The organism is Nocardia sp. NPDC004068 (assembly GCF_042874315.1).
Lineage (GTDB): Bacteria > Actinomycetota > Actinomycetes > Mycobacteriales > Mycobacteriaceae > Nocardia.
Genome location: NZ_JBIAMW010000010.1, coordinates 112,001 through 168,812, shown reverse-complemented (window position 1 = coordinate 168,812; position 56,812 = coordinate 112,001). Strand labels below are relative to the sequence as shown.

Here is a 56,812-nt window from a genome sequence, read left to right as displayed (position 1 = left end):
GCGCGCAGCGCCATGAATCCGACGATCTCGTCGGCGTGGAACACCGGCTGCACGAACAGCACGTCGTTGTAGTGGTTGCCCACCCGGTAGACGTCGTTGCAGATCAGAATGTCACCGGGCACCAGCCGGTCGGGGCCGTACTCCTCGACGGTGACGCGCACGGCGTCGGACATGGTGCCGAGGAACACCGACAGACCGTTGGTCACCGCGCTCATCGCGTAGTCCTGTTCGGCGGGCGCGCAGATGCAGGCGGCGAAGTCGTAGCACAGGGCGATGATCGGCGAGAAGGCACGATGCAGCAGACCGGTCGTCACATGTTGCACCGCGTAGCGCAATCGGTTCGCCAGCACGCTGGCGGTGAAGCGGTCGGTGTCGTAGCGCTGCCGGAACTGCTCGTCGGTGAGGTCGCGCAGCAGGGTGTGGGTGACGGGAGCGGGAATCGTAGCGGTCATGGGGTTACTTCTCCTCGGAGCGAGTGATGACGATTTCGCCGACGCTGCCCACGGTCGCCGTCTGATTCGGCAGCACGAACGTGGTCGACAGCGGTTCCCGGATGACGGCGGGCCCGGTGACGACATCGCCGAGCATCAGATCCTCCCGCTCGTATTCATCGGCGCTGACGTCGTGTTCCTCCAGATAGCGCAGCGTGATCGTCCCGCTCGGCCGCAGGGTCTGCCCGGCCGGACGGCGCGGCGGCCGCGGGTATTCGACCTTCGCGGTCGGGACGATCGCGGTGAGGCGATAGGTCACACCCTGGACCGGCATGCCCTCGAAGCGGTTACCGGAACGCTTCTCGTAGCCGTCGTGGAAGTTGGTGATCATCTGCTCGATGGCGTCGGGAGTGATTGTGCCGCCGGGGACTTCGACGAACGGCGTCTCCCACACCTGTCCCATCAACTGCCCGTCGAAGGTCCGGACGAACGTGACCCGGTCCGCGTCGGCGCCGAGCGCCCGGCGCATCGAGGCTTCCATCTCGGCGTAGATGCCGTCGATCTCCTCGGCGTGATCGGGAGTGAGCACCTTGTACGAGGTGCGGCTGTCGGCATGGACCTGGTCCGCGCTCACCAATCCCAGGGCCGAGAACAGCCCGGGATAGGGCGGCACGATCACGCTCTCGAGATGGATCATGTCCAGCAGCGCGGGCAGCATCATCGACCCCGCCGCGCCGAAGGACACCATGGCGTAGTCGCGGGGGTCGACACCGTCCTTCACCAGGACGTCGAGGATGCCCTCGGCGACATTGTTCACCGCCATCCGGTAGGCGAACCGAACCCGTTCCGCCAGAGTCGCTTTCGTCTCCAGCCGCTCGAACGCGGCCTTCGACAGCGCCGGGTCGAGCTTCGACCGTCCGGCCGCGAACCGGTTCGGATCGAGAATGCCGATCATCAGGAAGGTGTCGGTCGTGGTCGGCCGCTCACCTCCGCGGCCGTAGCAGGCGGGTCCGGGATCGGCGCCCGCGCTCTCGGGTCCGACCTTCACCTCACCGGTCGGCGTGATGCTGACGATGCTGCCGCCGCCGGCCCCCACGCTGACGATCTCGTTGGACAGCGTATTGACCAGCAGATCGTGCTCGAGCTCGAAAGTCGTGTTGACGAACGGGTTTCCGGCGGTGACGAGGCTGATATCGGCGGAGGTGCCGCCGATGTCCACGCACAGCAGATTGGGTTCGTCGATCATGCCGCCCAGCCGCGCACAGGCCACGGTCCCCGCGGCGGGACCGGAGAAGACGATGCGCGAAGGCCGTTGCAGCGCAACGTCTATCGGGGCCAGGGTGGCGGCGCAGTCGGCGAAGTTGAGGTCACCGGTGAATCCGAGTGCGCGCAGGCCGCTGTCGAGCTGCTTGGAGTACGGTCCGTAGATCTTCTTGCACAGCACGTCGACGACGGTCGTCGAGGCGCGGGGGTATTCGCGGGCGAGCGGGGACACCTCGCTCGACACCGAGCAGGCGATATCGCCGAGTTCCTCGCGCACCAGCTCGGCCAGGCGGTGTTCGTGCTCGCCGTTGACATAGGAGTTGAGCAGACAGATCGCCACGCCCTCGATGCCGCATTCGGCCAGAATGCGCAGCTCGTCCCGGGCTTGGGCCTCGTCCAGCGCCACCACGATCGACCCGTCGGCGCCGATGCGCTCGCGAATCCCGCGGCGCAGATAGCGCGGCACGATCGGCGCGGTGACGTCACCGAAACTGCGCCGCCAGCGCGGATCGGTATTGGCGTGGGCCGGGCGCTGGGCGCGGGCCATGTCCAGAATGTCGCGGTGGCCCTCGGTGGTGAGGAAGGCGATCTTCGGGATCCGGCGGGTGATGATCGCGTTCAGGCCGTGGGTACTGGCGTGATTGAACACCGCCGCCCGGTCGACGGCGACTTCGGCCGCGCCTTCCAGCACACCCTTGTAGGTCTCGGTGACGTTGGTGGCGACCTTCGTGGTGACGATCTGGCCGTCCTCGATGGAGACGATATCGGTGAAGGTGCCACCGACGTCCACGCCGATCATGCCCTTCGGCTCCGCTGCCGTGCTGCTCATGTTCCTCGTCCTCTTCCGCTCAGACCCGGTCGGCCAGCAACTCGATCGGCCCCAGTTTGGGGCCCGGTTCGCGCGCGACCGAGTACAGGCAGTCGGCGCATTTGACGACGTCGAACCAGCCGCCCTCGGACAGGATCGGATACGCCCGCAACGCCTGTGCCCTGCACTCCGGACAGGCGCCGTCGACGGGCTCCCGGCGGACCGACAGTCTCGGTTCGGTCGGGCGCGGATGCGCGATGGTCATGTCTTTCTCCTCTGCCAGTGGCTGATTTGGGCACAAGATCTAATTGATCATCGAAAATGAGGACGTCCTCGTACCGAGGGTCCACGGCTGTCGGCTCGGAGCCCGGTACCGGCCGTAGCAAAATCTAACTGTAGGTCGAAAATATAATATGGATCACAGCCGCGCAAGAGGCTCTCGCCCGAAGATGGCGACGAGCAGCGCGGCACCCGGCGGCTAATCTGATCCTTGTTAGAATTCGTCCATGGCCCAGCCCAATACGAACGGATCGGCACGGCCGACGCGCGCGCTCGCCAAGTCGGCCGCCACCCGGCGGCGCGTCATCGAGGCGGCCGCGCGCATGCTGGTCGAGCAGGGCTACGCCGCGACGCGACTCGCCGATATCGCCGCGGCGGCCGGATTGCAGACCGGAAGCCTGTACTACTACTTCGACTCGAAGGAGAGCCTGGTCGAGGAGGTGCTGCGCTACGGCGTGCAGTTCACCCACACCCACGTCCGGGTGATCGTCGAGCAGTTGCCGGACTCCGCCACAGCGGGCGAGCGGCTCGCCGCGGCGGTCGGCGGATTCCTCGAGGCCACGCTCGAACTGGGCAATATGTCCCCGGCCCACGTGCGCACGTTCCATCAGCTCCCGACGGAGATCCAGGACAGCCTGCGGCCCATCCGCCGCGCCTTCGCGCGATTCTGGGAGGAGCTGATCGACGCGGCCGTCGCGTCCGGCGAGATCCGCGCCGACATCGATCCGCTGGTGCTCCGCTCGTTCATCATCAGCTCACTCGAGCAGGTCGCGGAGTGGCCCGGACGGGCCCGGCACTCGGCCCGGGACCTGTCCGACGTCATGCGCACCCTGATCTTCGACGGCGTGGGACGAAGCCGGGACTGACAGTCGGCGCGGACAACCACGATCCAGCTGCGGGGAAGATCAATATATTTTATATGGCAGTCGGGGCTTGCTCACAAATCTAACCAGAGTTAGGCTGAGGCTCGGAGCGACTGCCCGATGACCAGGCACGAGACGCCCTCGTCTCCCACGTCCTCCGATTTCGATACACAAATCAAACCTTGGTTCGATTATCTGCGACTACGGTGCCCGAACCCGACCCGTAGCTCGCCCCGCGAACAGGAGTCCCGCCCAGTGAGTGCAGTCGACAGTGACAATCGCCGTGAGCTCGCGGTCGCCGGTGAGCTGCGGGTGCCGCGACCCGATGCGCTGCTGATCGGCGGCGAATGGCGCGCCTCGCGCGGGGGCGCCACCGTGCCGATCGTCTCGCCCACCACCGAGGACATCGTCGCGGAGGTGACGGCGCCCTCGATCGCCGACGCCGACGCCGCCGTCACCGCCGCGGCCGACGCGTTCGGCGGAACGTGGCCGAATCTGCCTGTGCGACAACGCGTCCAGATCACGGCACGGTTCTGCGCGCTGCTGGAGGAACGCCTCGAGGAGATCGCGCGGGTCTGGGCGGTCGAAGCGGGCATCCCGGTGCGGTGGGGGCGCACGCTGCACAAATTCGCCGCCACCGCCGCGTGGCGAGGCGCGCTCGAGGCCGCCGAACAAGCGCTGGCCCCCGAACGGCGACGCACCCCCGTGGGCGAGGTGAGCATCGAGCACGATCCCGTGGGCCCGGTCGTGGCGATCATGCCCTACAACGGCCCGATGGCGACCATCGGCTCCAAGGTGGTGCCCGCGCTGCTGGCCGGCTCGACGGTCGTGGTCAAGGCCGCGCCGGAGTCGGCGCTGACCATGCGGATCGTCTCCGATTGCGCTGTGCGCGCGGGCTTTCCGGCCGGAGTGCTCAGCATCCTCGCCGGTGATGTCGAGGTGTCGCGGCGGCTGGTCGCCGACCCGAGGGTCGAGCTGATCTCGTTCACGGGCGGGACGACGGCGGCGGCGGACATCCTCCGCCGGACCGCGGACAACCTGCCGCGCACCGTGTTCGAACTGGGCGGCAAATCGCCCGCGGTCTTGCTCGACGACGTCGATCTCGACACCATCCTGCGACCGCTGGTGGCGGGCGCGATGAGCGGCTCCGGTCAGGTCTGCGCGACGCTGTCGCGCATCCTGGTACCGCACGCGCGCCACGACGAGATCGTCGACGCGCTCGCCGCCGCCTACCGCGGGCTGCGCATCGGCGATCCGCTCTCCCCCGACACCGACCACGGACCGCTCACCAACCGCGCGGCCTACGACCGGACCCGCCGATTCGTCGACAATGCCGTGGCGGCGGGCGCGCACGCGGTCACCGGCGGCAGGCGTCCCGACGGATTCGACACCGGCTGGTTCTACGAGCCGACCCTGCTGGCGAACGTCGGCGAGGACGACGAGGTGGTTCGCCGGGAGGTTTTCGGTCCCGTCACGGTGGTGCTGCCCTACAGCGACGACGAGGACGCGGTACGGCTGGCCAATGACACCGAATTCGGTTTGGCCGGAAGCGTTTTCGCCACCGACCGCGAGCGCGGTCTCGCCGTGGCCCGCCGGATCCGCGCCGGGTCGGTGGCGCTCAACACCTTCGGCCCCACCATGGCCGCGCCGTTCGGCGGGGTCAAGAAGTCCGGCTGGGGCCGCGAATGCGGGCCGGAGGGAATCCGGGAGTTCAGCGCCGTCAAGCAGGTCTTGATCGGTTGAGACACAACACTTTTCGAGAAGGGCTAGGGGCATGGCCGAGCAAGCGGCACTGGTGACCGGCGGCGCGAGCGGAATGGGACGGGCCACCGTCGCCCGATTCCTCGATCGCGGATTCGGCGTCACCATCGCGGATCTCAACGAGCGGGTCGCGGAGAAGACACTCGCGCACTTCGCCGAGCAGGGGGCCGGGGATCGGGTGAGCTTCGTGCGCACCGATGTGAGTTCCGAACCCGCCTTCGAGGCGGCCGTGGCCCACACGGTCGACACCTACGGCCGGATCGACGCCCTGGTCAACGCCGCGGGCGTCGGCGGGGCGTTCGGCCCGCTGACCGAAATCGATGTCGAGGACTGGGATTACACGTTCGACGTCCTGCTGCGCAGCGTATTCCTGGGCATCAAACACGCCGGCCGGGCGATGCGGGCGCAGGGCACCGGGGGGTCGATCGTGAACTTCGGTTCGGTCGCCGCCCACGCGGGTGGGCTGGGCGTGCAACCCTATTCGGTGGCCAAGGCCGCGGTCCTGCATCTGACCCGCGTGGCCTCCCTCGAATTCGCACCGGACCGGATCCGCATCAACGCGGTATCGCCCGGCATCATCCAGACACCGCTGATCGGGCTGAACGAGAAGGATCTCGAACCGATCCTCGGCACCGTGCAGCCGCTCCCGTACGCGGGCGAACCGGATTTCGTCGCCGGTGTGGTGTCCTTCCTCGCCAGCGACGACGCCCGATTCATCACCGGGGAGAACATCACGGTCGACGGCGGAATGGTCGCCGCCGGACCGCAATTGGGCGATATGGTCAACAACAACCCGGCGATGCGCGGTCTCGTGGGCGTGAACCGGGGCAGCACCGGCGAACGCTCGCAGATCAAGCGCAAGCTCGGCCGGACCGAGCCGAAGGGCGCGTGATGAACGCCCCGGAAGTCCTCCCGCCCGCGCGACGCCGGGCCGCGCTGGTCCGCGACTTCACACCGTGGCAACCACGTACCTTCGACGAGCAATTCGACCACGCCGTAACGAAATTCGCGGAACGACCCTATGTGATCAGCGGCGATCGGATATACACCTACGCCGACGTCCAGCGGCACGCGCGACGCCTGGCCGACGGGCTGGCCGCACTGGGGATCGAGCCCGGAGACCACGTCGGCCTGATCGTGGCCAACCATCCCGAATACGCGCCGATCAAACTGGCGATCGCCCGGGTCGGAGCCGTCGCGGTGCCGCTGAACTATCTGTATCGGACCCGGGAACTCGGCTACGTCCTACGGCAATCCTCGTGTCGCGCGCTGATCACCATGACCTCGTTCCGGGACATGGACTACCTGACCATGCTCGACGAACTGGCGCCGGGCTGGGAGCGCCCGGGCAAGACCTCGCTGGGTGAACTCGAATTCGTCGTCACCTACGCTCCTGACGGCACACCACGGCGCGAGGGCGTGCTCGACCTCGACGATCTCGAGCGCATCGGCGCCGAATGCCCGGGGGCGGCTCCGGGAGGACGACGCGGACCCGACGACATCTCCGACATCCTGTACACCTCGGGCACCACCGGATCGCCCAAGGGCGTCATGCTCAGCCACGACGGATTGCACCGCGCGGCGTTCGGATCCATTCACTGCCGCGCCCTCGGCGGCGGCAACCGCGTGGTGTTCGCGCTGCCCTGCTACCACCTGTTCGCCTACGGGCAGGCGGTGATCGGTTCGATCTTCGTCGGCGGCGCGATGCTGCCGCAGCCGAGATTCGATCCCGTCGAATACTTCCGCGCCATCGAAACCCACCGTGTCACAGACGTTCTCGCGGTTCCGACGATGAGCGTCGCCCTCGTCGAACATCCCGATCGGCACCGCTACGACCTGTCCTCGCTGCGCATGATGCTCTCGGCGGCCGCGTCCGCTCCGACCTGGCTGTGGGAGCGGCTGCGCACCGAACTCGGTGTCGACGAGCTCACCACCGCGTACGGCATGACGGAGATGAGCGGCACGATGAGCATGACCCGCCCCGAGGATCCGGTCGAGGCGCTGACCGCCACGGTCGGCGTCCAATTGCCCAGTGGCCCCGCGGGTTTGGCTCATCTCGGCGGGCTGATCGCCGAATATCGGGTGCTCGACCCGGTGTACGGCGAGGAGGTGCCGCCGGGCGAGGTCGGCGAACTCGTCGCGCGCGGTCCGACCACGATGAAGGGCTATTGGCAGCGGCCCGAGGAGACCGCGGCGGCGTTGCGGGACGGCTGGTTTCACACCGGGGATCTCGTCCGCATCCTTCCCGACGGCTCGCTCGTGATCGCCGGTCGGTCCAAGGACCTCATCAAAACCGGTGGCGAGCTCGTCACCCCCAAGGAGGTCGAGGATTTCCTCACCGCCCTGCCCGGGGTCAGTCAGGGCTACGTCGTGGGCATTCCCGACGAGCGCTGGGGCGAGGTCGTCGCCGCCTTCGTGGTGGCCGAACCGGAGGCGACTGTCGACGCCGAGGATCTGATCGCCCGCTGTCGCGCCGGTCTGTCCCGCTTCAAGGTGCCCCGGCACGTCTTCGTCGTCGATGTCGACGCGATTCCGCAGACCCCCACCGGCAAGGTGCAGAAGTTCAAGCTCGTCTCGGCGGCCCAACAGCTGATCGCCGCCCAGAGCCCTTCCGCGCCGACAACTTTCACCACCATCAGAGGAGAATGACGTGCCCACCCTGCGCACCCCACTGTGTGATCTGCTCGATATCGAGGTCCCGATTCTGCAGGCCGGTATGGGCCTGATCGCCTACGCCGATCTCGCCGCGGCGGCCGCCAACGCCGGGGGTCTCGGCTGTCTGGGCGGGATCGATATGTCGGTCGCGGAGGTCGACAGCAATATCCGTCGCTTCCGCGAGTTGAGCGACCGCCCGTTGGCGCTCGACCTCGGCTTCCCTCAGAACGCGCCCAGTGCCCGCGCCGATGTCGTGCTGCCCGATCCGCTGCCCCAGCCCATCCGGCAGTTGCGCGCCGAGCTGGAGGAGATGGGGATTCCGGTGGAGGACAACGTCCCCGACCAGGCCATCAGCCGCGACGACAATCTCGAGAAGCTCGACCTCGCGCTGGACCAGGGTGTCGAGGTCATCGTGTGCGGGCTGGGCACACCGGTCGAGGTGGTCGAGAAATGCCACCGCCGGGGCGCGACGGTGATGAGTATCGTCGGCACCTCCCGCGCGGCCCGCAAGGTGATCGACAACGGCACCGATGTGGTGATCATCCAGGGCACCGAGGGCGGCGGACACTCCGGGGAGGTCGGGACCCTGGTGCTGCTCGCCGAGGTGCTCGACTTCGCCACCGTCCCCGTGGTGGCCGCCGGCGGCATCGCCACCGGCGCGCAGGTGGCCGGTGCGCTGGTCGCCGGGGCGGACGGCGCCTGGATCGGGACCCGGTTCATCGCCACCGCGGAGGCGGGCTGTCAGCAGGTCTACAAGGAGGCCGTCGTCGACGCGGGCCCGAACTCGACCCTGCGCACCCCCCGGTTCGACGGCCTGCACGTGCGGCAGTTGCGCAACCGGTTCACCGATGTGTGGGACGGGCACGAGGACGAGATGCAGCCCTACCCGGTGCAGCGGATGATCACGATCCCGATCCGCGATGCCGCCGCCAAGAACTCGGTGGCCAGCCACATGAACCTCGCCGCGGGCCAGGCCGTCGGCCTGATCAACGACCTGCCCAGCGCGGGCGATATCGTCCGCCGGTTGACCGAGGAAGCCGTTGCGGCACTGTGGAATTCCACCAAGCGAATCCAGTTCTCCGACTGAGTCATCGAACCGGTACCCGGCGCGCGACGGTGTCCGAATCCTGGACACCCGTCGCCGCCGGAACCCAGCAGACTCCTTGACATCGCGGCCGCGAACGCGGCCGTGACGGGCAGAGGAGAACCGATGGACACGATCGCCGACGCTTCCTGGGAGGAAATTCTCCCAGGCTCCCGGCCGGATCGAGGCATACCGTGAATTCGTAGACCTCGATCGACCACGCGGAGCGGAGCAATGCCGTCACCCATTCGCACCCATGTCCAGGAACTCCTGGACTACTTCGGAACCTGTGCGGACTGCGGTTATCCGGCATCGGCATCGCTGATCACCCGGGAGTGCGCGGACGGCACCGTCGAGCAGGAGGTAATAGCCACCTGCGGATTGCCGTGCGGCTGGCGCGCACCCGTCCCGATGCGGCGGATGACCCCGCCGCCCTCCTGAATCCCGCACCGCGCGATTTCCGTACGCCGAATATCCGAACAGCAACTCCAGCCCCGCGAGGGAAATTCACGATGTGGACACAAGGCAGTGTCGAACGTGGGACGACCACACACGACAGACCGCGGCAATCGCCGGAAAACGACGTGCACCTGCGAATCTGGTTGAACGGTATCGCCTTCGATTATCTGGCGGCGGCCACAGCCGCGAACAATCTGATCCGCGACTGGCGACGCAGGCCGTGGTACACGATCGAATTGCTGCTGGATACGCCCGAAGATCGCCACTCCCTGCCACGCCTGCCGAACGAACGGCTGTTCATCGGGGCGTGAGCCCAAATCACCACACAAGAGCAAACGAGGTCGCCAGGGTGATCTTGTTCCTCGCCGGTGACAATGCCTCGTATTGAGTTGATTCCGGGGAATTCGGGCCGAGCAGCAGCTGTCCAATTTCCCGGACACTTCCCCTCTTGTTCCCGTCTTAGGCTCCCGTCATGACATCTGATTCAACGGCGATGGATGGTTTCGAAGTTCGTGGGATGAGGACTTTCGACCGCCGCAAGCATCGGCACGCCCGTGCGGGCTGGGCTCTGATCGCGGCCGCGGCCGTGCTGCCGGGATTCCTGGCGGCGGCCCAGCCCGCGGCGGCGGATGCTCCCGGCTATCACATCTACGCCCACGGTTACCTCAGTGACGGTGTGGTCGGTTTCAACGCCACCGACACGGGACAGCCGGTCCGGGTCGCCGGGCGCGCCCCGACCGGTCAGCCGGACTGGCCGCAGGGCGCGTCGCCGAACGGCCGCTTCTTCTACAGCGCTCCGACCATGAATCCGCGGTTGATTCCCTACGCCATCGGATCCGACGGGACCCTGACCCCGGGCACCCCGCTCCCGCTGCCCGACGTTCCGGTGGACATCGCGTTCGCGCCGAACGAGCGCGACGGTTACGTTCTGGTCGGGGCCGTCAACGCCGCCATCGTGCCGGTGCGCTTCGGCGGCGACGGAACCCCGATCGCGAACGGCCCCGCGGTCTCCCTCGGCCTCATGGGCGGCCTCGGGACCGCCTCGGTGTCACCGGACGGGCGGAATCTGTACGTCGCGAGCGTGCCGGATCGGCAACTCCTCGTCTTCGACATCCACGGCGACGGCACCCTGTCGCCGGTGAAACAGCGGTTGAGCGGCGGTATCAACCCCCTGTTCCCGACGCTCACCCCCGACGGCCGCCACCTGTTCATCACCAACGAACTCAGCGCCACCGTGCAGGCCTTCAACCGGGCCGACGACGGAACGCTGACCGAGGTCGCGGGCTCGCCGTATCCGAGCGGCATCCTGCCGCACGTCTCGAGCGTCACCCCCGACGGCCGGTACCTCTACGTGCCGAACATGGGGACCGCGGCCATCAACGCGTACGCCATCCAGGACGACGGCACGCTGCGCCCCTTGCCCGGCACGGATTTCGATCCGGCCGTGGGCGTGTACTCCGAATCGACGGTGATGTCGCCCAGCGGCAAGGTGCTGTGGGCGCTGGGCACCGATCCGATGCGCGGCGGCGAGGAAGTCCTGCGGCGCTTCATCATCGGTGCGGACGGCGTCCTCGTCCGCGACGACTCCGTCGCGCTGTACCCGGGGACGACCATCGCCGACGGCCGGACCCTGACCCTGGTCCCGAACACCTGACCCCGCGGCGACACACGGTGAACGCTCGGTCGGTTCGAGCCGACCGGGCGGTGCTCGACCTTCGCCGCGACCACACCGGACCCTCGGGTCGCGCGGTTTCAACGCACAAATCGGGCAGGTCCTCAGTAGCATCGAGGAATGCGGTCGATCTGGAAGGGCTCCATCGCGTTCGGGCTGGTGAATGTCCCGGTGAAGGTCTATACCGCCACCGAGGATCATGACATCCGGTTCCATCAGGTGCACGCCAAGGACGGGGGGCGCATCAAGTACGACCGGGTGTGCACGATCTGCGGGCAGTCGGTGCAGTACGCCGACATCGATAAGGCGTACGAGTCGCCCGAGGGGGATCGGGTGATCCTCACCGACGAGGACTTCGCGAAACTGCCGGTGGCCGAGAAACACGAGATCCCGGTGCTGCAATTCGTGCCGTCCGAGCAGATCGACCCGATGTTGTTCGACCGCAGCTACTATCTCGAGCCCGACTCCAACACCCCGAAAGCCTATGTGCTGCTTGCCAAGACGCTCGAGCAGACCGACCGGGTGGCGCTGGTGAACTTCACGCTGCGGCAGAAGACCCGGCTCGGCGCGCTGCGGGTGCGCGAGGGCGTGCTGGTGCTACAGACGCTGCTGTGGCCCGACGAGGTGCGCACGGCCGACTTCGAATCGCTCGACGGCGTGGCCGAACCGCGCAAACAGGAACTCACCATGGCCGAAACGCTCGTCGACAGCATGTCCGACGACTTCGATCCGGACATGTACACCGACGAGTACCAGATCGAGCTGAAGAAGATGCTCGACGAGGCCATCGCCTCCGGTTCCAGCAAGGTCACCCGACCCCCGGAGGCCGCGCCCACCGAGATGGACGCCGAGGTCGTCGACCTGGTCGCGGCCCTGCAACGCAGCCTCGAGGCGACCGGGCGGCGCGGCGGCGGCAAGGCCGAACCGGCCGCCAAGACGACCGCGAAGAAACAACCCGCCAAGAAGCAGCCCGCGAAGAAGGCCGCCGCCAAGAAGACGGCGAGCAAATCGTCCAAGACCTCGACCCGCAAGGGCGCGTGAGGCGGGTGGCCGCCGACATCGCCATCGTCCCCATGGGACTGGGCCACCTGCGCGAGGTCCTCGACCTCGGCGAGGAGATGTTCGACACCGACGCCAAGCCCTACACGTCGTGGTCGCTGACCTCCATCGCCGAACATCTCGACACCCCGGACAGCTCGTGCTGGGTCGCCCTCGACTCCGACCGTGTGGTCGGCTTCGTGCTGGGCTCCATGGAGTTCGAGCTGCGTGAGGACTGGGGTTACCTGGAGTGGATCGCGGTCGCCCCGGACGCGCAGGGGCGCGGAATCGCCGGGCGGCTGGTCGACGTGTGCTGCGCGACCCTGTTCGCGCGGGGCGCGCGCCGCATCGTCACCGACGTCGAGGCCGGAAACTCGGCGTCGGCGGGGATGATGGCGCGGCACGGGTTCAGCGAGGGCGCCACGGTCATCCTGTTCGTGCGGCCGAATCCGGAGCAGCCCGAGGCCGCCGCCGACGCCCCCGGCCTGTCCCCCACCGCCAAGCGCACCCTCGCCCGCACCGGGCGACTGCGCGGCTGAGGGCCGGGCGCTGTTCCCGCCGAGACCTGTCGGACCCCTCGATTACGGTGTCGCCATGACCGATTCGACGATGGCGGCGATCGCCGAGGCGATGTCCCTTGGCGCACAAGGGGATCCGGCGGGCGCGCGGGAGCGGATGACGGCGCTGTGGCGCACGGTGGGCGCGGCGGGAGATCCGTTGCACCGCTGCACCATCGCGCACTATCTGGCCGACCTGTTCGACGATCCGGCCGAGGCGCTCACCTGGGATGTGCGCGCCCTCGACGCCGCCGAGGCGCTCACCGACGAGCGGGTGCGCGCCCACCACGAGGGGCTCAGCGTGGCCGGGTTCTATCCGTCGCTGCATCTGAACCTGGCCGACAACTTCCGCCGTCTCGGTTCGTTCGACGCGGCGCACCGCCATCTCGACCAGGCCCGCGCCGGGACGCACGCGCTCGCCGACGACGGGTACGGTTCGGTCGTGCGGGCCGGGATCGCGAATGTCGAAGCGGCCCTTGCCGATCGGTCGACCGACCGGTTGCCGAGCCACTGACCGTCAGCCCGCGGCGCGCTTCTTGCCCTCGGTGAAGAAGTCGATGAGCGCGGCGACGGTCGGCACCTCCTCGCGCAGCCGTTTGGCGCCGAAGGGCGCGTTCCAGAACGCGCCCTCGCGGCGGCTCCACGGACCGACGTAGGCGTACGGGCGGGGGTCGTCCCAATCCCCCGGCGACACACCGTAATTGGTCTGATCGACCGCGACCGACAGATCGAAGTGCTCCGGCCACAGCGTCGGGGCCTGTTCGGCGAAACGGCGCAGCGCGGTGTCGCCGAGGGCGAACCAGTCGTGGATCCGGTCGGCCGCCTCGGCGTCGAGGCCGAACACCTCCCCGGGATCCATATGGGTTCCGTCGCTGTACAGGCCCGGCGGCGGTCCGGCCGCCTCGAATCCGGCCCGTTCGGCCAGATCCTCGTAGCTGCCGTGCAACGGGATGCGGCCCTCGGGCCACACCAGGTCGGTGCCGACCACCGAGACCGGCCATTTGACCCCGGCGAAGCCGCCGAGCACGACCCGCATTCGGACCGTACCGAACCGCCGGTACTGCGGACCGGCGATCAGCAGCTCCGACACCGCGTGCAGGGCGAAGCGAGTGTCTTCATAGGTGAGCTCGTCCACCCGACCATCATCACCGCATCGGGCGTCGCGTTCGCGGGATTACGTCGGGTTGCCGCGTGTTTTCGGCGCATTTCGCTCATACTGATCGGCGGGCTCACCGGTTCGCCGCGGTTCCGACACTGTTCCACCCGGTCGTTGCGCTCACCTTGTTCACATCCATCATCGTCGGAGGCCCTCGAATGACCGATCCGTATGCCCAGCAACCCTATCCACAGCAACCCGGCCAGTCCGGCGGCTATCCGCAGCAACCTGGGTACGGCACCCCGCCGCAGGGTTACGGCCAGCCGCAGCCCGGCTACGGCGGCCAGCCCTACGGCGGTCAGCCCGGGTACGGGGGCCAGCCCGGCTATCCGCCCGGCTACCAGCCCTACGGTCCCGCCGCCCCCTATGCCAGCTGGGGTGCCCGTGTCGGCGCGTTTCTGATCGATTACCTGATCGTCGGCGTGCCCGCCGGCATCCTCTACGGCATCGGCATCGCGGTCGGTTCCTCGGGGATGACGTGCACGAGCGACGACAGCCTCGACTCGTACAACACCACCTGCACCGGCGGCGGCCTGTCGGCGGCCGGCGTCATCCTCCTCCTGCTGGGCGGCCTGTACGCGCTGATCGCGACCCTGTGGCTGCTCTACCGCGAGGGCACCAACGGCCAGACTCCGGGTAAGCAGGTCGCCAATATCCGCCTGGTGCGCGAGGCCGACGGCCAGCCCATCGGCTTCGGTATGGCCATCGTCCGCCGCATCGCCCACATCGTGGACGCCATCCCGTGCTACATCGGCTACCTGTGGCCGCTGTGGGACGAGAAGCGCCAGACGTTCGCGGACAAGATTCTCAGCACGATCGTGGTCAAGGTCTAGGTTCCGAGATTCGGGTGCGCCGCCGACGCGGGGATCGGCGGCGTTGTCGTATCACGAGCAAACTCGTTGCGGCCCTCGGCTTTCGGGGCGGATCCGGCCCAGCAGATCCCATTCGAGTTCCGCGAGGCGACGAGCGTCGGCGCCCGTCCCGGCGACGGCTTCGGCGGCGAGATCCAGGCCGAGTTCGAGCGTGAGCAGGACCGTCCACCACCGGAACCGCTCGATATCGAGGACTCCCCCGACCTGTTCGTACCCGTGCCGGAACGGTTCGCGACCGGCGAACCCGCCGAATTCGGCCCGGTCGTTGCCGAAGCGCCACACCCGCAGCGCGGCCCGCGCGACGTCCCGCATGGGATCACCGAAGCGCCGCGCCTCCTCCCAGTCGAGCACCGCGCGCAGCCCGTCGCCGTCGACGATGAGATTGCCGGTCCGCATATCGTTGTGCAGCAGCACCTTTCGCGCCGGTGGGCCCGGCGCGCGATCGCGCAGCCAGCGCAGCGCCAGGTCGAGGACCGGGCGATCCAGGGGCAGGTCGGCCACGCCGCGTTCGACCGCCGCCAGATGCGCACGGACGGGGTCCGCGGCAGGCGATGCGGTCGGCGTGGAATGTGTTGTGGCCTCGGGGAATTCGACAGCGGTGGGCAGCGCCGCCGGGGCGGTGTGCGGGTCGATGGCGTGCAGGCGGCCCATGGCCTTGCCGAGTTGAGCGGTCAGGCGTTCGCCGATTCCCGCGGCGCGGACGAGCCGGAAGACCTTGCGCGGCAGTGTTTCCCCGTCCACGAGCTCGGCGACGAGGAACGGCACCCCGACGTACTCGGGGTCCGTGCAGGTGGCGACGATCGGAGGAACGGGAACACCGTGTTTGCGGGCCAGTTCCCGAGTTTCGGCCTCCACATCGACCGGTAGACGTCGGACCGGGCCGGGTACGAATGTCGCGACGAGGCGCCGGCAGTGTCCGCGCCGCTGCGCGTCGAAGGCGATGGTCCGACGACGCGCCCCCACCGACAGTTGCCGAATGTTGGAGACGGCCACGGTCTCCCCGAACTCGGCGGTCAGGAATCGGCCCAGCCCGCCCGCGATATTCCCCGTCATCGCCCCTCCCGACGGCGGTCCCCCACCTGCACGACGGGCGAACTCCCGCAAACGCCCATGGGACACAAACGATCTCGAATCATTGTCGCGGCCGGTCGGTACTGCATCATTGCCCTCCCTCACACCTGATTTCAGGATGCCACCAACAACCGGACCGGCCACCCTGATTGAGCCGAACCGCGAACGCACTCTTGCGACCCGGTACTCACGGCGGCCCCTCCCGACCGGCCGACCGAACAGCGCCCGAGAGTTGCGGCCCGGTGCCCATGGCGGCCGCGCACCCGCCCGACAGTTGCGAGCCGATGGTCAGGATGGCCGAATCCGGCGGTGGCGGCGGTGGTCAGCCCGTGCGGGCCGCGGTACTCGCGGTTCGGCGGGCCTCGATGCGCCACGCGGGTCGGCGGACGCCCGCGCCCAGGCGCTTGCCCCAAGTCGAGCCGCTGGCAACGACTTCGGGGCCGGACAGGGGGTGGATGTCGGTGATCGTCAGGCCATGGGACGCGTAGGGGGTGACGAGGGCCGTCAGCTGGGCGGGGTTGTCGAGGGCGGACAGGCCGGAGCCGTGGTCGCGATCGGAGACCGAGACCCGAATGGTCAGTGTCGCATCGGGTTTCATAATGCGCGCGAGTTCGCCCAGCACCACCGAGTCGGCGGTGAGCAGGCCGCGTAGCAGGGAGCCCCACGGGAAATCGATCGTCACGGCGTCGGCCACCGCGTCGAGTTCGCGCGGGAGTCGCTCCGCCGCCGCGACGACGAACAGCGCGTTGGGCACTCCGCCGCGCAGGATCCGTCGAGAGGTCTCGACCATTCCGGCCGCGTGGGCGTCGATGCCGATCGCCAACCGCTCCGGGTCGGCGGCCGCGGCGGCGCGCACCGCCCGGCCGTCCCCGGTGCCGAGATCGACCAGCACCCTGGCGTACCGGCCGATCAACTCCTCGGCTTAACCGATGTCCACGTCGCGAATTCGCTTACCGCACACGATCTTCATGTCCGCGACGCTAGCCGTCGAGGCTCGGCGCCGCATCCGAATTTCCGGCGCGTCAGTGCGCGTTGTCGGTGCAGGCCGACAAAACCACCTGCGCCGCACGGGGTTCCGCGCTGCCGAGGTCGGGGAAGGGTGGGGCGCTCAGGCCGAGGGAGTCGACGGCGGCCTGCTCGGCCTCGGTCTTGGTGGGGGCCCAGGACCAGCCGAAGCGGTGGTCGGCGCCCTGGGCGACGGCGGCGCAGGCGTTGACGAAACGGACGACGACCTGGCAGTCGTAGACGGCGCATTTGACATTGGCCCCGGCGTCGGCGAGCGGCTGACTGGGGTAGTTGACCGCGTAGGACACCGTGCCGCTGCTCGGGGAGAGCGACATGGCGCCGTACAGGTCACCGGGCGCGGCGTGCGCGGGCGCCGCGCCGATGGTGGCGAGTGCCGCGACCGCGGGGGCGCCTAGCGCCCAGGCGGCCTTGTGCAGCGATGGCATAGAGATTCCTCCCCGTACGTGATGGCGAACGGGTTGAATCTTCCTCGACCGCGCGCGGTCTGTCCAAAGAAACGGGCTAAACGGTGAAGCCCAAGGCGCGCAACTGTTCCCGGCCGTCCTCGGTGATCTTGTCCGGACCCCACGGCGGCATCCAGACCCAGTTGATCTTCAGATCCTCGACCAGGCCGCTGCGGACGAGCGCGTTGCGGGACTGGTCCTCGATGACGTCGGTGAGCGGGCAGGCCGCCGAGGTGAGGGTCATGTCCAGCACGGCGGTGTCCTCCTCGACCCGCATGCCGTACACCAGGCCGAGATCGACGACGTTGATGCCGAGTTCGGGATCGACGACGTCGCGCATCGCCTCCTCGATGTCCTCGAGCTGGCGCAGTTCCTCGTCGGTGAGCTGCTGCTCGGGCGCCGGTGTCTCACTCATGACGTTCCCCATTTCCCATCGCGGGCTTGGTCTCCTCCGCGGAGGTTATCCGGACCACGGCGTCCTTGAACGCCATCCAGCCCAGCAGCGCGCATTTCACGCGCGCCGGATACTTCGACACCCCGGCCAGCGCGATGCCGTCGCCGAGCACGTCCTCGTCACCCTCGACGGTGCCGCGGCTGGAGATCATCTCGCTGTAGGCGTCGACGACCTTCAGCGCCTGCTGCACCGGCAGGCCGATCACCTGATCGGTGAGGATCGAGGTGGCGGCCTGGCTGATCGAGCAGCCCTGGCCGTCGTAGGAGACGTCGGTGACGTCGCCGTCCTCGCCGATCGCGACGCGCAGGGTCACCTCGTCACCGCAGGTCGGGTTCACGTGATGCACCTCGGCACCGTACGGCTCCCGCAGCCCGCGGTGATGCGGGTGCTTGTAGTGGTCCAGGATGACCTCCTGGTACATCTGCTCCATGCGCATGGTCTATGCAACTCCGAAGAAGCTCTGTGCCTTCCGCACCGCGGCGACCAGCCGATCGACCTCGTCGAGGGTGTTGTACACCGCGAACGAGGCGCGCGCGGTGGCGGCGACGCCGAAGCGCCGGTGCAGCGGCCACGCGCAGTGGTGTCCCACCCGCACGGCCACGCCCTCGTCGTCGAGCACCTGGCCCACGTCGTGGGCGTGGATCCCGTCGACCACGAACGACACCGCGCCGCCGCGCTCGACCGCCTCGGTCGGTCCGATGACGCGCACGCCGTCGAGCGCGCCGATCCCCTCGAGCGCCGCGGCGGTGAGCGAATGCTCGTGCGCGGCAACGTTTTCCATGCCGATGTCGGTCAGGTAGTTCACCGCGGCGCCGAGCCCGACGACCTGCGAGATCATCTGCGAGCCCGCCTCGAACCGCTGCGGCGGCGGGGCGAAGGTGCTGTGGTCCATGTAGACGGTCTCGATCATCGAGCCGCCGGTGATGAACGGCGGGGTGTCCTCGAGCAGGGCGCGCCGCCCGTAGAGGATGCCGATGCCGGACGGGCCGAGCATCTTGTGCCCGGAGAACGCCGCGTAGTCCACCCCCAGCTCGCGCAGGTTCACCGGCGAGTGCGGCACCGACTGGCAGGCGTCGAGCACGACCAGCGCGCCGACTTCCCGTGCGCGGCGGACCAATTCGGCCACCGGCGCGACCGCGCCCGTGACATTGGACTGATGGGTGAACGCGACCACCTTCGTCGCGGGCGACAGCTCGAGCGAGTCGAGATCGATGCGGCCGTCGTCGGTGACCCCGTACCACTTCAGCGTCGCGCCCGTGCGCCGGGCCAGCTCCTGCCACGGCACCAGATTGGCGTGATGCTCCAGCTCGGTGATGACGATCTCGTCGCCGGGACCGACCCGGTGCGGGAAGCGGTCGTCGGAGAACGCGTACGCCACCAGATTCAGCGACTCGGTGGCGTTCTTGGTGTAGACGATCTCGTCCGCGCCGACCCCGACGAAGCCCGCGATCAGCGCGCGCGCCGCCTCGTACGCCTCGTTGGCCTCCTCGGCCAGCTGATGCGCGCTGCGGTGCACGGCGGCGTTGTGTTCGAGCAGGAACGCCCGCTCGGCGTCGAGCACCCGCAGCGGACGCTGCGCGGTCGCACCGGAATCCAGGTACGCCAACGGTTTTCCGTCGCGCACGGTCCGGCTCAGGATGGGGAAGTCGGCCCGGATCCGCGCGACGTCGAGGGTGCCCACGGTGGTGGTCATATCAGGCTCCCGCGGTGGCTGTCTGGGTGAAGCGCACGTACCCGTTGGCGTCGAGCTCGTCGGCGAGTTCGGGGCCGCCCTCGGCCACGATGCGCCCGCCCACGAACACGTGCACGAACCGCGGCTGGATGTAGCGCAGGATGCGGGTGTAGTGGGTGATGAGCAGGATGCCGCCGTTCTCGCGCTCGGCGTAGCGGTTCACGCCCTCGGACACGATGCGCAGCGCGTCGACGTCCAGGCCGGAGTCGGTCTCGTCGAGGATCGCGATCTTCGGCTTCAGCAGGCCCAGTTGCAGGATCTCGTGGCGCTTCTTCTCACCGCCGGAGAAGCCCTCGTTGACGCTGCGCTCGGCGAAGGCCGGATCGATCTCGAGTTCGCCCATCGACTCCTTGACCTCCTTGACCCAGTGCCGCAGCTTCGGGGCCTCGCCGCGCACGGCCGTGGCCGCGGTGCGCAGGAAGTTCGACATCGACACGCCGGGCACCTCGACCGGGTACTGCATGGCCAGGAACAGGCCCGCGCGGGCGCGCTCGTCGACGGACATGGCCAGCACGTCCTCGCCGTCGAGGGTGATCGAGCCCTGGGTCACGGTGTACTTGGGGTGGCCCGCGATCGCGTAGGACAGGGTGGACTTGCCCGAGCCGTTGGGGCCCATGATGGCGTGCGTCTCACCGGATTTCACGGTGAGGTCGACGCCCTTGAGGATCTTGATGGGCTCGCCGGACTCGTCGGGGTTGGCGACCTCGACGTGCAGGTCCTTGATTTCCAGGGTGGTCATCGGGAGTGGGTGTCCTTCGTAGTCGGGGGGTTCAGGCGCCGATGGCGGCGAGTTCGGCCTCGATGGCCGTCTCGAGCCGCTCGCGGACCTCGGGAACCGCGATCTTCTGGATGATCTCGTGGAAGAAGCCGCGCACGACCAGCCGTCGCGCCGCCTCCTCCGGGATACCGCGGGCACGCAGGTAGAACAGTTGCTCGTCGTCGAAACGCCCGGTGGCCGAGGCGTGTCCGGCGCCGACGATCTCGCCGGTCTCGATCTCCAGGTTCGGCACCGAGTCGGCGCGCGCGCCGTCGGTGAGCACCAGGTTGCGATTCACCTCGAAGGTGTCGGTGCCCTCGGCGGCCGCGCGGATCAGCACATCGCCGACCCAGACGGTGTGCGCGTCGGGCTTGTCCGAGGCCGGATTCCCTTGCAGCGCACCCTTGTACAGGACGTTGGACTTGCAGTGCGGCACCGCGTGGTCGACGAGCAGGCGCTGCTCGAAGTGCTGACCGTCGTCGGCGAAGTACAGGCCGAGCAGTTCGGCGTCGCCGCCCGGGCCGTCGTAGCGCACGGTGGCGGTGAGCCGCACCAGATCGCCGCCGAGGGTGACGTCGATGTGGCGCAGCGTCGCGTCGCGGCCCAACTTGGCGTGATGGGCGGCGGCGTGCACCGCGTCGTCGGCCCAGTCCTGCACGGCGACCACGGTGAGCTTGGCGCTGTCGCCGAGCACGAATTCCACGTTCTCCGCGTAGGTTCCGCTGCCGCGCTGGTCGAGCACGACGGTCGCGACGGCGAAGTTGCCGAGCCGGATCTGCAGGTGGCCGTAGGCCGTTCGGCCCTCGCCCGGACCGGTGACGGTGATCGTGACCGGCTGGGCCACCTCGACCTCGGACCCGATCGACACGATCGTCGCCCGCTCGAAGCCCGTATAGGCTTGCGCCGCAACGCGATCGGTGGGCACCCCGGCCGCGCCGAGGCGGGCGTCGGCGCGGTCGACGGTCTCGGTGGTGACGCCGTAGGCCGGGGTCACCTCGACCGTGACCTCGCCGTCGCGCACGGCCGTGCCGTCGTGCAGGCCGCGCAGCCGCCGCAGGGGCGTGAACCGCCACGCCTCGTCGTGACCGGAGGGCACCTCGAAGGCGTCCACGTCGAACGACGCGAACAGCTCACCCTTGTTGACGGCGATCGCGCGAGCCTCGGCGGCCTCGGCGACGTTCTCGACCGGCATCAGCCGACGGCTCCTTCCATCTGCAGTTCGATCAGGCGATTCAGCTCGAGCGCGTACTCCATGGGCAGTTCCTTGGCGATCGGCTCGACGAAGCCGCGCACGACCATCGCCATCGCCTCGTCCTCGGTGAGGCCGCGGCTCATCAGATAGAACAGCTGGTCCTCGGAGACCTTGGAGACCGTGGCCTCGTGCCCCATCGTGACGTCGTCCTCGCGGATGTCGACGTAGGGGTAGGTGTCGGAGCGGCTGATCGTATCCACCAGCAGCGCATCGCATTTCACGGTCGACTTGGAGCCGTGGGCGCCCTTGTTGACCTGGACCAAGCCGCGGTAGGAGGCCCGGCCGCCGCCGCGCGCCACCGACTTGGACACGATGGTCGAGGAGGTGTGCGGCGCCAGGTGCAGCATCTTCGCGCCGGTGTCCTGGTGCTGGCCCTCGCCCGCGAACGCCACCGACAGCACCTCGCCCTTGGCGTGCTCGCCGGTCATCCAGACCGCCGGGTACTTCATGGTGACCTTGGAGCCGATATTGCCGTCGATCCACTCCATGGTCGCGCCCGCGCCCGCCTTGGCCCGCTTGGTGACCAGGTTGTAGACGTTGTTCGACCAGTTCTGGATGGTGGTGTAGCGACAGCGGCCGCCGTCCTTGACGATGATCTCCACGACCGCGGAGTGCAGCGAGTCGGACTTGTAGATCGGCGCGGTGCAGCCCTCGACGTAGTGCACGTAGGCGCCCTCGTCGACGATGATCAGGGTCCGCTCGAACTGGCCCATGTTCTCGGTGTTGATCCGGAAGTAGGCCTGCAACGGGATGTCGACGTGCACACCCGGCGGCACGTAGATGAACGAACCGCCCGACCACACGGCCGTGTTCAGCGCGGAGAACTTGTTGTCCCCGGCGGGGATGACCGAGCCGAAGTACTGCTTGAACAGCTCCGGATGCTCCTTGAGACCGGTGTCGGTGTCGAGGAAGATCACACCCTGGGACTCGAGGTCCTCGCGGATCTGGTGGTAGACCACCTCGGATTCGTACTGGGCGGCGACACCGGCGATCAGCCGCTGCTTCTCCGCCTCGGGGATGCCCAGCTTGTCGTAGGTGTTCTTGATGTCCTCGGGCAGCTCGTCCCAGCTGGCGGCCTGCTTCTCGGTGGAGCGCACGAAGTACTTGATGTTGTCGAAGTCGATGCCCTCGAGGTTGGAACCCCAGTTGGGCATGGGCTTGCGATCGAAGATGCGCAGCGCCTTGAGGCGGATGTCGAGCATCCACTCGGGCTCGTTCTTCTTGGCCGAGATGTCGCGCACGACCTCCTCGGACAAGCCGCGTTTGGCACTGGCACCGGCGACATCGCTGTCAGCCCAGCCGTAGCCGTACTTGCCCAGCGAGGCGATGGCCTCCTCCTGGGACAGCGGCTGCACCGGGTCGGTGGTCGTCGTCATTCGGCACTCCTTCCGGAGTCGATCGTGGTTTCCGCCGCGGGCTGGGCAGCGGACTCGTCGGAGTTCAATACGAGCAGCGGGACGTGGGTGGTACAGGCGCAGTCGCCGTTGGCGATGGTGGCCAGGCGTTGCACATGGGTGCCGAGCAGTTCGCGGAACGCCTCCAGCTCGGCGGCGCACAACTCCGGAAACTCCTCCGCCACATGGGAAACCGGGCAGTGGTGCTGACAGATCTGCACGCCGGTGCCCACCTTGCGGGTGGACGCGGCGAATCCGGCCTCGGTGAACGCCTCGGCGATCTCGTCGGCCTTGTCGGCGGTTGCCTCGGGGGTGGGGGCCTGCCGGGCGAGCCGATCGACCCCGGCCACGATCGTGGCGACCCGCTGCCGGGCGAAGTCGACGATGGCCTGGTCGCCGCCGAGCGCGCGCAGCTGACGCATCGCCGCGCCCGCCAGATCGTCGTAGGCGTGGCCCAGCCGACCGCGACCCGCGGCGGTGAGCTGGTACTGCTTGGCGGGACGGCCGCGGCCCTTCTGCTGCCACGGCGCGGACCGCGCCGCGCGCGCCTCCCCGGATTCGATCAGCGCGTCCAGGTGCCGCCGGACCCCGGCCGGGCTCAGGCCCAGCCGCTCGCCGATGGCGGTCGCGGTGATCGGGCCCTCCTCCAGCAGCAGCTGGACGACGGCCGCCCGGGTGTGCCCCTCGGTCCCGGGCACGGCAGTGGACCGGGCGCCCTCTCGGCGCCCGGTTTCCGCCTCCGCGTTCCGCAAACCCACGGTTTTCACAACATCAGTGTGACGGAATTCCTTCCCGGGTTCTAGTAAGGGTGCCCTGACCGGCGGCGATCACACCGCTCCCGCCTGCGCGTTCGACCCGGGAATGTGACCGTTTCCGCAGTTGGACGGGAAGGCTACCGGGACCGTATCCGCCCGTCGCGGCACGGTTCCCGGAATGGGGTCGCGGCGAACTAGGCTCTGCAGGCGTGGTGGGTACCGAGGGCGCGCGGCGCAGCATCGTGGAGTGGGGACGCCGCGCGTTGGGACTGGACGTGCCGCCCGCCGATCACACGATCGCGGTGCTGCACAGCGTCGAATCCGAGGTGCCCGGCCTCGACGCGCGCGAGACGAGCCAGCTCGGCCGGATCCGGCTGCTCGGCGCGACCGGGACGGTGCTGATCGGCATCAGCGCGCTCGGCGTGGCGGCCCAGCCGGTATTGCAGAATCCGGTCTCCGGCGTCCGGGTGGTCGGCGTGTTCGCGCGCTGGCAGACCTCCTCGCTGGCGCTATCGATGATCGGCACGGTGCTGGTCGTGATGGCCTGGTTGTTGTTGGGGCGCTTCGCCGTCGGCGGTTTCGGCAGCGGGCCCGTGCACCGGCTGACCCGATCCCAGCTCGACCGCACGCTGCTGCTGTGGATTCTGCCGCTGTCGGTCGCTCCCCCGCTGTACTCGACCGACGTGTACTCGTATCTGGCGCAGAGCGAGATCGCCAAGCGCGGGATGGACCCCTATCAGGTCGGTCCGGCGCAGGGCCTGGGCGTCGGCAATGTGCTGACGATGAACGTGCCCAACATCTGGCGCGAGACGCCCGCGCCCTACGGTCCGCTGATCCTGTGGATCGGGCGCACGATCTCCCATCTGACCGGGGACAACATCATCATCGGGGTGTGGGCGCACCGCCTGCTGGCGCTCGGCGGCGTGGCGCTGATCGTGTGGGCGCTGCCGCGGTTGTCGCGGCGCTGCGGGGTCGCGGGGGTGAGCGCGCTGTGGCTGGGCGCGGCCAATCCGCTGGTGCTGTTCCACCTGGTCGCGGGCGTGCACAACGACGCGCTGATGCTCGGGCTCATGCTCGCGGGCATGGAGTTCTGTCTGCGGGCGATCTGCGACGACGACGGGCTGGGCCGCCACGGATTCGATCGGCGGGAGTGGACGCTGTTGATCTTCGGCGCGGTGGTCATCGCGCTGTCGTCGACGATCAAGATCACCTCGTTGATCACGCTCGGGTTCGTGGGCATGGCGTTGGCGCGGCGCTGGGGCAAGGGGTTGCGGCCGGTGCTGGCCGCGGCCGGGCTGCTCGGTGTGATCGCCTTGGCCACAACGCTTTTCGTGAGTCTGGCGAGCGGTCTGGGCTTCGGGTGGCTGTTCACCCTCAATACCGCGAACGTGGTGCGCAGCTGGATGTCGTTGCCGACGCTGGTCGGGATCATCACCGGATTCGGCGGGGTGCTGCTGGGATTGGGCGATCACACCACGGCGTTGCTGAGCATCACCCGGCCGATCGCGCTCGTGGTCGCGGCGTTCTTGACCCTGCGGATGCTCATCGCGACGTGGACGGGACGGCTGCCCGCGGTGGGCGCGCTCGGGGTGTCGCTGGGCGCGATCGTGCTGCTGTATCCGGTGGTGCAGCCGTGGTATCTGCTGTGGGCCATCGTGCCGCTGGCCGCGTGGGCAACCACGCCCGCGTTCCGCGTTCCGGCCGTGGCGTTCTCGGCGGTGGTGAGCGTGATGCTGATGCCGCGCGGCGCGGACTACGGGGTCTTCCAGATCATCGAGGCGGCGGTGGCGACGGTCGTGGTGTCGCTGTCGTTCATCGCGCTGACGCGGAACCTGTTGCCGTGGCGCAAACCCGCGGGGGTGTCTGCTCCGTCACAGCGGGCGGCGGCCTACGGTATCTCCTCGTGAGCGCACCCTCGCAACCCGCTGTCAGCGTGGACGGCGTCGTGAAACGATACGGCGACGTCACCGCGGTCGACGGCATCAGCTTCGAGGTCCGCCGGGCCGAGGTGCTCGCGCTGCTGGGCCCGAACGGGGCGGGCAAGACCACGACGGTCGAGATGTGCGAGGGCTTCAAATCCCCCGACGCCGGACGCGTGCGGGTGCTGGGCCTGGATCCGATCGCCGACTCCGACGCGCTGCGCCCGCGCATCGGGGTGATGTTGCAGGGCGGCGGCGCGTATCCGGGGTCGCGGGCCGGGGAGATGCTCGATCTGGTCGCCTCCTACGCCGCCGATCCGCTGGATCCGGACTGGCTGCTGGCGACGTTGGGGCTGCACGAGGCACGCCGCACGCCGTATCGGCGGTTGTCCGGCGGCCAGCAGCAGCGGCTCGCCCTGGCGTGCGCGCTGGTCGGACGGCCGGAACTGGTGTTCCTCGACGAGCCGACGGCGGGCATGGACGCGCAGGCGCGGCATCTGGTGTGGGAGCTGATCGACGCGCTGCGCCGCGACGGGGTGGGCGTGCTGCTGACCACGCACATGATGGACGAGGCCGAACAGCTCGCCGACCGGCTGATCATCATCGATCACGGCCGGATCGTGGCGGCCGGGACGCCCGCCGAGGTGACCTCCACCGGCGCGGAGGGACAGCTGCGGTTCACCGCGCCGCCCAAACTCGATCTGCGGCTGCTGGAAACGGCTCTGCCGGAAGGCTTCTCGCCGACCGAGACCGCGCCGGGCGCGTATCTGCTGCGCGGCGACATCACCCCGCAGGTGCTGGCCACCGTGACGGCCTGGTGTGCGCGAATCGACGTGCTGCCCAGCGATATTCGCATCGATCAGCGGCGGCTCGAGGACGTCTTCCTGGAACTGACCGGGCGGGAACTGCGCGGGTGAGGAGTACAGCCGTGACCACCGAGACCGACCGTTTCGCGCCGGGCACCTTCACCCCCGACCCCCGGCCCGCGCCGCGCGCGGCGATGTTGGCGGCGCAGACGCGGATGGAGCTGATCCTGTTGCTGCGCAACGGGGAACAGCTGCTGCTGACGATGTTCATCCCGATCGCGCTGCTGATCGGGCTGACGCTGCTGCCGATCAGCGGGCTGGGCGAGCATCGGGTGGATCGGATCGTTCCCGCGGTGATGATGGTGGCGATCATGTCGACCGCGTTCACCGGACAGGCCATCGCGGTGGGCTTCGACCGCCGGTACGGGGCGTTGAAACGCTTGGGCGCCACCGCGTTACCGCGCTGGGGCATCGTCGGCGGCAAGTGCGCGGCGGTACTGATCGTGGTGGTGTTGCAGTCGATTCTGCTGGGGCTCATCGGGGTGGCGCTGGGCTGGCGGCCCTCGCTCGGCGGGCTGGTGTGCGGCGCGGCCGTGATCGCCTTGGGGACGGCCACTTTCGCGGCCCTGGGTCTGCTGCTCGGCGGCACACTCAAGGCCGAGGTGGTGCTGGCCCTGGCGAACATCCTGTGGTTCGTCATGCTCGGCACGTCGAGCCTGGTGTTCGCCGCGGAGAACGTCCCGCACTGGCTGAGCCTCGCCGCCCGCGTGGTCCCCTCCGGCGCACTCGCCCAAGCCCTCGAACAGGCCCAGAAACTGACCGTCGACTGGTACGGCCTGACCGTCCTGACCGCCTGGGGCCTCCTCGCGGCCACCCTCGCCACCCGCTGGTTCCGCTTCGAGTAACCCCACCCCGTACGGCAACCCCAGCCGCACCCTTTATTCGGATCCGCACCCCTTGCAGACCCCTGAAACGGGTGCGGATCCGAATAAGGGGTGCGGCTGGGTTCGTGGACCTGGGGTCAGTCGAGGGCTTCGCGGAGGGTGCGGAATTCGGCGGCGAGGGCGTCGACGGTGTAGTGGGCGTTGAGGCCGCTGGGGTTGGGGAGGACCCAGACCTCGGTGTCGCCCAAGGGGTCCGGTTGGGGGCCGACGACGGTGCGGGGACGGGCGAAGGCGGTTCGGTAGGCGCCGAGGCCGAGGACCGCGAGGACGCGGGGGCGGTAGGTGGCGACGCGGTCGCGGAGGGCGATGCCGCCCGCGCGGAGTTCGTCCTTGGTCAGTTCGTCGGCCTTGGCGGTGGTGCGGGGGGCGACGTTGGTGATGCCGAGGCCGAGGTCGAGCAGGGCCTGCTGCTCGTCGGGGCGCAATTGCCGTGGGCTGAAACCGGATCGGTGCAGGGCGGGCCAGAAGCGGTTGCCGGGGCGGGCGAAGTGGTAGCCGGTCGCGCCGGACCAGAGGCCGGGGTTGATGCCGCAGAACAGCACCCGCAGGCCGGGGGCGATGAGATCGGGAATGGTCACGTCACGCGCGGCGGCCAGATCGGCGGCGGTGGGACGGGAGGTCGAGGCGGAGCGCGGCACCCGACCAGTGTGCCGGACCCACACAACGACGTCTTGTAGTAGCCCGGTCGATCCGGCCCGGACCGCGCCGACTACCATCGGGGCCGTGCTGACTCGCGCCTTCCTGCGACTGGTCGATCTGCTGCCGCTGCCCTCGGTGCGGGTGCAGCGGATCATCGCGTTCCTCGTGATCGCCTCGCAGGCCGGGATCTCGGTGACGGGCGCGGTCGTGCGCGTCACCTCCTCCGGACTCGGCTGCCCCACCTGGCCGCGCTGCTTCCCCGGCAGTTTCACCCCGGTCGCGCACGCCGAGGTGCCGGTGCTGCATCAGGCCATCGAATTCTCCAACCGCATGCTGACTTTCGCGGTCACGCTGTGCGCGGCGCTGGTGGTGCTGGCCGTGCTGCGGGCGCGGCGGCGGCGCGAGGTGCTGGTCTACGCGTGGCTCATGCCGGGCGGCACCGTCCTGCAGGCCGTGATCGGCGGCTTCACCGTACTCACCGGACTGTTGTGGTGGACCGTCGCCGTGCATCTGCTGGCCTCGATGCTGATGGTGTGGCTGGCGGTGCTGCTGTTCGCCAAGATCGGCGAGCCCGACGACGGCGTGCCGGTCGCGCAGGTGCCCGCGCCACTGCGCTGGCTGACCGTGCTGAGCGCGCTCGCCCTGTGCGCCACGCTGATCGCGGGCACGCTGGTCACCGGCGCCGGGCCGCACGCGGGCGACAAGAGCGTCGACAAACCTGTCGCCCGGCTCGGGGTCGAGATCGTCACGCTGGTGCACGCGCACGCCCAATTCCTGGTCGCCTATCTGGCCCTGCTGGTCGGACTGGGCTTCGGCCTGGCCGCGGTCGGGATGACCCGCGCGATCCGGGTGCGGCTGTTCGTGCTGATCGCGCTGGTGTGCGCACAGGGCCTGGTCGGGGTGGTGCAGTACTTCACGCATGTGCCCGCCGCGCTGGTCGCCGTGCACGTCGGCGGCGCGGCCGCGTGCACCGCCGCCACCGCCGCCCTGTGGGCCGCCCTGCGCACCCGCGAAACCGTCTCGGCCACACCGGCTTCCGCGATCGCGGAGACCACCGGCGAAGCGATGACCGTACCGGATGCTGCGCGCAACGCGGGGGCCGGGCGATAATACCGTCATGCCGACCTACGCCTACCGTTGCCGCGAATGCGACGAGACCTTCGAACTCGTCCGGCCGATGCGCGAATCCGGCGCCGCCGCACCGTGTCCCGGCGGCCACGCCGACACCGTCAAACTGCTGACCACCATCGCCCTCACCGGCGCGGCGGGCGCCCCGGCTCCGGCTCCCGCGCCCGCGGCGGGCGGCGGCTGTTGCGGGGGCGGCTGCTGCGGCTGACCCGTCAGGGCAGGGCCGCCAGATCCCGGCTCACCCGCGCCGCGGTGGTGACGGCCCGACGCCGGAACTCCGCGGCCGCGGCGGCGTCGCCGCACATCTCGGCCAGTTCGGCGAGCAGTTCGTCCATGACCCCGAACACCACCGCGCCGGTGTCGAGCCCGATGAGCGTGCCCGAACAGGGCCGCAGCGCGTCGAGCAGTTCGGCCGCGACCGCGTGGTCCCGCACCGCGACCGCCGTGCGCGCGCGGAACGCCGCCGAGATGATCCGATAGAAGTCCGGGCGCGGATTCGGGTGCTCGGCGAACACGATGCGCGCCCGCTCGGGTTCCCCGGCGTGCAGCAGGGCCAGGGCGTACACCTGCGCGACCGGATCGGGCCGGACCGCGTACAGCGCGGCCAGCCGGTCCACCAGCCCGGACAGATCGCCCTGCGCCCACGCGACGGTCAGGTCGCCGAACAATACGATCTCGCTGTCGCCCGCGGCCGTCGATTTGCGCAGGCGCGAATCGAATTGGCGATATTTGTCCTTGGCTTCGTCCGCCGCGCCCCGCAGCAGCGCCACCACCGCCGGGAACGCGGACAGGATGTCGACCACGGGCCGCAGCCTGCTCGCCGAGGCGCGGTCCAGCGCCCGATTCCAGTGCCGGGCGGCGGCGCGCAGATCGCCGGTGCGGCAGGCCGCGCGAAACCGCAGATAGTGCCCGACCGCCTCGTAGTGGGTGAGCCGCGCGGTTCGCGCGGCGCGGAGCAGCTCGTCCGCGAGCGGCTGCCAGCCGTCCCGGGCGGCCGGGCCGGTGATCACATACGCGACGGCGACCAGCGCCGCGCAGATCAGGTCGGGATCGTCGCAGCGGCGGGCCACGTCCACCGCGTGGCACGCCCGCTCGTGGGTGCGCGGATCGGCGATCTCCTCGACGCCCGCCTCGTAGACCGACGCGATCAGCAGCCGCGCCCGCGTCACCGGCGAATTCGCCCGTGCCAGCGCCGATTCCATCGCCTCCCGCAGCCGGCGGTCCGATCCGCCGCACGGCCGCATCCCCCAGATCACCGGCGTCCGCCAGCAGGTGAGCACCGGGAACAACGCCTCGTCCCCGAGGTCGACGGCCAGATCGAGGGCGCGGCGGCGGGCGGCGCGGGCGGCCGCGAACTGGCCGTCGTAGGCCAAGGCGTCGGTCAGCGCGCACAGCGCCCGCACCAGGGCGAGCCGGTCGGAGCGCGCGGCGGATTGCCGTGCGTGCCCTGCGGATTCGTGCAATCGCGCGGCCGCCTGCCACAGCATCGCCGCGTCCGCGCGTTGGCCGCGCTGGTCGGATCGGTGCGCCGCGACGATGACGTGGGTGAGCGCGTGCGCGGCGGTGGCGCGGGTGGCGCCGCGCGCGGCGTGCAATCCGCGCAGTCCGGCGTCGAGGCCGTCGATCGCGGGCTCGGCGCCGCGGCGCTCCAGCAGTTCCAGTGCGCCCCAATGCATTCGGCTCCGGCGCAGCGGGGAGATGCGGTCGTAGACGGTGTCCTGGACCAGGGCGTGGGCGAGCGCGATGCGGCCGCGGTCGTCGAGGACGATGAGCCCGGCCACCGCGGCCGCGTCGACGCGGTCGACGAGTTCCTCCTCGCCGACACCCGACAGTTCGGCCAGCAGCTCCGGATCCAGCGGGCGGCCCCAGATGGCCACGTATTGCAACAGGGTGAGCACGCCCTCGGGCAGCTGTTCGATGCGCTCGGTGAGCACCGATCGGATCGTCTCCGGTAGGGCGACCGAATCCCCCTGCGTCACCATGAGTTTCGTCAGTTCGCGCACGAACAGCGGATTGCCGCCGGTGCGCCGGTGCAGGGTGCGCAGCATCTCGGGTTCGATCGCCACCAGCCCGGCGCCCTGGGCGATCCGGCGGGTGCCCTCGACGTCGACCCCGTGCAGTTCCACCCGTTCGGTCACGCGATCGGCCAGGGCCGCCTCGGTCGCGCGCAGCAGCGCGGGCAGTTCCGGGCCGCGGGCGGTCACCGCGATCAGAACCGGCTCGCGGTCCAGCCAGTTCACCAGCTGCCGCAGTACCTGGAGGGTGGCGGCGTCGGCGCGATGCAGATCCTCCACGACGATGGCGACGGCGTTGTCGCGCACCGCTTCCCGGCACCGCTGCGCCACCGCCCGGGCGAGGGTGAACGGATCCTCGGTCGCCGAGGCCGGGCCCGCCCGCATCGGTTCACCGCCCAGACCGGCGAGGATCTCCGTCCAGGCCCACGCGGGCGGGGCGCCGTCGACCTCGGGCACGCAGGCGTAGGCGGTATTCCAGCCCTGCGCGGCGAGCTGCTCGCGCAGCCCCGACACCAGCGTCGTCTTACCGGTGCCGACTTCGCCGACCACCCAGGCCAGGCGCAGACCCGCCGAGCGGGCCTCGGCCGCGGCGGCCAGCAAGGCCGCGCGCTGACTCGGGTAGAAGGTCGAATCCCAATGCCGCCCAGGCCGTTCCGGGCGGCCCGCGGAATCGGCCGGAGCCGCCCTGGCCACGACGGGGAGACCGGCCGGTTCCGTGGGCGGCATCAGCTCGGCTACCCCGTGATTGAGAATGGCCGATTCCAGTTCGTCCAATCGCGGGCCGGGATCGATACCGTATTCGGTGCGCAGATATTCGCGCGTCCGCCGCACCGTGGCCAATGCCTCGACCTGTTGGCCGAGCCGATACTGCGCCACCGCGAGCAGGCGCGCGCTCTCCTCCCGCCCGGGAAATTCCTCGACCTGCCGCCGCAGCACGGCCACCACCTCACCGACGCGATCGAGTTCGAGGGCGGCCTGGGCGCGCATTTCGATCGCGGTGGCCCGTAAATCGGTGAGGCGGGCGACCTCCGCGGCGGCCCACGAGGCGTCGGCGAAGGATTCGAAAGCCGCGCCGTGCCAGCAATTGAGCGCCTCGTCCAATATCCGGTACCGCTCGGCCGGATCCGGCCGGTCCCGCGGATCGTGGACGCGCTGCTCGTATCGGCGCAGTACCGCCTCGAACCGCCACGCGTCCACATTTCCCGAATCCAGCCGCAGCGCATAACCACTCCCCTCGGACACCAGAATCCGCGCGGGCGTCCGGGGTCTTCGGGTCGGTTCCAGCACGCGCCGGAGATTGTGAATCTGTACCTGCAACACCGCCGGGGCGTTCGGCGGCGGGGCTCCTTCCCACACATCGTCGACGAGTTTGTCGATTCCGAGAGTCTTGCCCCCGGCCACGACCAAGCGTCCCAGCACGGCCCGTTGCCGTCGTGCCCCGATGCGCGCCGCGCGTCCGTCGAGCGAAACCTGCAACGGACCGAACACCTGAACCTGTGGATCCGTCATCACATGATGCCCCTCTGATCGCCGAGCTATCCATCGCAAATAAAAACTCTCGAGATCGTCCGGTAAATTACCGCCGACCTGCGCCATTCACAAACCGACAAGATCGGCGACAGGCCAGCAAACGCGTTGTCGGACAATCGTTCCGCGTATCACGCCGGTATCTCGGCGAATCCGCAGTGCGCGCAGGAACCACTTTGTGATGGTCGGTTGACCAACCGCCAGCACCGCACGCAGCGGGGTAATCGGGTACGCCCGGCGGCGATCCGGCGCAGGGCCGCGTGCGCGTCGGAATCGCCCGCCAGCCATACCCCGGCGGCGACGCATCGGGTCAATCCGACCGTGAGGGCATGTGCCGCACACTCTTTCACCACCGGACAGTCCCGGCACAGGGCGAGGGCCTGCCGCGGGTCCCCCTTCGGCGGCGGGGGCGGATGGAAGATCCCCGGTGCCGCATACCGGCAGGCCGCGCTGCTACGCCAGTTCACACGCCGTCCTTCCTCGAGCTCGAGATCGTCGGAAAACAGCGCCACTCTATTCTCGAAGCCATTCCTTGTCGTCACCCACGTCAATTACGGAATGGCATCGAATTGAGCCGGAAGTCGAAAGAAAGCAATGGATAAGCGCACCGGAAGCGCGGCGCGCCACACTCTCCGGGAAAGGGTAGCGACAACCTCAGGAGTAGAACCGAATGAACTCATCGGCGTTCCGGACCACCGATTCCGCCACGGTCCTCACCGGCCTGCTCGGCCTCGCCGAACGCGCGGTCGCGCTGGCCGGGTTCCTGCTGGTCCGCGGCGCGGCGACCCCCGCGATCGACCCGCGCGCGGGGGAACCGACCCGGCCCGGCCTGTACCGGGACCGCGACGGCGACATCTGGCAGAAATCCCCGGAGGGGTGGCGGCTGTGCCTGCAACGCGGCGTCGCCGTGGACACGATGACGACGTGGGAATGGAATGACGGCCACGTTCGTGATTACGCGCCTTTCGTTCCCCTGCCCGGCATTGTCTGAGGGCCTGCGACAGAAAAACTGATCGAGGGAGGTCCGATGGTGAATTCCGCTCGTACACCGCTACGCCGTCCCGAACTCTACGTCCGTTTCGATGCCGCGCTGGCGGCCGCGAACGGGCAGGTGGTCCTGCTCTCCGCCCCGGCGGGCACCGGCAAGACGACCCTGGTCGCCGACTGGCTCGGCGGCCATCTGCGCCGCTCGTGTCCGGACGCGCGCATCCGGTGGGTGCGCGTCGAGGACGGCCACGACGCGATAAGCCTTGCGCGCGAGGCGTTTTCACCGGATTCCGGCGGCCCGGTGGTGCTCGTGCTGGACGACGCGCACCGCATGCGCGAGGCGGAGGCGGCGGCCGAACTGCACCGGCTGCTGTGCGCGGCTCCGGACCGGCTCGTGACCGTGCTCGCCGGACGCCACGATCCGCCGATCCCCTGGCACGACCTGGAGTTACGCGGCCGGTTGACCCGGATCTCGGCCCGGGAGCTGGCCTTCACGGAGGTGCGTGCCGCGCAGTTGTTCCGCCGGTCCGGGTGCGGGCTCACCGAGGCCGAGCTGGCCGCGGTGATGACCTCGACCCAGGGCTGGGCGGTGTTGGTGCGGATGGCCGCGACGCATTTCGCGACCCGGCCGGATCGCGCCGCGGCACTGGCGGAATGGGCCGAGGGGACGCCCGAGGTCGCGGCGTTCCTCACCGAGGCGGTGCTCGCGCCGCTGCCCGAATGGGTACGCGAGTTCGCCTCGATCACTAGTGTGCCCGCCGCCTTCCCCGCGGCGCTGGCCGAACATCTCACCGGCGCGCCCGCCGCCCCCGCGCTGGACGAACTCCGCGCCCGCGGGGTCCCGCTGAACACGCGGGCGCGCGGGGCCGAACTCTGGTTCAGCTATCACCCGGCGCTGCGGGCGCGGCTGCTCGCCGAGCGGCGGCGCGGCGGCGATCCGGATCTCGCCGAGCTGGGTTCGCGCGCCGCGCAGTGGTTCGTGACGGCGGATCTGCCCCTGCTCGCGCTCCCCCATCTGGTGCGGGCGCCGGATCCGGCTCCGCTGCACGCCTTTCTGCGTGAGCGGGCCCTGCGCATCGTGCTCGGCGGTGCCGGTCCGGCGTTGTTCGCGCACCTCGAACCGGTGCCGGACGGCCCGTTTCTCGCGGTCCTGCGGGCGGTGCACGCGTTGGAGCACGGCGATGTCGCGGCGGCGATCGCGCATCTGGATCCGGCCCTGCGCAGGCGGGCCGACGCGGACCCGATCGCGCCCGAGGGTTTCCTCGTCGCCTCGACGCTCGCGGTCACCGCCGGGATCGCGCTGGCCACCGGCACCGGGTCGGCCGATTTCCGGCTCGCACCGCCGGAGCCGACCGGTCACGCCGATATCGACGGTTACCTCGCCGTCCAGCTCGGCACCGTGCTGGCCGCGCGCGGCGACATCGGCTCGGGCACACGGCATTTGCGCCGCGGCCTCGCCCTGGCCGACTGCGCGGGCAACGCCCGGCTGGCGGTGCGGGCCGGGGCGCGGCTGGCCGTGGTCGCGGCGGTCGGCGATTCGGTGGACGCGATGCGGCACCACGCCGACACCGCGGTCCGGACCGCCGCGAGTCACGGAATCGGCGACTGCGCGGACGCCGCCCAGGCGCGGGCGATGCGCGCCTTCGCGGACTACCTGCGCGGGCACGTCCGGGCGTCGGAACCGCTTGCGCCGCTGCCGGATTCGACCGGCGCGCCGGTCGATCGCCGCACGGAGGTGGTGAGCCGGCTGCTCGCCTTCGCCGCCGGTGACGATCGGTACGACGCCGCGGAGGCGCTGCGCCGCGCGATGGTACTGCTGCTGCGGGAGCCGCCGTCGACATCGCTGGCCGCCGGTCGGTTCCTGCCGCACGTGGTGCGGGCCCTGGTGACAGTGGACGCCGTGCACTCGGCCCGGCTGCTGATCGAGCACGCGACGGGCGTGCTCGGCGAGACCACCGATGTGGTCCTCGCCCGCGCCCTGCTCGCCGTCGCGGGCCGCCCGCAGACCGCGCGCACGCTGGTCGAGCCGCTGCTGGTCGACACCGAGACGCTGCCCACGCTCGATCTGGTGACGGGTTGGGTGGTGACCGCGGTATCCGTTGCGGCGCTCGGCAATTCGGCCGGGGCGCGGTCGGCGATCGTGCGCGCGGTGCGCGCCGCGGCCGCCGATCGGATCGTCCGCCCGTTCCTCGACGTGCCGGGTGCGGGGACGCTGCTCGACATCCATGTCGGGACCTTCGGCCGGGACGACGCGTTCGTCGAGCACATGCGCCGCCACCCCGGGATGCGCCGCGACACCGCGCGCCCCAGCCTCACCGCGACCGAGCTGACCGTCCTGGCGCAGCTGCCGTCCGGGCGGACCGCGCAGCAGATCGCGGAGGTGCTCGGCGTATCGATCAATACGGTGAAGACGCATCTGCGCGGCATCTACGGCAAACTCGGCACGAGCTCACGGGCGGGGGCGCTGGAGCTGGCCCGGCGCAGCGGCCTGCTGTGAGCGCCCCCGCCCCGGCGATCAGGACCGCGCGACCGGCCAAGACGCGGCCACCGCCCAGATCACGACCACGTCCAGCACGATCACCAGGATCGACCACGCGGGATAGTAGGGCAGCGACATGAAGTTGCCCACGATCGACAGCGCCGCGACCGTCATCGCCGCCACCCGACCCCAGGTCGTGCCGCTGGTGAGCCCGATTCCGCACAGCACCAACATCATTCCGACCACGATGTGGATCCAGCCCCACGCCGTGGTGTCGAATCTGTAGACGTAGTCGACGCCGACGACGTACAACTGATCGGCGCCGACCGCCGAAATCCCTTGCAGGATATCGAGGGCGCCGACGGTGAACAGCAGAATCGCGGCGGCGAGCGCACCACCGCTCACCCGGAATCGGCGTTCCGGGTACTCGATTTCCGACGCGTGCGTCACGGTCCGTTCCTTTCGTCGCGAGCGGGTGAACGTCTTCGAACGTGCGCCGCTCGCCGGGAAATCGCCTCGCCCGCAACGGATGACTTCGCGGTGCGCCGGATTCACCCGGCGCGCATGAGGTTTCGCGGACACCGCCGCGGCAGGGTCGAGGACACGACCCGATCACGCCGCGAGCGCGGCCCGCACGGAGAGGTGAGCGATATGGCGTTCTGGGAGATCGTCTGGTTCATGATCCTGACATTCCTGATCTTCGCGTATCTCATGCTGTTGTTCTCGATCATCAGGGACCTCTTCCGCACCCCGGGGACCTCCGGCTGGATCAAGGCGCTGTGGGTGGTGTGCCTGATCGTGTTCCCGTTCGTCACCGCGCTGATCTACATCGTCGTGCACGGGCGCGCGATGGCGGAGCGCACGGCGCTGGCGGTGGCCGAGCACGAGCGCGCCGAGGACGACCACATCCGCCGAATCGCCAACGAGGACAAGGCGGCTCGGCTGCGGGACGCGCAGCTGCTGCTCGATCAGGGCACGATCGACTCGGCGGAGTTCGAGGACATCAAGCGGCGGATCATCCGCTGAAGGGGCCGGGCGCGTCCCGCCGGTCGCGGCGGATGCGCACCGAGACCGTCACCAGCCGCAGGGCCAATCCGATCAGCACGATGTTCGCGAGCATCTGCACGGTCACCACGGCCCGGGTGGCCTGCGCGACGGGAACGATATCGCCGAATCCGACGGTCGCGAAAACGGTGACGCAGAAATACAACGCGTCGAGCCGGGTGAGCGGCGTATCGAAGGCGTCCGACATTTCGGTGGCGAGCAGGTAATAAACGGTCGCGAAGGTCAGCAGATGCAGTCCGACCGTGACCACCAGGGCCTCCACGGCCTGGGCGACGGGACGATCGACGCGCATTATCCGGCGAATCTCCCACGCGCACACCAGCACAACGGCCACGATGCCCGCGATCGTGACCAGCAGTTCCGGCACCCGCGCGAGTCGGGTGAAGGGCAGCAGGAAATACGCCGAAACCAACACCGCGAGCGTGAGCGCCGGGCGTAACACGAGATTCCACCAGAGAACGCGATTTCGCGACATCGGTGCCCACGCTACCGGAAAGGAGATGCCGTGACCGCTCATCCGTCCATCGCCGACCACGGTGTGATCGGCGATCAGCAGACCGCCGCCCTGGTGAGTATCGACGGGGATATCGACTGGTTCTGTAGTCCCCGTTTCGATTCGCCGAGCGTTTTCGGCGCGTTGCTGGACGACCGTCGCGGCGGGCAGTGCCGAATTCGGCCCGCGCAGCGGCCCTATCGCGCGCGGCAGATGTATTTCCCCGACACGGCCGTGCTCATCACCCGGTTCGCGACCGACGCGGGCACCGGCGAGATCGTCGATTTCATGCCGCCCACCGGTAAGGACAGCACGGGCACCCACCGGATCGTGCGCCTGCTGCGGTGCGTGCGCGGCCGGATCACCTTCGAACTGGACATCCTGCCCGCCTTCGACTACGGCCGCCGCCCGCACACCGTGCGGACCAGTGTGGACGGCGCGGTCTTCGACGGCGGCGACCTCGGCCTCACCCTGCACGGCGTGCGCGAGCCCGGCGACGCGCGGCTGGCGCAGCTACAGATCACCGAACAGGGGGCGTTGCAGGGGTTGTTGCCGCTGTCGGCGGGACAGGTCCGCGGCTTCGTGCTCGACACCGGAATTCGTCGGCCGCCCACCGCGATTCGCGTGGCCGAGGTCGAGGAGCTGTTCGACGAGACGGTCCGGTTCTGGCACGGCTGGCTGGCGAAATCGACCTATCGCGGGCGATGGCGCGAGGTCGTGCACCGCTCCGCGATCACCCTGCGGCTGCTGACCTACGCGCCCACCGGGGCGCCGATCGCGGCGGCCACCGCGGGCCTGCCCGAGGAGCTCGGCGGGGAACGGAACTGGGACTACCGCTACACCTGGATCCGGGACGCCTCCTTCACCATCACCTCGCTGCTGTCGCTCGGATTCACCGAGGAGGCAGCGGATTTCGCGCGCTGGCTGCGCAATCGCTATCGCGCGCAAGGCGATCCGCTCGAGGTCATGTACCGGGTGGACGGGTCGACCGACCTCCGCGAGGAGATCCTCGACCACTGGGCGGGCTATCGGGGTTCGCGGCCGGTGCGCATCGGCAACGACGCCGCCGGACAGCTGCAACTCGACATCTACGGGGAACTGCTCGACGCCCTGTTCCAGGCCGACCGCGCCGGTTTGCGGATCGGGCACGCGGGCTGGCAGGACCTCACCGCGCTGCTGGACTGGCTGACCACGCACTGGGACAGCGCCGAGGAGGGCATCTGGGAAACCCGCGGCGGGCGCGCGGATTTCACCTACGGACGGCTGATGAGCTGGGTGGCGTTCGATCGGGCGATCCGGCTGGCCGACCGGCACGGCCTGCCCGGGCGGGTGGAATCCTGGCGTCGGCAGCGCGCGCTGATCCACACCCAGATCTGGGAGTCGGGCTGGAGTCCGCGCCGGCGCGCCTTCGTGCAACGCTACGACGGCGAGGTGCTGGATTCGTCGCTGCTGCGCATGGTGCAGGTCGGATTCGTCGCGCCCGGCGATCCGCAGTGGCTGTCGACCCTGGCCGCGATGCGGCACGAGCTGGTGACCGACAGCCTGATGCATCGATACGATCCGGCCGCCTCGCCGGACGGGCTGGCGGGCGCGGAGGGCACCTTCTCGCTGTGCACGTTCAACTACGCGAGCGCGCTGGCCCGCGCGGGCAAGGTCACCCAGGGCCGGATGGTGTTCGAGAAGATGCTCACCTACGCCAACCACCTCGGGCTGTTCGCCGAGGAGATCGCGGTCACCGGCGAACAACTCGGCAACTTCCCGCAGGCGTTCACCCATCTGGCGCTCATCGATGCCGCCCTCACCCTCGATCGCGCGCTCGACGACGAGGGCGAGGACTACGACTTGTCCGCGATCACCGCCCGGCCCAGCCCGTAGGCGCGGGACTGCGGCACCGGTATCCCCAATTCGGTTGCCGCGCCGAACAATTCGCGGTCGTCGGTGACGGTGAGGCCGTGGTCGTTCAGCAGCGCGCGCATTTCCTGCGGGGACCAGGTCGACAGGTGCGGTTCGTGGCGGAGAGGGTCGCCGCCGCCGGTGAGGCGAGTGAACAGCCGCAGGGCGTGGCGGCCCAGGCCCGCGAGGCGATTGCGGGTGGGATAGGTCGCGATGAGGCGGCTGCCCGGGGCGGAGAGGTCGGCGACGACCGTGAGCGTCGCGGCGACCTGGGCGTCGGTCAGGTACGGCAGCACGCCCTCCCAGATCCAGGTGGTGGGCAGCGAATCCCGGAATCCGGCGGACCGCAGCGCGGAATCCAGTGCGTCCCGGCCGAATTCGACCGCGACGTAGGTGAGCGACCGCGCGACCGGCGCCAGACCGTCGGCGCGGTCGCGTTTGTCGGCCTGGGAGGCGGGGTGGTCGACCTCGAACACGTCGACCTCGGCCAGTTCGCTCATCCGCCAGGCCCGCGCGTCGAGTCCGGCGCCGAGCAGCACGAGCTGCGAATTGCCTTGTGCGCGAACGGCATCGTCGATGACGACGGTGCGGACCGCCAGCACGCCCGCGGTGCCGCCGAGCAGTTCGTACTCCATCCGTTCCCGCCAGCCACGGGGTTGCTCCCCGGCGCGGGCCCGGTCCACCGCGGCCCGCTCGTCGGGGCGCAGCAGCCGCACGGCCACCGGGTCCGCGAAGCGGCCCACCGCCAGCCGTCCATCGGCCACCGCGCGACCCTGGCACACCAGGACGGCGGTCCAGCTCGCCTTCTTCTCCGTCATGCCCGCCCATTATGGTCGGGCCGCGGGGAATCAGCGCTCGTTGCGCGCCTTGGGGTAGCGGCTCTGCCGGGCGACCCAGCCCGCCATCTTGGCCCAGTGGCCCTTGGCCGGGGTGGCGGCGGCGCTCAGGTCGCGGTCCCAGTGCTCGGTCTCGGTGACCCCGTCGACGGCCGCGACCACGGCCTTGGCGGTGGGCAGGTCGTCGACGACCCGGTCGCCGAGCACGCCGTCGGCGCCGACCAGGGTGATCCGCACGCCGATCCGGCCGATGGGCTGCAAGACGGCGGTGGCCGAACCGCCGTGGGCGGCGGCGAACTTGCGCACCGAGTCGATGACGGCGGACGACGGCTTGGTCGCGGTGGCGGTGTCGGTCATGGAGATCAGTTTACCGACGGGTAAGCACGGGTGTAGAACTGGATTCCATGCGCGCCATCCAGGTTTCCGAGCACGGTGGTCCCGAGGTCCTGAAGCCCGCGGAGGTGCCCGATCCGCAGCCCGGCCCGGGGCACCTGCTGGTCGACGTCGAGGCGATCGGCGTCAATTTCATCGATACCTACATTCGCACCGGCCGCTATCCGCGCGAGGTGCCCTACATTCCCGGGGCCGAGGGTTCGGGCGTGGTGGCGGCCGTCGGGCCCGACGTCGAGGAGTTCCGGGTCGGGGACCGGGTGGCGTGGGCCGACGCCCCGGGCAGTTACGCGGAGCGGGTCGTCGTGCCCGCGCGGGTCGCCATCCCGGTGCCGCCGGGGGTCGAGCCCGCGGTGGCGGCGTCGGCGCTGTTGCAGGGGATGACCGCGCACTATCTGATCGAATCGGTGTACAAGCCCGAGCCCGGCGAGACCGTGCTCGTGCACGCCGGGGCCGGTGGGGTGGGCCTGCTGCTGACCCAGCTGGCGGCGGTCAAGGGCATTCGCGTGATCACGACCGTCTCCACCGACGAGAAGGAGGCGCTGTCCCGGCAGGCGGGCGCGAGCGAGGTGCTGCGCTACGGCGACGACCTGGCCGCGCGGGTGCGGGAGCTGACCGGCGGCGAGGGCGTGGCGGCGGTGTACGACGGCGTCGGCAAGGACACCTTCGAGGCGAGTCTGGCGGCGTTGCGGATTCGCGGCACGCTGGCGTTGTTCGGGGCGGCGAGCGGGCCGGTGCCGCCGTTCGATCTGCAACGGCTCAATCCCGCGGGGTCGCTGTTCGTCACCCGCCCGACGCTGGCGCACTACACCCGCACCCAGGACGAATTGCGGTGGCGCGCGGGCGATGTCTTCGACGCCCTCGCGGCGGGGACGCTGCGGTTGCGGGTGGGCGCGACCTATCCGCTCGCGGAAGCCGAACGCGCGCACCGGGATCTGGAGTCCCGGCGCACGACGGGGTCGATCGTGTTGCTGCCGTAGGTGTTTCGCCGCGGCCCCGAATGGGGTTGCGGCCGTTGCGATTCAGTAGTCGCGCCCGGTCAGGCCGCGGTAGATGAATCGGGTCAGGCCGTCGATCGCCTGGGCGTCGGTCAGCGCGAGCGCGCCCTCCTCGACGGCCTCGAGCAGGGCCTGCACCATCAGGAAGGCCATCGCGAGGCTCGCGTCGGGCGTGCTGGGCAGGGTCAGCCCGGCGGCGTCGAAGCCGTCGAGGTGATCGGCCAGTTCGGCGCGTTCCTCGGCGGCGAATCGCGCCGCGACATGGGCGAATTCGTCATTGACGAGGGCCGCTTGGCCGACCGCGCGCAGCACCGGCCAGTGGGCGCGCGCGAATTGCCAGTAGTTGCGGACGTGGTAGCGGACCGCCGCCGGATCGGTGAAGTCCGGGCTGTGCTCCGCGGCGTCGGCGGCGATGTCGCCCGCCTCGCCGAAGTCGCGCAACAACGCCTGGAGCAGTTCCTCCTTGCCGGCGAAGTGGTTGTAGAACGAGCCCGCCGAGCGCCCCGCGGCGGCGGTGATGTCGGTGATCTTGGTGTTCAGATAGCCGCGCTCGGCGAACAACCGGCGCGCGGCGTCCTTCAACGCCTGTTCGGTCTCGGCCGACTGCTCCTTGCGGCGGGCCATCCCTCACCTCCTTGACAGCGGACCCTACCAACCAGGATAGTGAATTCAGATTCAGTGAATTTGAATTCAGTATCGGAGGGAACCATGTCTACGCAGGTACTCGTAGCCGGAGCGGGGCCGACGGGGCTCACGCTCGGCATCGATCTGGCGCGGCGCGGTGTGGCGGTGCGGATCGTGGACAAGGCGGCGGAGTTCTTCGTCGGATCGCGCGGGGACGGGATCCAGCCGCGCACGCTCGAGGTGTTCGACGATCTCGGCGTGATCGGGGCGGTGCTCGCGGCGGGCGAGGACGCGCCCGCGATGCGGATTCATCTCGACGGCGAGTTCGTCGGCGAGCGGCGACGCGCGGAGTTGCGGGCGCCGACGGCGGCGGTGCCGTACCCGAACGCGTGGGTGCTCGGGCAGTCGCAGGTGGAGGGGATTCTGCGGGAGCGGCTGGGTGAGTTCGGGGTGAAGGTCGAATTGTCCACGGCCGTCACGGATTTCACGCAGGACGAGCACGGGGTCACGGTCTCGCTGGCGGGTCCCGGCGGGGTCGAGACCGCGCGGGCGGACTATCTCGTCGGCGCGGACGGCGGGGCCAGTACGGTGCGCCGGACGTTGGGGATCGCGTTCGAGGGGACCACCGACGAGGAGTTCCGCATGTTGATCGGGGATGTGCGCGCCGACACCCTCGACCATTCGTACGGGTACTGGTTCGCGAGGGCCGACGCGCCGATGGAGGGCGTGGCGCTGACGCCGCTGCCCGGGGATCGGCTGTTCCAGTTCATCGCGCCGCTCGCGGAGTCCGAACCGACCCGCGAGGTGATGCAGCGCGTGCTGGACCGGTACTCGGGGCGCACCGACATCACGATCGGCGAACCGGTGTGGGCCTCGGCGTGGCGGCCGAATATCCGTCTGGCGCAACGGTTCCGGGCGGGACGGGTGTTCCTGGCGGGCGACGCGGCGCACGTGCATCCGCCGACCGGCGGGCAGGGCATGAACACCGGGGTGCAGGACGGCTACAACCTCGGGTGGAAGCTCGCGGCCGCGCTGGACGGGCGCGCGGACGTGCTCGACACCTACGAGTCCGAGCGGCGGGCGGTGGCCGCGCGGGTGCTGGGGGTGAGCACCGACCTGCTGGATCGGCACAAGGCCGGGGACGAGGCCGCGCTCGAGCGGGACGAGACGACGATGCAGTTGGACGTCAGCTATCGGACCGGGGAGGAGACCGGGCGGTTGGTCGCGGGGGATCGGGCGCCGGATTCGGTGTTGCGGCGGGCCGACGGCGGGTCGGTGCGGTTGTTCGATCTGTTCCGCGGGCCGCATGCCACGCTGCTGGCATTCGACGCACCCGTCGGCGAGACCGACGCGCACACCAGGGCGTTCTCGATCGTCGGGCCCGAACGCGCGCCGGTGGGCGAGGAATTGGCGGCCGTCGACGGGCATGCCTTCGCCGCGTACGACGCGACGCCCGGGACGCGAATCCTGGTGCGGCCGGACGGTTATCTGGCCTGGCGTCGGGCGGGGTGACCCCGGGGTGACGCGGCGGCGCGGATGCTGGATGATCTGTGCTGCCGCACAAGCCGATTCGCCCGGTTCGCCGAAACAGTCGTACCGTGGTCGAACGGCCGCTCGGGCGGTCACCGGATGAGGGCTCGACAGGGGTTGATCACGATGTTGGTGAAGGTCCGCAACGACGACCCGTCACGGCTGTCCGCCACCGAGCGGACGGTGGTGAACTGGCTCAAGTCGTGGACCGGCGCGCACGCGTTACCCGGCATCGCGGTGATCAAGGCGGGCGGCACCGACGCGATCGTGTGGACGCCCAAGATCTGTGTCGTCATGACGGTCAAGGGATTCACCGAGCGGGTGAACGGGACGCTGGCCGTCTCGGCGCACGAGCCGTGGACGATCGATGGGCGCGTCGCACCGCTCGAGGGGGCGCAGTCCGGGACCGAGGCGATGGGGGAGATTCGGGAGCGGACCGCGGAGATCCAGCAGTTGCTGCGGGCCGCGCCCGGCCGGGAGGGCGTGGGGGTCATCGGTGTGGTGCTGGTGATTCCGCAACTGGGCACCCGGATCTCGCTCGATAAGGGCGAGTTGCCGGAGGGGATCGATGTGGTGGTCGGCGACGGGCCGTCCTCGCTGCGGTCCTACGTCGCGCGGATCACCGAGGGCGCGCCGGATTCGTGGAACGCGGCGCAGGTGGGTCAGGCGCTGGGCGCGCTCGGATTCGCCGCCGCCGCAACGTATTCGGATCTGACGGCGGAGGGCTTTCCCGCGCCGCGGGCGGATCGGACACCGTCCCGGCCCGCGGATCGTGCGGAGGGAGCTTCCGTTCCGCCTGGCGCGCCGATTCCGCAACCCGGGGCGGGCTTTTCGGGGCAGGGTCAGCAAGGTGTGCCGATTCCGCAGCCCGGGGGCGCGTATTCGCCGTCGGGTGCCGCGTTTTCCGGGCAGCAGGGCGCGCCGATGAGTGGGCAAGGTGCGCCGATCCCGGGGCACGGTACGCCGATGGGGGGCCAGGGTGCACCGATCCCGGGACAAGGCGCACCGATGGGCGGCCAAGGTGCACCGATCCCGGGACAAGGCGCACCGATGGGCGGCCAAGGTGCACCGATCCCCGGACAGGGCGCACCGATGGCTGGGCAAGGCGCACCCATCCCCGGACAGGGCACACCTATGGCTGGGCAAGGCGCACCCATCCCCGGACAGGGCACACCTATGGCTGGGCAAGGCGCACCCATCCCCGGACAAGGCGCCCCCATCCCGCACCGAGGCGCACCGATCCCCGCACCGGGCACACCCCTTGCGGCACAAGACACTTCGACGAACCCGCAAGGCGCCCCCATCCCCCCGGGCTCCCCCGGCGCCACCCCCCGAACCGCCACCCGCGAATTCCCCTCGGGCCCACCATCTTCCACCCCAGGCCCCCAATTCGCCCCCACCCCCCAACCCTATTCGGTCCCCTTCGACCCCCGCCCCCCGAAGGAACCCCGCCCCCGAGGCCGAGGCATCACCCCGTTGATCATCCTCGTCCTCCTGGTCCTGATCCTCGCCCTCGCCGCCTTCTGCACCGGCGGCAACACCAAACACACCACCCCACCCCCCTCCTCCCCCACCTCCGGCCACCCCGCCCCCACCACCTTCACCCCCGCCCCCGAACGCACCATCCCCACCCAAACCCCCGGCCCCGCCTGCTACCCCCTCCAACCCTGCCCCAGCTGACCCTCCAAACCGCCCGTCCCTCAAAGGTTCACGAACACAGCCGCACCCCTTATTCGGATCCGCACCCCTTCCATAGCTCTACAAGGGGTGCGGATTCGAACAAAGGGTGCGGCTGGGTTCGTGGACCTGGGGACCTGGGGTCAGTGGAGGAGGGTGTGGCCTATGGTGTGCCAGCCGAGGACCGAGTCGACGGCGAGGCCGCAGAAGACGACCGCGAGGTAGTTGTTGGATTGGAGGAAGAGGCGGAGGGGTTTGACGGATTCGCCTCGGCGGACGCCGGAGTAGAGCTGGTGGGCCATGAGGAGGAACCAGGCTCCGGCGGCGATGGTGACGGCGGCGTAGACGACGCCGGTGGCGGGGATGAGGGCTACGGTGGCGGCGACGGTGAGCCAGGTGTAGATGACGATCTGTTTGGTGACCGTCTGCTCGGTGGCGACGACGGGGAGCATGGGGACGCCCGCGGCGCGGTAGTCCTCCTTGTAGCGCATGGCCAGGGCCCAGGTGTGCGGGGGCGTCCAGAAGAAGATGACCAGGAACAGCACGAGGGCGGGCCAGCCGATGGTTCCGGTGACCGCGGACCAGCCGACCAGGACCGGCATACATCCGGCCGCGCCGCCCCAGACGACGTTCTGCGAGGTGCGGCGCTTGAGGCCCAGGGTGTAGACGAAGACGTAGAACAGGATCGTCGCCACCACCAGCGCGCCGGACAGCAGATTGGCCTGCCACCACAGCCACGCGAACGACCCCGCCCCGAGCAGCACCCCGAACACGAACGCGTTGCGCGTCGGCACCGCCTCGCGGGCCAACGGCCGCTTCGAGGTCCGCTTCATCACCTTGTCGATATCGGCGTCGGCCACGCAGTTGAGCGTGTTGGCGCTCGCCGCGCCCATCCAGCCGCCGAACAGCGTCGCGAGGATGAGCCGGATATCGATGTGCCCGCGGTCGGCCAGCAGCATCGTCGGGATCGTCGCCACCAGCAGCAGCTCGATGACGCGCGGTTTGGTCAGCGCGATGTAGGCCAGCACCCGCCGCGTCAGCGCCGCGACCGGACCCGTGCCGGTGACACGGTCGGCCAGCACCGTCGCGGAGGAGCCATGCGCACCACCCGGCTGTTGCCCAATCCGCACTGTCTCTCCTCGCAGGTGGTGCACTCGATCCGATGGGAACTACTACGCACGATGGTAGACCCCGGCGGGTCGGGCCCCGGACCCACCCGCCGCGAATCCGCCCGTGCCGCAGGCATGGTGCGCGTTCAGCGCGGTAATCACTCACCGTAACGAAGGGGCGACACGGCTCGGGGTACGGGCGGGTTCCCGTATCGCGGCGTGACGCTCACCTCTAGGGTGGTGGGTAATCTCGAGCCGCCGCCCACCGATGACGAGAAGGTCAGGAGAATCCCGGTCGTGTCAGTCACAGACGACATCCGTGCCCTCACCCAGCCGAACCACCCGGAAGACTGGACAGATCTGGATACGCGAGCCGTCGACACGGTCCGCGTTCTCGCCGCCGACGCCGTGCAGCAGGCGGGCAACGGTCACCCCGGCACGGCGATGAGCCTCGCGCCCCTGGCCTACACCCTCTACCAGCGAGTGTTGCGCTTCGACCCGACCGAGCCGAACTGGACCGGCCGCGACCGGTTCGTCCTGTCGGCGGGCCACTCCAGCCTCACCCAGTACATCCAGCTGTATCTGGCGGGCGTGGGCCTGGAACTCGACGACCTGAAGAATCTGCGCAAGTGGAACTCGCTCACCCCGGGCCACCCCGAGTACCGGCACACCCCGGGCGTCGAGATCACCACCGGCCCGCTCGGGCAGGGCCTGGCCTCCGCGGTCGGCATGGCGATGGCCGCCCGGCGCGAGCGCGGCCTGTTCGATCCGAACGCCGAGCAGGGCCACAGCCCGTTCGACCACTTCGTCTACGTCATCGCCTCCGACGGCGACATCGAGGAGGGCGTCACCTCCGAGGCGTCCTCGCTCGCGGGCACCCAGCAGCTGGGCAACCTGATCGTCTTCTACGACGACAACCGCATCTCCATCGAGGACGACACCACCATCGCGCTGAGCGAGGACACCGCCGCCCGCTACCGCGCCTACGGCTGGCACGTGCAGGTCGTCGAGGGCGGCGAGGACGTCGTCGCGATCGAGAAGGCCATCGCCGACGCACAGGCCGTCACCGACAAGCCGTCGTTCATCCTGCTGCGCACCATCATCGGCTATCCCGCCCCGAACAAGATGAACACCGGTTCCGCGCACGGCGCCGCGCTGGGCGCCGACGAGGTGGCCGCCACCAAGAAGATCCTCGGCTTCGATCCGGACAAGACCTTCGAGGTCGACGAGGCCGTCATCGCCCACACCCGCGGCAACGCCGCCGAGCGCGGCAAGACGCTGCGCGCGGCCTGGCAGGCCCGCTTCGAGGCGTGGGCGCAGGCCAACCCGGACAACAAGGCGCTGTTCGACCGCCTCTACGAGCGCAAGCTGCCCGAGGGCTGGGCCGACGGCCTGCCGTCCTGGGAGCCGGACGCCAAGGGCCTGGCCACCCGCAAGGCGTCGGGCAACGTGCTCGCCGCGCTCGCCCCGGTGCTGCCCGAATTGTGGGGTGGCTCAGCCGATCTCGCCGAATCCAACAACACCACCATGCCCGGCGAACCGAGCTTCGGCCCGGAGTCGATCTCGACCGGCATGTGGAAGGCCAACCCGTACGGCCGCACGCTGCACTTCGGTGTCCGCGAACACGCCATGGGCGCGATCCTCAACGGCATCGCCCTGCACGGCCCGACCCGCCCGTACGGCGGCACCTTCCTGGTGTTCTCCGACTACATGCGGCCCGCGGTCCGGCTGGCCGCGCTCATGCGGGTGCCGGCCATCTACGTGTGGACCCACGACTCGATCGGGCTCGGCGAGGACGGCCCGACCCATCAGCCGATCGAGCATCTGGCCGCGCTGCGGGCGATCCCCGGCCTGAACGTGGTGCGCCCCGGCGACGCCAACGAGACCGTGCACGCCTGGCGGGCCATCCTCGAACTGGAGAGCGCCGAGCGCGCCTCGCACTTCACCCCGAAGCAGGGCCCGCACATCGACGGCCCGTCCGCGCTGGCGCTGACCCGCCAGAACCTGCCGGTGCTCGAGGGCACCAGCTACGAGGGCGTCCGCAAGGGCGGCTACGTCCTGGCCGAATCGTCCACGGACACACCGCAGGTGATCCTGATCGCTACCGGCTCGGAGTTGCAGATCGCCGTGGAGACCCGCACTAGGCTGGAGGAGCAGGGCATCGGAACCCGGGTGGTCTCGATGCCGTGCGTGGAATGGTTCGACGCGCAGGACCAGACCTACCGCGACGAGGTGCTGCCGCCCGCGGTCCGCGCCCGGGTCTCCATCGAGGCCGGGATCGCGATGCCGTGGTACCGGTTGACCGGGGACGCGGGTGAGCACGTGTCGATCGAGCACTTCGGTGCCTCGGCCGACTACCAGACCCTGTTCCGTGAGTTCGGCATCACCACCGACGCCGCGATCGAGGCCGCCCGGCGTTCACTCGACAAGGTGAAGGGATAAGCGACATGGCACAGAACGAGAATCTCGCCGCACTGTCCGCGGCGGGGGTGTCGGTGTGGCTCGACGATCTGTCGCGGGACCGCATCCGGTCCGGCAACCTCGCCGAACTCATCGCGACCCGCAGCGTGGTCGGCGTGACCACCAACCCGACGATCTTCCAGGGCGCGCTCAGCAAGGGCCACGCCTACGACGATCAGATCAAGGAACTGGCCGCCCGCGGCGCCGACGTGGACGCGGCCATCCGCACGATCACCACCGACGACGTGCGCGCCGCCTGTGACGTGCTGGCCGAGGCGTTCGACGCGAGCAACGGCGTCGACGGCCGCGTCTCCATCGAGGTCGATCCGCGCCTGGCCTTCGACACCGACAAGACCGTCGCCCAGGCGGTCGAGCTGTGGAAGATCGTGGACCGGCCCAACCTGTTCATCAAGATCCCCGCCACCGAGGAGGGCCTGCCCGCCATCACCAAGGTGATCGCGGAGGGCATCAGCGTGAACGTCACGCTGATCTTCTCGGTCGAGCGGTACCGCAGCGTGATGGGCGCCTACCTCGACGGCCTGCGCAACGCCCGCATCGCCGGGCACGATCTGGCCCGCATCCACTCGGTGGCGTCGTTCTTCGTCTCCCGGGTGGACACCGAGGTCGACAAGCGACTCGAGCAGATCGGCACGCCCGAGGCCCTGGCGCTGCGCGGCAAGGCGGGAATCGCCAACGCGCGCTTGGCCTACGCGGCCTATCAGGACGTGTTCGACGGCGGCGCGCACACCTCGACCTACCAGCATCTGGCGTCGGCGGGCGGGAATCGCCAACGGCCGCTGTGGGCTTCGACCGGGGTGAAGAACCCGGACTACTCCGACACCATGTACATCACCGAACTGGTCGCGCCCAACACGGTGAACACGCTGCCGGAGAAGACCCTGGAGGCGTTCGCGGATCACGGTGAGCTGCGCGGGGATACGGTCAGCGGCACCGCGGCCGCCGCGCAGGAGGTGTTCGACAAGCTGAGCGCGATCGGCATCGACATCCCCGACGTGTTCCGCGTGCTCGAGCGCGAGGGCGTGGAGAAGTTCGAGAAGTCGTGGGACGAGTTGCTCACCGCGACGAAGTCCGAGCTCGAGACCACCGGGAGCAACTGACCCGTGGCCGGTCCCCAGGAATCGGCAGCACCGGCGAATCCGCTTCGCGAGGAGCGGGACAAGCGGCTTCCCCGGATCGCGAGCCCGTGCAGCATGGTGATCTTCGGTGTCACCGGTGACCTGTCGCGCAAGAAGCTGATGCCCGCCATCTACGATCTGGCGAACCGGGGGCTGCTCCCGCCCTCGTTCGCCCTGGTCGGGTTCGCGCGCCGGGACTGGGCCGACGAGAACTTCTCCGAGGTCGTGCTCGAGGCGGTGAAACAGCACGCGCGCACGCCGTTTCGGCAGGAGGTGTGGGATCAGCTCGCGGAGGGGCTGCGCTTCGTGCAGGGCACCTTCGAGGACGACGCGGCCTTCACCCAACTGGCCGACACGCTGAAGCAACTGGATCAGGAGCGCGGCACCGGCGGCAATCACGCGTTCTACCTCTCGATTCCACCGAACGCATTTCCGACTGTGCTGCAACAGCTTTCGCGTACCGGCCTGGCCCAGCAGCAATCGCCCACCCCGGGCAAGGTCACCCCGTGGCGGCGGGTGGTGATCGAGAAACCGTTCGGGCACGACCTGGCCAGCGCCAAGGAGCTCAACGCGCTCGTCAACCGGGTCTTCCCCGAGGAGACGGTCTTCCGCATCGACCACTACCTCGGCAAGGAGACCGTGCAGAACCTGTTGGCGCTGCGGTTCGCCAACGAGTTGTTCGAGCCGGTGTGGAACTCCAATTTCGTCGACCACGTCCAGATCACCATGGCCGAGGACATCGGATTGGGCGGGCGCGCGGGCTATTACGACGGCATCGGCGCGGCCCGCGACGTCATCCAGAACCATCTGCTGCAACTGCTGGCGCTGACCGCGATGGAGGATCCGGTCAGCTTCCAGCCGCGGCAGTTGCAGATCGAGAAGATCAAGGTCCTCTCGGCGACGAAACTGGTCGAACCGCTGGACGAGACGACCGCGCGCGGACAGTACACCGAGGGCTGGCAGGGCAGCGAGAAGGTCGTGGGCCTGTTGCAGGAGGAGGGGTTCGACCCCAACTCCCGCACCGAGACCTACGCGGCCATCACCCTCAACGTCGACACCCGGCGCTGGGCGGGCGTGCCGTTCTACCTGCGCACCGGAAAACGCCTGGGCCGCAGGGTGACCGAGATCGCGATCGTGTTCAAGCGCGCCCCGCATCTGCCGTTCGACCACGAGATGACCGAGGAACTGGGGCAGAACGCCCTGGTCATCCGGGTACAGCCGGACGAGGGCATCACCATGCGGTTCGGGTCGAAGGTGCCCGGCTCCAGCATGGAGGTCCGCGACGTGAACATGGACTTCAGCTACGGCGAGTCGTTCACCGAGGTCTCCCCCGAGGCCTACGAGCGGCTCATCCTGGACGTGCTGCTCGGGGTGCCGTCGCTGTTCCCGGTCAACGAGGAGGTCGAATTGTCCTGGCGCATCCTCGATCCCGTGATCGAGCACTGGGCGGCCGACGGCAAGCCCGAACCGTACGAGGCGGGCACGTGGGGTCCGATCTCCGCGGACGAGATGCTCGCCCGCACCGGGCGGGAATGGCGGCGCCCGTGATCGTCGACATGCCCGACACCAACACCCAGGACGTCGCCAAGCGCCTGCTCAAACTGCGCGAGAGCAACGGCGTGATCGCCATGGGCCGGGTGCTGACGCTGGTGGTGTGCACGCTGGACTCCTCCGAGGCCGAGGAGGCGATCGACGCCGCCAACGACGCCAGCCGCGAACATCCCTGCCGCGTGATCGTGCTCGCGCGCGGCGACCGGTTCGCCGAGACCAAACTCGACGCCCAGATCCGCGTGGGCGGCGACGCGGGCGCGGCGGAGGTGATCGTGCTGCGGTTGCAGGGCGATCTGGTCAATCACGAGAGCAGTGTGGTCATCCCGTTCCTGCTGCCCGACACACCGGTGGTGGCGTGGTGGCCGCGCGGCGCGCCGGAGTTCCCGTCCAAGGATTCGGTGGGGCGCTTGGCGATTCGCCGCATCACCGACGCCACCTTCGCGGCTGATCCGCAGGGCACGATCCGCAAGCGGCTGGACTCCTACGCGCCGGGCAATACGGATCTGGCGTGGAGCCGGATCACCTATTGGCGCGCGTTGCTCGCCGCCGCGCTCGACGAACCGCCGTTCGAACCCGTTGAATCGGTGACGGTGTCGGGGCTGGCGGAGGAACCGGCGCTGGACGTGCTCGCGGGCTGGCTCGCCGCGCGGCTGGGCTGCCCGGTGCGGCGGCGCACCGGCGAGCTGAAGGTGGAGCTGCACCGCCCGACGGTCTCGATCGCCATCGCGCGGCCGCAGACCGGGCGCACCGCCACCCTGTCCCGCACCGGCGAACCCGATCAGCGATTCGCGTTGGCGCGCAGGGAGACCAAGGACTGCCTCGCCGAGGAGCTGCGGCGGCTGGACGCCGACGAGGTGTACGCCGAGGCGCTGGCCGGGATCGAAAGGGTCGTCTATGAGTGAGCCCGGGATCGAGGTCGTCGCCGACGCCGACGCGCTGGCGGTGGCCGCCGCGCGGCGGTTCGTCGAGGTGGTCACCGCCGCCCAGCGCGATCGGGGTGTCGCCTCGGTCGTGCTGACCGGCGGCGGGTCCGGTATCGCCACCCTCGAACAGGTCCGCAAGCTCGGGGGCGATATCGACTGGTCTCGGGTCGAGATCTTCTGGGGCGACGAACGTTTCGTGCCCGCGGGCGACGCCGAACGCAACGACCGGCAGGCCCGCGAGGCGCTGCTCGATCATGTGCCGGTCGATCCGGCGCGGGTGCACCCGGTCGCCACCTCCGACGGTGAGTATCCCGATCCGGTGGAGGCGGCGGCGGAGTACTCGGCGACCGTGCACGCCCATCTCGCCGAGTACGGCGCCTTCGATCTGCATCTGCTCGGCATGGGCGGCGAGGGGCATGTCAATTCGCTGTTCCCGCACACCGACGCGGTCCGCGAGGAGCACGAACTCGTTGTGGCCGTGACGAATTCGCCCAAACCGCCGCCGGTCCGGATCACCCTCACCCTGCCCGCCGTGCACCGGGCCCGGCACGTCGTGCTGATCGTCGGCGGCGCGGGCAAAGCCGCGGCCGTGGCGGCGGCGATCGGGGGCGCGTCGCCGCTGGACGTCCCGTCGGCGGGCGCGCGGGGCGGCGAGTCGACGACCTGGGTGCTGGACGAGGCGGCCGCGTCGGACCTACCGGCCCGTTGAGCGCCCCGAGCGACTTCGCGGACGCCGGGTCGGTGCGGGCGGCCATCGCGACGCTGCGCTCGGTGCGGCACTTCCGGCCCAATCCCGTTCCGCGCGTGACCGTCGAGGAGGTCATCGAGGCGGCGCGGTGGACGGGGTCGGCCCGCAATCGGCAGCCGTGGCGGTTCGTCGCGGTCACCGATCCTCGGCAGCGCGCGGCGCTGTCCCGGCTCGGCGACTACGCCATGTTGCTCGGCCGCGCCCCGCTGGTGCTGGTGCTGCTGTCGGAGGACAACGGCCACACCGACACCGAATTCGATCTCGGGCGCATGGCGCAATCCCTGTGTCTCGCCGCGCACGAACGCGGCCTGGGCAGTTGCGTCACCAGCTTCCATCCCGACGAGAACGTCCGCGCGGCCGCCGACCTGCTGCTCGCGCCACCGGGCTGGCTGCCCCGCCACGCCATCGCCCTCGGCTACACCGACGACGAGAACCGCGGCTCCCCCACGGCGATTCCCGTCGGACGGCTGCCGGTCGCGGAGCTGCTCACCTGGCTTCCGTGACCTGCGGCAGGTTCAGCGCCGCCAGATTCGTCGTGAGGAAGGCGTTCACCGCCTCGGTGCGTTCCAATTGCACGAGATGTCCGGCGCCGGAGACCTTTTCGACCGCGCGGAGATCCGGGACGTGGGCGCGCATGGTGGTCAGCGGGTCGCGGCCGCTGAAACCCTCCATATCCGGGTCGTGCTCGCCGTAGAGGAAGTGGGCGGGGACCTCGACGGTGGTGGGGAGGTCGGCGGTGAGTTCCCAGTTGCGGTCCAGGGCGCGGTACCAGCTCAGCGGGCCGGTGAAGCCGGTGCGCTCGAATTCGGTTGCGAGCGTGTCGAGTTCGGTCTCGTCGAGCCATGGCCAGGGGAAGGCCGGGGCCTGCGGGAGAACGTCGAGGTAGCCGAGGCCGGGCGGGTTCTTCCAGGTGTCGAGGTAGTGGTAGTCGCCGCTGAGGGAGTAGAAGACGCGGGCCAGGAATTCCTTTGGGCGCGCGGCCAATTCGGCGTCGGCGACGCCGGGGGTCTGGAAATAGGCCAGATGCAGGAAGTGCCGCTCGGCCGCCCGCGTCCAGAACGCCGACGGCGGCTTGGGTGGGCGCGGGGCGTAGGGATTGTTCAGAACGAAGATCCCGGCCACCCGCTCCGGGGCGCGCAATGCCAGCTCCCACACCAGTTGCGCGCCGAAGTCCAGGCCGACGAACACCGCGCGCTCGGCCCCGAGGTCGTCGAGCAGCGCGAGCAGATCGCCGATCACCGCGCGATTGGTGTGCGCCTCCACCCCTTCGGGAGCCTCGGTGCGACCGTAGCCGCGCAGATCCGGGGCGATGGCCCGGTAGCCCGCTGCCGCCAGCGCGGGCAGTTGCCGATGCCAGACGTACCAGCCGTGCGGGAAGCCGTGACAGAGGATCACCGGGAAGCCCCGGCCCTGTTCGACGACGCGCATCCGCGCCTCGCCCGTGTCCACGAACCGCTGTGTCGGCTCCACTCCGCCTCCCGAGTACTAGAACGTGTTCTCATTTCACGGTAGTGTCCCGGAGTCGTGAACGGAATACTCGCCGACCGGGTCGCGGTCGTCACCGGAGCCAGCCGCGGCATCGGCAAGGGCATCGCCCTGGAACTGGGGGCCGCGGGCGCGACCGTGTACGTCACCGGTCGCACCGACGCGCCGGGCCGGTTGCCGGGAACGGTCGCCGAAACCGCCGCGCGCGCAACCGAACTCGGCGGCGTCGGGATCCCGTACATCTGCGATCACCGTCACGACGCGGCGGTGGCGGAGCTGTTCGCCACGATCCGCCGCGACCACGGCCGCCTCGACATCCTGGTCAACAATGTCTACAACTCCCCCGCCTCGGCCCGCTGGCTCGGCAAGCCGTTCTGGGAGGTGCCGCCGCGGGCGTGGGACGAGAGCTTCGACATCGGCGTCCGCTCCCACTACGTCGCCGCCTTCCACGCCGCCCCGCTGCTGATCGAATCGGGCGGCCTGATCGTCAACATCTCCTCCCCCGGCGCGGAGCACTACACCCACAACGCCGTCTACGGCGTCGCCAAGGCCGCCGTCGACCGCCTCACCGCCGACCTCGCCCACGACCTCGCGCCCACCGACGTCACGGTCGTCTCCCTCTGGCCCGGCATCGTGAACACCGAACTGCTGCAAATGGTTCCGCCCGGCCCCGACGGCCGCCGCCTGATCACCCTCCCCGGCGAGGGCACCTTCGACCTCGCCGACGCCGAAACCCCCCGCTTCCCCGGCCGCGCGGTCGTCGCCCTCGCCACCGCCCCCGACCGCCGCACCCGCACCGGAAAGCCCTGGCGCGTGGCCCATCTGGCGGCCGAGTACGGCTTCACCGACATCGACGGCCGGATGCCCCTCGCCGAACCCGAGGAACTCAGGCCACATCCAGGAAGCGCCGCACCGAACGGGCAGGGGCGGGCTTGACGCGCCAGACGAGGCGGACTCGGGAGGGTGGGGCGTCGGGGACGTCCCGGTAGACGACGCCCGGGTGGGGGGCTCGGGTGCGGGCCAGTTCGGGGACGCCGCCGATGCCGCGGTCGGCGGCGATCAGCTCGATCCATTCGTCGAAGTTGGTGCAGTGCACGACGGTGCGGCCGGGAGGCGCTGTGGGCCAGGAGGTTTCGTCGGTGGTGCCGGTGATGGTGTTGGCCACGAGGGGGTAGTGGGCGGCGTCGGACCAGCGCAGGTCGGGGCGGCGGGCGAGGGGTGAGCGGATCGACACCGCCAGCAGGCGTCGCTCCACGCCGATCACGCGGCTCGCGAGTTGGGCGGGCAGCCGGGAGTCGCGGCGATAGAGCGCGACGTCGACCGCGCCGGACTGGAGGGCGGCGATCGGGTCGTCGACGCGGCGGATCTCGACGTGGCCGCCGAGGGCCTCGAAGCGGGTGCGGGCGTCGGCGAACCACGTGTCGGGGAGAAGCCAGGAGAAGCCGATCGAGACCGCGGAACGCAGGTGCAGGTCGGCGACGGCCGTGTCGAGGTCGGCGAGCAGGCGTTGGGCGACCGCGCGGAAGTGTTCGCCCTCGGCGGTGAGGGTGAAGCGGCGCGAGGTGCGTTCGATCAAGCGGCAGTCCAGGATTCGCTCGAGCTGCTGAATGGTCCGGGTCAGCGACGGCTGGGTGATGTGCAGGCGCTCGGCGGCGCGGGTGTAGTTGC

General features: G+C 69.8%; 56 protein-coding genes (2 of these 56 cut by a window edge). 31 read left to right on the top strand and 25 right to left on the bottom strand.

Annotated features, from left to right (window positions below):
• The 3 genes in view from ACFYTQ_RS25600 to ACFYTQ_RS25590 are tightly spaced (at most 19 nt apart) and all read right to left on the bottom strand, a layout consistent with a single transcriptional unit that may run on beyond the window.
• Positions 1-452: the start of a hydantoinase B/oxoprolinase family protein gene (locus tag ACFYTQ_RS25600; RefSeq protein WP_387365915.1), read on the bottom strand. 1,510 nt of this gene lie to the left of the window's left edge; only the first 452 of its 1,962 coding nucleotides appear in the window; its start codon is at positions 450-452; the stop codon falls past the left edge of the window.
• Positions 453-456: 4 nt separating this feature from the next.
• Positions 457-2,523: a hydantoinase/oxoprolinase family protein gene (locus tag ACFYTQ_RS25595; RefSeq protein WP_387365912.1), complete on the bottom strand. Its 2,067-nt coding sequence runs from the start codon at positions 2,521-2,523 to the stop codon at positions 457-459.
• 19 nt (positions 2,524-2,542) lie between these two features.
• The gene (locus ACFYTQ_RS25590) at positions 2,543-2,767 is read right to left on the bottom strand and encodes a hypothetical protein (protein ID WP_387365909.1); all 225 of its coding nucleotides are present in this window, start codon (positions 2,765-2,767) and stop codon (positions 2,543-2,545) included.
• 241 nt (positions 2,768-3,008) lie between these two features.
• On the opposite strand from ACFYTQ_RS25590, the gene ACFYTQ_RS25585 reads away from it, so the two are divergent.
• From ACFYTQ_RS25585 to ACFYTQ_RS25535, 11 genes are all read left to right on the top strand, one after another.
• On the top strand, positions 3,009-3,647 hold the full coding sequence (locus ACFYTQ_RS25585) for a TetR/AcrR family transcriptional regulator (RefSeq protein ID WP_387365906.1): 639 nt from the start codon (positions 3,009-3,011) through the stop codon (positions 3,645-3,647).
• Between the two features lie 252 nt (positions 3,648-3,899).
• A complete protein-coding gene (locus tag ACFYTQ_RS25580) occupies positions 3,900-5,387 on the top strand; it encodes an aldehyde dehydrogenase family protein (RefSeq protein WP_387365903.1) in 1,488 nt (495 codons plus the stop codon).
• Between the two features lie 31 nt (positions 5,388-5,418).
• On the top strand, positions 5,419-6,297 hold the full coding sequence (locus ACFYTQ_RS25575; RefSeq protein ID WP_387365900.1) for an SDR family NAD(P)-dependent oxidoreductase: 879 nt from the start codon (positions 5,419-5,421) through the stop codon (positions 6,295-6,297).
• Entirely contained in the window at positions 6,297-8,054 is a 1,758-nt protein-coding gene (locus ACFYTQ_RS25570) for a class I adenylate-forming enzyme family protein (protein WP_387365897.1), read from the top strand. The genes ACFYTQ_RS25575 and ACFYTQ_RS25570 overlap by 1 nt, the downstream gene beginning before the upstream one ends.
• Position 8,055: 1 nt before the next feature.
• On the top strand, positions 8,056-9,147 hold the full coding sequence (locus ACFYTQ_RS25565; protein ID WP_387365894.1) for an NAD(P)H-dependent flavin oxidoreductase: 1,092 nt from the start codon (positions 8,056-8,058) through the stop codon (positions 9,145-9,147).
• Between the two features lie 231 nt (positions 9,148-9,378).
• Positions 9,379-9,585, top strand: coding sequence for a hypothetical protein (locus ACFYTQ_RS25560; protein WP_387365891.1), 207 nt, complete (start codon positions 9,379-9,381; stop codon positions 9,583-9,585).
• 143 nt (positions 9,586-9,728) lie between these two features.
• Positions 9,729-9,914 carry a hypothetical protein gene (locus ACFYTQ_RS25555; RefSeq protein WP_387365888.1) on the top strand — a complete coding sequence of 62 codons (186 nt, stop codon included), beginning with the start codon at positions 9,729-9,731 and terminating at the stop codon, positions 9,912-9,914.
• A gap of 206 nt (positions 9,915-10,120) precedes the next feature.
• Positions 10,121-11,257, top strand: coding sequence for a lactonase family protein (locus ACFYTQ_RS25550; RefSeq protein WP_387365885.1), 1,137 nt, complete (start codon positions 10,121-10,123; stop codon positions 11,255-11,257).
• 138 nt (positions 11,258-11,395) lie between these two features.
• A complete protein-coding gene (locus ACFYTQ_RS25545; RefSeq protein ID WP_387365882.1) occupies positions 11,396-12,316 on the top strand; it encodes a Ku protein in 921 nt (306 codons plus the stop codon).
• 5 nt (positions 12,317-12,321) lie between these two features.
• Positions 12,322-12,852: a GNAT family N-acetyltransferase gene (locus ACFYTQ_RS25540; RefSeq protein WP_387365880.1), complete on the top strand. Its 531-nt coding sequence runs from the start codon at positions 12,322-12,324 to the stop codon at positions 12,850-12,852.
• A 55-nt stretch (positions 12,853-12,907) separates the two neighbouring features.
• Complete coding sequence (locus ACFYTQ_RS25535) at positions 12,908-13,384, top strand: hypothetical protein (protein ID WP_387365877.1); 477 nt, start codon at positions 12,908-12,910, stop codon at positions 13,382-13,384.
• Between the two features lie 3 nt (positions 13,385-13,387).
• Here ACFYTQ_RS25535 and ACFYTQ_RS25530 read toward each other — a convergent pair whose 3' ends face one another.
• On the bottom strand, positions 13,388-14,005 hold the full coding sequence (locus ACFYTQ_RS25530) for a hypothetical protein (protein WP_387365874.1): 618 nt from the start codon (positions 14,003-14,005) through the stop codon (positions 13,388-13,390).
• A gap of 179 nt (positions 14,006-14,184) precedes the next feature.
• On the opposite strand from ACFYTQ_RS25530, the gene ACFYTQ_RS25525 reads away from it, so the two are divergent.
• Positions 14,185-14,859: an RDD family protein gene (locus ACFYTQ_RS25525; protein ID WP_387365871.1), complete on the top strand. Its 675-nt coding sequence runs from the start codon at positions 14,185-14,187 to the stop codon at positions 14,857-14,859.
• Between the two features lie 51 nt (positions 14,860-14,910).
• Here the strand turns inward: ACFYTQ_RS25525 and ACFYTQ_RS25520 are convergent, their stop codons facing one another.
• The 10 genes from ACFYTQ_RS25520 to ACFYTQ_RS25475 form a co-directional block, all read right to left on the bottom strand.
• Positions 14,911-15,951: a phosphotransferase family protein gene (locus ACFYTQ_RS25520; protein ID WP_387365868.1), complete on the bottom strand. Its 1,041-nt coding sequence runs from the start codon at positions 15,949-15,951 to the stop codon at positions 14,911-14,913.
• A 340-nt stretch (positions 15,952-16,291) separates the two neighbouring features.
• Positions 16,292-16,882, bottom strand: a complete 591-nt coding sequence (locus ACFYTQ_RS25515; RefSeq protein ID WP_387365865.1) for a class I SAM-dependent methyltransferase — start codon at positions 16,880-16,882, stop codon at positions 16,292-16,294.
• A gap of 109 nt (positions 16,883-16,991) precedes the next feature.
• On the bottom strand, positions 16,992-17,420 hold the full coding sequence (locus ACFYTQ_RS25510; protein WP_387365862.1) for a DUF4189 domain-containing protein: 429 nt from the start codon (positions 17,418-17,420) through the stop codon (positions 16,992-16,994).
• A 76-nt stretch (positions 17,421-17,496) separates the two neighbouring features.
• On the bottom strand, positions 17,497-17,853 hold the full coding sequence (locus ACFYTQ_RS25505) for a metal-sulfur cluster assembly factor (RefSeq protein ID WP_387365859.1): 357 nt from the start codon (positions 17,851-17,853) through the stop codon (positions 17,497-17,499).
• Positions 17,846-18,328, bottom strand: a complete 483-nt coding sequence (gene sufU, locus ACFYTQ_RS25500; RefSeq protein WP_387365856.1) for a Fe-S cluster assembly sulfur transfer protein SufU — start codon at positions 18,326-18,328, stop codon at positions 17,846-17,848. The genes ACFYTQ_RS25505 and sufU overlap by 8 nt, the downstream gene beginning before the upstream one ends.
• A 3-nt stretch (positions 18,329-18,331) precedes the next feature.
• Positions 18,332-19,585, bottom strand: a complete 1,254-nt coding sequence (locus ACFYTQ_RS25495; RefSeq protein WP_387365853.1) for a cysteine desulfurase — start codon at positions 19,583-19,585, stop codon at positions 18,332-18,334.
• Position 19,586: 1 nt separating this feature from the next.
• Positions 19,587-20,363 carry a Fe-S cluster assembly ATPase SufC gene (sufC, locus tag ACFYTQ_RS25490; RefSeq protein WP_387365850.1) on the bottom strand — a complete coding sequence of 259 codons (777 nt, stop codon included), beginning with the start codon at positions 20,361-20,363 and terminating at the stop codon, positions 19,587-19,589.
• Positions 20,364-20,394: 31 nt separating this feature from the next.
• Complete coding sequence (sufD, locus tag ACFYTQ_RS25485) at positions 20,395-21,573, bottom strand: Fe-S cluster assembly protein SufD (protein WP_387365847.1); 1,179 nt, start codon at positions 21,571-21,573, stop codon at positions 20,395-20,397.
• Positions 21,573-23,009 (bottom strand): Fe-S cluster assembly protein SufB, encoded by a 1,437-nt coding sequence (gene sufB, locus ACFYTQ_RS25480; RefSeq protein ID WP_387365844.1) that lies wholly within the window; start codon positions 23,007-23,009, stop codon positions 21,573-21,575. The genes sufD and sufB overlap by 1 nt, the downstream gene beginning before the upstream one ends.
• Positions 23,006-23,794 (bottom strand): helix-turn-helix transcriptional regulator, encoded by a 789-nt coding sequence (locus ACFYTQ_RS25475; RefSeq protein ID WP_387365841.1) that lies wholly within the window; start codon positions 23,792-23,794, stop codon positions 23,006-23,008. The genes sufB and ACFYTQ_RS25475 overlap by 4 nt, the downstream gene beginning before the upstream one ends.
• 197 nt (positions 23,795-23,991) lie before the next feature.
• Here ACFYTQ_RS25475 and mptB point away from each other — a divergent pair, with 197 nt between their 5' ends.
• From mptB to ACFYTQ_RS25460, 3 genes are read left to right on the top strand one after another with little or no spacing between them, the layout of a single operon-like run.
• Positions 23,992-25,689 carry a polyprenol phosphomannose-dependent alpha 1,6 mannosyltransferase MptB gene (gene mptB / locus ACFYTQ_RS25470; protein WP_387365838.1) on the top strand — a complete coding sequence of 566 codons (1,698 nt, stop codon included), beginning with the start codon at positions 23,992-23,994 and terminating at the stop codon, positions 25,687-25,689.
• Positions 25,686-26,618, top strand: a complete 933-nt coding sequence (locus ACFYTQ_RS25465; protein ID WP_387365835.1) for an ABC transporter ATP-binding protein — start codon at positions 25,686-25,688, stop codon at positions 26,616-26,618. Before mptB ends, ACFYTQ_RS25465 begins: the two co-directional genes overlap by 4 nt.
• A gap of 11 nt (positions 26,619-26,629) precedes the next feature.
• Entirely contained in the window at positions 26,630-27,412 is a 783-nt protein-coding gene (locus ACFYTQ_RS25460) for an ABC transporter permease (protein WP_387365832.1), read from the top strand.
• 116 nt (positions 27,413-27,528) lie between these two features.
• Here the strand turns inward: ACFYTQ_RS25460 and mug are convergent, their stop codons facing one another.
• Positions 27,529-28,089 carry a G/U mismatch-specific DNA glycosylase gene (mug, locus tag ACFYTQ_RS25455; protein WP_387365829.1) on the bottom strand — a complete coding sequence of 187 codons (561 nt, stop codon included), beginning with the start codon at positions 28,087-28,089 and terminating at the stop codon, positions 27,529-27,531.
• A gap of 85 nt (positions 28,090-28,174) precedes the next feature.
• On the opposite strand from mug, the gene ACFYTQ_RS25450 reads away from it, so the two are divergent.
• Positions 28,175-29,200 carry a heme A synthase gene (locus ACFYTQ_RS25450; RefSeq protein WP_387365826.1) on the top strand — a complete coding sequence of 342 codons (1,026 nt, stop codon included), beginning with the start codon at positions 28,175-28,177 and terminating at the stop codon, positions 29,198-29,200.
• Positions 29,201-29,207: 7 nt separating this feature from the next.
• On the top strand, positions 29,208-29,426 hold the full coding sequence (locus tag ACFYTQ_RS25445; RefSeq protein ID WP_387365823.1) for a zinc ribbon domain-containing protein: 219 nt from the start codon (positions 29,208-29,210) through the stop codon (positions 29,424-29,426).
• 4 nt (positions 29,427-29,430) lie between these two features.
• Here ACFYTQ_RS25445 and ACFYTQ_RS25440 read toward each other — a convergent pair whose 3' ends face one another.
• Positions 29,431-32,742: a BTAD domain-containing putative transcriptional regulator gene (locus ACFYTQ_RS25440; protein WP_387365820.1), complete on the bottom strand. Its 3,312-nt coding sequence runs from the start codon at positions 32,740-32,742 to the stop codon at positions 29,431-29,433.
• A 149-nt stretch (positions 32,743-32,891) separates the two neighbouring features.
• Positions 32,892-33,227 carry a WhiB family transcriptional regulator gene (locus ACFYTQ_RS25435; protein WP_387365817.1) on the bottom strand — a complete coding sequence of 112 codons (336 nt, stop codon included), beginning with the start codon at positions 33,225-33,227 and terminating at the stop codon, positions 32,892-32,894.
• Between the two features lie 203 nt (positions 33,228-33,430).
• Between ACFYTQ_RS25435 and ACFYTQ_RS25430 the strand changes: the two genes are divergently transcribed.
• A complete protein-coding gene (locus tag ACFYTQ_RS25430; protein ID WP_387365814.1) occupies positions 33,431-33,751 on the top strand; it encodes a hypothetical protein in 321 nt (106 codons plus the stop codon).
• A gap of 36 nt (positions 33,752-33,787) precedes the next feature.
• Entirely contained in the window at positions 33,788-36,244 is a 2,457-nt protein-coding gene (locus ACFYTQ_RS25425; protein ID WP_387365811.1) for a LuxR C-terminal-related transcriptional regulator, read from the top strand.
• A gap of 18 nt (positions 36,245-36,262) precedes the next feature.
• Here the strand turns inward: ACFYTQ_RS25425 and ACFYTQ_RS25420 are convergent, their stop codons facing one another.
• The gene (locus ACFYTQ_RS25420; RefSeq protein ID WP_387365808.1) at positions 36,263-36,676 is read right to left on the bottom strand and encodes a hypothetical protein; all 414 of its coding nucleotides are present in this window, start codon (positions 36,674-36,676) and stop codon (positions 36,263-36,265) included.
• 201 nt (positions 36,677-36,877) lie between these two features.
• On the opposite strand from ACFYTQ_RS25420, the gene ACFYTQ_RS25415 reads away from it, so the two are divergent.
• Positions 36,878-37,252, top strand: a complete 375-nt coding sequence (locus ACFYTQ_RS25415; protein ID WP_387365804.1) for a PLDc N-terminal domain-containing protein — start codon at positions 36,878-36,880, stop codon at positions 37,250-37,252.
• Here the strand turns inward: ACFYTQ_RS25415 and ACFYTQ_RS25410 are convergent.
• Positions 37,242-37,766, bottom strand: a complete 525-nt coding sequence (locus ACFYTQ_RS25410) for a potassium channel family protein (protein ID WP_387365801.1) — start codon at positions 37,764-37,766, stop codon at positions 37,242-37,244. The two genes, ACFYTQ_RS25415 and ACFYTQ_RS25410, sit on opposite strands and share 11 nt — an antisense overlap.
• A 30-nt stretch (positions 37,767-37,796) precedes the next feature.
• Between ACFYTQ_RS25410 and ACFYTQ_RS25405 the strand changes: the two genes are divergently transcribed.
• Positions 37,797-39,659: a glycoside hydrolase family 15 protein gene (locus ACFYTQ_RS25405; RefSeq protein WP_387365798.1), complete on the top strand. Its 1,863-nt coding sequence runs from the start codon at positions 37,797-37,799 to the stop codon at positions 39,657-39,659.
• Here ACFYTQ_RS25405 and ACFYTQ_RS25400 read toward each other — a convergent pair.
• Positions 39,620-40,495, bottom strand: a complete 876-nt coding sequence (locus ACFYTQ_RS25400) for a class I SAM-dependent methyltransferase (protein ID WP_387365795.1) — start codon at positions 40,493-40,495, stop codon at positions 39,620-39,622. The two genes, ACFYTQ_RS25405 and ACFYTQ_RS25400, sit on opposite strands and share 40 nt — an antisense overlap.
• 30 nt (positions 40,496-40,525) lie before the next feature.
• Positions 40,526-40,870 carry a hypothetical protein gene (locus ACFYTQ_RS25395; RefSeq protein WP_387365793.1) on the bottom strand — a complete coding sequence of 115 codons (345 nt, stop codon included), beginning with the start codon at positions 40,868-40,870 and terminating at the stop codon, positions 40,526-40,528.
• A 47-nt stretch (positions 40,871-40,917) separates the two neighbouring features.
• On the opposite strand from ACFYTQ_RS25395, the gene ACFYTQ_RS25390 reads away from it, so the two are divergent.
• Positions 40,918-41,883 (top strand): quinone oxidoreductase family protein, encoded by a 966-nt coding sequence (locus ACFYTQ_RS25390; protein WP_387365790.1) that lies wholly within the window; start codon positions 40,918-40,920, stop codon positions 41,881-41,883.
• Between the two features lie 42 nt (positions 41,884-41,925).
• Here the strand turns inward: ACFYTQ_RS25390 and ACFYTQ_RS25385 are convergent, their stop codons facing one another.
• Positions 41,926-42,525, bottom strand: coding sequence for a TetR/AcrR family transcriptional regulator (locus tag ACFYTQ_RS25385; RefSeq protein ID WP_387365787.1), 600 nt, complete (start codon positions 42,523-42,525; stop codon positions 41,926-41,928).
• Between the two features lie 84 nt (positions 42,526-42,609).
• Here ACFYTQ_RS25385 and ACFYTQ_RS25380 point away from each other — a divergent pair, with 84 nt between their 5' ends.
• Positions 42,610-44,037, top strand: coding sequence for an FAD-dependent monooxygenase (locus ACFYTQ_RS25380; protein ID WP_387365784.1), 1,428 nt, complete (start codon positions 42,610-42,612; stop codon positions 44,035-44,037).
• A gap of 117 nt (positions 44,038-44,154) precedes the next feature.
• A complete protein-coding gene (locus tag ACFYTQ_RS25375) occupies positions 44,155-45,735 on the top strand; it encodes a hypothetical protein (RefSeq protein ID WP_387365781.1) in 1,581 nt (526 codons plus the stop codon).
• A 140-nt stretch (positions 45,736-45,875) separates the two neighbouring features.
• Here ACFYTQ_RS25375 and ACFYTQ_RS25370 read toward each other — a convergent pair whose 3' ends face one another.
• Positions 45,876-46,862 carry a heme o synthase gene (locus ACFYTQ_RS25370; protein WP_387365778.1) on the bottom strand — a complete coding sequence of 329 codons (987 nt, stop codon included), beginning with the start codon at positions 46,860-46,862 and terminating at the stop codon, positions 45,876-45,878.
• A 276-nt stretch (positions 46,863-47,138) separates the two neighbouring features.
• Here ACFYTQ_RS25370 and tkt point away from each other — a divergent pair, with 276 nt between their 5' ends.
• From tkt to ACFYTQ_RS25340, 6 genes are all read left to right on the top strand, one after another.
• Positions 47,139-49,283 carry a transketolase gene (gene tkt / locus ACFYTQ_RS25365; RefSeq protein ID WP_387365775.1) on the top strand — a complete coding sequence of 715 codons (2,145 nt, stop codon included), beginning with the start codon at positions 47,139-47,141 and terminating at the stop codon, positions 49,281-49,283.
• A 5-nt stretch (positions 49,284-49,288) separates the two neighbouring features.
• Positions 49,289-50,419: a transaldolase gene (gene tal, locus ACFYTQ_RS25360; RefSeq protein ID WP_387365772.1), complete on the top strand. Its 1,131-nt coding sequence runs from the start codon at positions 49,289-49,291 to the stop codon at positions 50,417-50,419.
• A gap of 93 nt (positions 50,420-50,512) precedes the next feature.
• On the top strand, positions 50,513-51,985 hold the full coding sequence (gene zwf / locus ACFYTQ_RS25355) for a glucose-6-phosphate dehydrogenase (RefSeq protein WP_387365769.1): 1,473 nt from the start codon (positions 50,513-50,515) through the stop codon (positions 51,983-51,985).
• Positions 51,982-52,890, top strand: a complete 909-nt coding sequence (gene opcA, locus ACFYTQ_RS25350; protein ID WP_387365766.1) for a glucose-6-phosphate dehydrogenase assembly protein OpcA — start codon at positions 51,982-51,984, stop codon at positions 52,888-52,890. The genes zwf and opcA overlap by 4 nt, the downstream gene beginning before the upstream one ends.
• Complete coding sequence (gene pgl, locus ACFYTQ_RS25345) at positions 52,883-53,620, top strand: 6-phosphogluconolactonase (protein WP_387365763.1); 738 nt, start codon at positions 52,883-52,885, stop codon at positions 53,618-53,620. The genes opcA and pgl overlap by 8 nt, the downstream gene beginning before the upstream one ends.
• On the top strand, positions 53,617-54,162 hold the full coding sequence (locus tag ACFYTQ_RS25340) for a nitroreductase family protein (RefSeq protein WP_387365760.1): 546 nt from the start codon (positions 53,617-53,619) through the stop codon (positions 54,160-54,162). The genes pgl and ACFYTQ_RS25340 overlap by 4 nt, the downstream gene beginning before the upstream one ends.
• Here ACFYTQ_RS25340 and ACFYTQ_RS25335 read toward each other — a convergent pair.
• A complete protein-coding gene (locus ACFYTQ_RS25335; protein WP_387365757.1) occupies positions 54,146-55,129 on the bottom strand; it encodes an alpha/beta fold hydrolase in 984 nt (327 codons plus the stop codon). The genes ACFYTQ_RS25340 and ACFYTQ_RS25335 overlap by 17 nt on opposite strands.
• Before the next feature lie 54 nt (positions 55,130-55,183).
• On the opposite strand from ACFYTQ_RS25335, the gene ACFYTQ_RS25330 reads away from it, so the two are divergent.
• A complete protein-coding gene (locus tag ACFYTQ_RS25330; protein WP_387365754.1) occupies positions 55,184-56,080 on the top strand; it encodes an SDR family NAD(P)-dependent oxidoreductase in 897 nt (298 codons plus the stop codon).
• Here the strand turns inward: ACFYTQ_RS25330 and ACFYTQ_RS25325 are convergent.
• On the bottom strand, positions 56,031-56,812 hold the 3' portion of the coding sequence (locus tag ACFYTQ_RS25325; RefSeq protein WP_387365751.1) for a LysR family transcriptional regulator. 52 nt of this gene lie beyond the right edge of the window; only the last 782 of its 834 coding nucleotides appear in the window; the start codon falls outside the window, past its right edge — the gene reads right to left on this strand; the stop codon is at positions 56,031-56,033. The genes ACFYTQ_RS25330 and ACFYTQ_RS25325 overlap by 50 nt on opposite strands.

Excerpts from the sequence above, each read along its gene's own strand:
- ACFYTQ_RS25390 (WP_387365790.1), top strand. The coding sequence starts at position 40,918 with ATGCGCGCCATCCAGGTTTCCGAGCACGGTGGTCCCGAGGTCCTGAAG.
- ACFYTQ_RS25375 (WP_387365781.1), top strand. The coding sequence starts at position 44,155 with ATGAGGGCTCGACAGGGGTTGATCACGATGTTGGTGAAGGTCCGCAAC.
- ACFYTQ_RS25510 (WP_387365862.1), bottom strand. The coding sequence starts at position 17,420 with ATGCCATCGCTGCACAAGGCCGCCTGGGCGCTAGGCGCCCCCGCGGTC.
- ACFYTQ_RS25440 (WP_387365820.1), bottom strand. The coding sequence starts at position 32,742 with ATGACGGATCCACAGGTTCAGGTGTTCGGTCCGTTGCAGGTTTCGCTC.
- ACFYTQ_RS25495 (WP_387365853.1), bottom strand. The coding sequence starts at position 19,585 with ATGACCACCACCGTGGGCACCCTCGACGTCGCGCGGATCCGGGCCGAC.
- ACFYTQ_RS25410 (WP_387365801.1), bottom strand. The coding sequence starts at position 37,766 with ATGTCGCGAAATCGCGTTCTCTGGTGGAATCTCGTGTTACGCCCGGCG.
- ACFYTQ_RS25595 (WP_387365912.1), bottom strand. The coding sequence starts at position 2,523 with ATGAGCAGCACGGCAGCGGAGCCGAAGGGCATGATCGGCGTGGACGTC.
- ACFYTQ_RS25575 (WP_387365900.1), top strand. The coding sequence starts at position 5,419 with ATGGCCGAGCAAGCGGCACTGGTGACCGGCGGCGCGAGCGGAATGGGA.
- sufD (WP_387365847.1), bottom strand. The coding sequence starts at position 21,573 with ATGCCGGTCGAGAACGTCGCCGAGGCCGCCGAGGCTCGCGCGATCGCC.
- ACFYTQ_RS25425 (WP_387365811.1), top strand. The coding sequence starts at position 33,788 with ATGGTGAATTCCGCTCGTACACCGCTACGCCGTCCCGAACTCTACGTC.
- ACFYTQ_RS25400 (WP_387365795.1), bottom strand. The coding sequence starts at position 40,495 with ATGACGGAGAAGAAGGCGAGCTGGACCGCCGTCCTGGTGTGCCAGGGT.
- ACFYTQ_RS25385 (WP_387365787.1), bottom strand. The coding sequence starts at position 42,525 with ATGGCCCGCCGCAAGGAGCAGTCGGCCGAGACCGAACAGGCGTTGAAG.
- ACFYTQ_RS25380 (WP_387365784.1), top strand. The coding sequence starts at position 42,610 with ATGTCTACGCAGGTACTCGTAGCCGGAGCGGGGCCGACGGGGCTCACG.
- ACFYTQ_RS25505 (WP_387365859.1), bottom strand. The coding sequence starts at position 17,853 with ATGAGTGAGACACCGGCGCCCGAGCAGCAGCTCACCGACGAGGAACTG.
- tal (WP_387365772.1), top strand. The coding sequence starts at position 49,289 with ATGGCACAGAACGAGAATCTCGCCGCACTGTCCGCGGCGGGGGTGTCG.
- ACFYTQ_RS25590 (WP_387365909.1), bottom strand. The coding sequence starts at position 2,767 with ATGACCATCGCGCATCCGCGCCCGACCGAACCGAGACTGTCGGTCCGC.
- ACFYTQ_RS25395 (WP_387365793.1), bottom strand. The coding sequence starts at position 40,870 with ATGACCGACACCGCCACCGCGACCAAGCCGTCGTCCGCCGTCATCGAC.
- ACFYTQ_RS25585 (WP_387365906.1), top strand. The coding sequence starts at position 3,009 with ATGGCCCAGCCCAATACGAACGGATCGGCACGGCCGACGCGCGCGCTC.
- sufC (WP_387365850.1), bottom strand. The coding sequence starts at position 20,363 with ATGACCACCCTGGAAATCAAGGACCTGCACGTCGAGGTCGCCAACCCC.
- ACFYTQ_RS25545 (WP_387365882.1), top strand. The coding sequence starts at position 11,396 with ATGCGGTCGATCTGGAAGGGCTCCATCGCGTTCGGGCTGGTGAATGTC.
- ACFYTQ_RS25525 (WP_387365871.1), top strand. The coding sequence starts at position 14,185 with ATGACCGATCCGTATGCCCAGCAACCCTATCCACAGCAACCCGGCCAG.
- ACFYTQ_RS25415 (WP_387365804.1), top strand. The coding sequence starts at position 36,878 with ATGGCGTTCTGGGAGATCGTCTGGTTCATGATCCTGACATTCCTGATC.
- ACFYTQ_RS25430 (WP_387365814.1), top strand. The coding sequence starts at position 33,431 with ATGAACTCATCGGCGTTCCGGACCACCGATTCCGCCACGGTCCTCACC.
- ACFYTQ_RS25560 (WP_387365891.1), top strand. The coding sequence starts at position 9,379 with ATGCCGTCACCCATTCGCACCCATGTCCAGGAACTCCTGGACTACTTC.
- ACFYTQ_RS25550 (WP_387365885.1), top strand. The coding sequence starts at position 10,121 with ATGAGGACTTTCGACCGCCGCAAGCATCGGCACGCCCGTGCGGGCTGG.
- ACFYTQ_RS25445 (WP_387365823.1), top strand. The coding sequence starts at position 29,208 with ATGCCGACCTACGCCTACCGTTGCCGCGAATGCGACGAGACCTTCGAA.
- ACFYTQ_RS25520 (WP_387365868.1), bottom strand. The coding sequence starts at position 15,951 with ATGACGGGGAATATCGCGGGCGGGCTGGGCCGATTCCTGACCGCCGAG.
- pgl (WP_387365763.1), top strand. The coding sequence starts at position 52,883 with ATGAGTGAGCCCGGGATCGAGGTCGTCGCCGACGCCGACGCGCTGGCG.
- sufU (WP_387365856.1), bottom strand. The coding sequence starts at position 18,328 with ATGCGCATGGAGCAGATGTACCAGGAGGTCATCCTGGACCACTACAAG.
- ACFYTQ_RS25535 (WP_387365877.1), top strand. The coding sequence starts at position 12,908 with ATGACCGATTCGACGATGGCGGCGATCGCCGAGGCGATGTCCCTTGGC.
- sufB (WP_387365844.1), bottom strand. The coding sequence starts at position 23,009 with ATGACGACGACCACCGACCCGGTGCAGCCGCTGTCCCAGGAGGAGGCC.
- zwf (WP_387365769.1), top strand. The coding sequence starts at position 50,513 with ATGGTGATCTTCGGTGTCACCGGTGACCTGTCGCGCAAGAAGCTGATG.
- ACFYTQ_RS25570 (WP_387365897.1), top strand. The coding sequence starts at position 6,297 with ATGAACGCCCCGGAAGTCCTCCCGCCCGCGCGACGCCGGGCCGCGCTG.